39 protein-coding genes and 2 pseudogenes are annotated in these 41,541 nt (G+C 66.1%); 14 read left to right on the plus strand and 27 right to left on the minus strand.

Annotated elements, in window-relative coordinates; translation table 11 throughout:
• Nucleotides 1-206, minus strand: a 206-nt coding sequence (locus tag VGV37_RS06600; protein ID WP_326878847.1) for a DUF4865 family protein, incomplete at its 3' end; no start/stop codon positions are given.
• Nucleotides 207-312: 106 nt separating this feature from the next.
• On the opposite strand from VGV37_RS06600, the gene VGV37_RS06605 reads away from it, so the two are divergent.
• On the plus strand, nt 313-1,245 hold the full coding sequence (locus VGV37_RS06605; protein ID WP_326878848.1) for a LysR substrate-binding domain-containing protein: 933 nt from the start codon (nt 313-315) through the stop codon (nt 1,243-1,245).
• Here VGV37_RS06605 and VGV37_RS06610 read toward each other — a convergent pair whose 3' ends face one another.
• From VGV37_RS06610 to VGV37_RS06645, 8 genes are read right to left on the minus strand one after another with little or no spacing between them, the layout of a single operon-like run.
• Nucleotides 1,246-2,670, minus strand: a complete 1,425-nt coding sequence (locus VGV37_RS06610) for an MFS transporter (RefSeq protein WP_326878849.1) — start codon at nt 2,668-2,670, stop codon at nt 1,246-1,248. It abuts the gene before it with no gap.
• 3 nt (nt 2,671-2,673) lie between these two features.
• Nucleotides 2,674-3,042: a DUF59 domain-containing protein gene (locus VGV37_RS06615; protein ID WP_414637938.1), complete on the minus strand. Its 369-nt coding sequence runs from the start codon at nt 3,040-3,042 to the stop codon at nt 2,674-2,676.
• A gap of 41 nt (nt 3,043-3,083) precedes the next feature.
• Nucleotides 3,084-3,554, minus strand: a complete 471-nt coding sequence (sufU, locus tag VGV37_RS06620; RefSeq protein ID WP_326878852.1) for a Fe-S cluster assembly sulfur transfer protein SufU — start codon at nt 3,552-3,554, stop codon at nt 3,084-3,086.
• Nucleotides 3,551-4,822 carry a cysteine desulfurase gene (locus VGV37_RS06625; RefSeq protein ID WP_326878853.1) on the minus strand — a complete coding sequence of 424 codons (1,272 nt, stop codon included), beginning with the start codon at nt 4,820-4,822 and terminating at the stop codon, nt 3,551-3,553. The genes sufU and VGV37_RS06625 overlap by 4 nt, the downstream gene beginning before the upstream one ends.
• 10 nt (nt 4,823-4,832) lie before the next feature.
• Nucleotides 4,833-6,128, minus strand: a complete 1,296-nt coding sequence (gene sufD / locus VGV37_RS06630; RefSeq protein ID WP_326878854.1) for a Fe-S cluster assembly protein SufD — start codon at nt 6,126-6,128, stop codon at nt 4,833-4,835.
• A 2-nt stretch (nt 6,129-6,130) separates the two neighbouring features.
• Nucleotides 6,131-6,877 carry a Fe-S cluster assembly ATPase SufC gene (sufC, locus tag VGV37_RS06635; protein ID WP_326878855.1) on the minus strand — a complete coding sequence of 249 codons (747 nt, stop codon included), beginning with the start codon at nt 6,875-6,877 and terminating at the stop codon, nt 6,131-6,133.
• 40 nt (nt 6,878-6,917) lie between these two features.
• Complete coding sequence (gene sufB / locus VGV37_RS06640; RefSeq protein ID WP_326878856.1) at nt 6,918-8,375, minus strand: Fe-S cluster assembly protein SufB; 1,458 nt, start codon at nt 8,373-8,375, stop codon at nt 6,918-6,920.
• Entirely contained in the window at nt 8,372-8,827 is a 456-nt protein-coding gene (locus VGV37_RS06645; RefSeq protein WP_326878857.1) for an SUF system Fe-S cluster assembly regulator, read from the minus strand. The genes sufB and VGV37_RS06645 overlap by 4 nt, the downstream gene beginning before the upstream one ends.
• A 219-nt stretch (nt 8,828-9,046) precedes the next feature.
• On the opposite strand from VGV37_RS06645, the gene VGV37_RS06650 reads away from it, so the two are divergent.
• From VGV37_RS06650 to VGV37_RS06680, 7 genes are all read left to right on the plus strand, one after another.
• The gene (locus VGV37_RS06650) at nt 9,047-9,835 is read left to right on the plus strand and encodes a GIN domain-containing protein (protein WP_326878858.1); all 789 of its coding nucleotides are present in this window, start codon (nt 9,047-9,049) and stop codon (nt 9,833-9,835) included.
• A gap of 82 nt (nt 9,836-9,917) precedes the next feature.
• Entirely contained in the window at nt 9,918-10,910 is a 993-nt protein-coding gene (gene hpnA, locus VGV37_RS06655; protein WP_326878859.1) for a hopanoid-associated sugar epimerase, read from the plus strand.
• A 42-nt stretch (nt 10,911-10,952) separates the two neighbouring features.
• Nucleotides 10,953-11,873: a squalene/phytoene synthase family protein gene (locus VGV37_RS06660; RefSeq protein ID WP_326878860.1), complete on the plus strand. Its 921-nt coding sequence runs from the start codon at nt 10,953-10,955 to the stop codon at nt 11,871-11,873.
• A gap of 2 nt (nt 11,874-11,875) precedes the next feature.
• Nucleotides 11,876-12,751 carry a presqualene diphosphate synthase HpnD gene (hpnD, locus tag VGV37_RS06665; protein WP_326878861.1) on the plus strand — a complete coding sequence of 292 codons (876 nt, stop codon included), beginning with the start codon at nt 11,876-11,878 and terminating at the stop codon, nt 12,749-12,751.
• Nucleotides 12,752-12,755: 4 nt separating this feature from the next.
• Nucleotides 12,756-14,009 (plus strand): hydroxysqualene dehydroxylase HpnE, encoded by a 1,254-nt coding sequence (gene hpnE, locus VGV37_RS06670; RefSeq protein ID WP_326878862.1) that lies wholly within the window; start codon nt 12,756-12,758, stop codon nt 14,007-14,009.
• 158 nt (nt 14,010-14,167) lie between these two features.
• Complete coding sequence (gene shc, locus VGV37_RS06675) at nt 14,168-16,126, plus strand: squalene--hopene cyclase (protein WP_326878863.1); 1,959 nt, start codon at nt 14,168-14,170, stop codon at nt 16,124-16,126.
• A gap of 5 nt (nt 16,127-16,131) precedes the next feature.
• The gene (locus VGV37_RS06680) at nt 16,132-16,824 is read left to right on the plus strand and encodes a hypothetical protein (RefSeq protein ID WP_326878864.1); all 693 of its coding nucleotides are present in this window, start codon (nt 16,132-16,134) and stop codon (nt 16,822-16,824) included.
• Nucleotides 16,825-16,879: 55 nt separating this feature from the next.
• On the opposite strand, the pseudogene VGV37_RS06685 reads toward VGV37_RS06680, so the two are convergent.
• Both VGV37_RS06685 and VGV37_RS06690 read right to left on the minus strand, forming a co-directional pair.
• A pseudogene (locus VGV37_RS06685) lies at nt 16,880-17,206 on the minus strand (IS5/IS1182 family transposase); the annotation flags it as partial.
• A gap of 11 nt (nt 17,207-17,217) precedes the next feature.
• Nucleotides 17,218-17,814: a thioredoxin family protein gene (locus VGV37_RS06690; RefSeq protein WP_326878865.1), complete on the minus strand. Its 597-nt coding sequence runs from the start codon at nt 17,812-17,814 to the stop codon at nt 17,218-17,220.
• A gap of 184 nt (nt 17,815-17,998) precedes the next feature.
• Between VGV37_RS06690 and VGV37_RS06695 the strand changes: the two genes are divergently transcribed.
• A complete protein-coding gene (locus tag VGV37_RS06695) occupies nt 17,999-18,718 on the plus strand; it encodes a helix-turn-helix transcriptional regulator (RefSeq protein ID WP_326878886.1) in 720 nt (239 codons plus the stop codon).
• Nucleotides 18,719-18,830: 112 nt separating this feature from the next.
• On the opposite strand, the gene ispH is transcribed toward VGV37_RS06695, so the two are convergent.
• Nucleotides 18,831-19,769, minus strand: a complete 939-nt coding sequence (gene ispH / locus VGV37_RS06700) for a 4-hydroxy-3-methylbut-2-enyl diphosphate reductase (protein WP_326878866.1) — start codon at nt 19,767-19,769, stop codon at nt 18,831-18,833.
• 305 nt (nt 19,770-20,074) lie between these two features.
• Between ispH and dxs the strand changes: the two genes are divergently transcribed.
• Nucleotides 20,075-22,000, plus strand: coding sequence for a 1-deoxy-D-xylulose-5-phosphate synthase (dxs, locus tag VGV37_RS06705; RefSeq protein ID WP_326878867.1), 1,926 nt, complete (start codon nt 20,075-20,077; stop codon nt 21,998-22,000).
• A gap of 73 nt (nt 22,001-22,073) precedes the next feature.
• The gene (locus tag VGV37_RS06710; protein ID WP_326878869.1) at nt 22,074-22,745 is read left to right on the plus strand and encodes an ABC transporter substrate-binding protein; all 672 of its coding nucleotides are present in this window, start codon (nt 22,074-22,076) and stop codon (nt 22,743-22,745) included.
• A gap of 12 nt (nt 22,746-22,757) precedes the next feature.
• On the opposite strand, the gene VGV37_RS06715 is transcribed toward VGV37_RS06710, so the two are convergent.
• Complete coding sequence (locus VGV37_RS06715) at nt 22,758-25,391, minus strand: MMPL family transporter (protein ID WP_326878870.1); 2,634 nt, start codon at nt 25,389-25,391, stop codon at nt 22,758-22,760.
• Between the two features lie 98 nt (nt 25,392-25,489).
• Nucleotides 25,490-26,287 (minus strand): acyloxyacyl hydrolase, encoded by a 798-nt coding sequence (locus tag VGV37_RS06720; RefSeq protein WP_326878871.1) that lies wholly within the window; start codon nt 26,285-26,287, stop codon nt 25,490-25,492.
• On the opposite strand from VGV37_RS06720, the gene VGV37_RS06725 reads away from it, so the two are divergent.
• A complete protein-coding gene (locus VGV37_RS06725; RefSeq protein WP_326878872.1) occupies nt 26,274-26,858 on the plus strand; it encodes a TIGR00730 family Rossman fold protein in 585 nt (194 codons plus the stop codon). The two genes, VGV37_RS06720 and VGV37_RS06725, sit on opposite strands and share 14 nt — an antisense overlap.
• A 192-nt stretch (nt 26,859-27,050) precedes the next feature.
• Nucleotides 27,051-28,265, plus strand: coding sequence for an NADP-dependent isocitrate dehydrogenase (locus VGV37_RS06730; protein ID WP_326878873.1), 1,215 nt, complete (start codon nt 27,051-27,053; stop codon nt 28,263-28,265).
• Between the two features lie 71 nt (nt 28,266-28,336).
• Here the strand turns inward: VGV37_RS06730 and VGV37_RS06735 are convergent, their stop codons facing one another.
• The 3 genes from VGV37_RS06735 to VGV37_RS06745 form a co-directional block, all read right to left on the minus strand.
• Complete coding sequence (locus VGV37_RS06735; protein ID WP_326878874.1) at nt 28,337-28,843, minus strand: hypothetical protein; 507 nt, start codon at nt 28,841-28,843, stop codon at nt 28,337-28,339.
• A gap of 213 nt (nt 28,844-29,056) precedes the next feature.
• Complete coding sequence (gene recA / locus VGV37_RS06740) at nt 29,057-30,127, minus strand: recombinase RecA (RefSeq protein WP_326878875.1); 1,071 nt, start codon at nt 30,125-30,127, stop codon at nt 29,057-29,059.
• 113 nt (nt 30,128-30,240) lie between these two features.
• Nucleotides 30,241-31,320 (minus strand): enolase C-terminal domain-like protein, encoded by a 1,080-nt coding sequence (locus VGV37_RS06745; protein ID WP_326878876.1) that lies wholly within the window; start codon nt 31,318-31,320, stop codon nt 30,241-30,243.
• Between the two features lie 99 nt (nt 31,321-31,419).
• Between VGV37_RS06745 and VGV37_RS06750 the strand changes: the two genes are divergently transcribed.
• The gene (locus tag VGV37_RS06750) at nt 31,420-32,010 is read left to right on the plus strand and encodes a helix-turn-helix domain-containing protein (protein WP_326878877.1); all 591 of its coding nucleotides are present in this window, start codon (nt 31,420-31,422) and stop codon (nt 32,008-32,010) included.
• Here VGV37_RS06750 and VGV37_RS06755 read toward each other — a convergent pair.
• The 10 genes and pseudogenes from VGV37_RS06755 to VGV37_RS06800 all read right to left on the minus strand — a co-directional run.
• The gene (locus VGV37_RS06755) at nt 31,985-34,501 is read right to left on the minus strand and encodes a hybrid sensor histidine kinase/response regulator (RefSeq protein WP_326878878.1); all 2,517 of its coding nucleotides are present in this window, start codon (nt 34,499-34,501) and stop codon (nt 31,985-31,987) included. The two genes, VGV37_RS06750 and VGV37_RS06755, sit on opposite strands and share 26 nt — an antisense overlap.
• A 33-nt stretch (nt 34,502-34,534) precedes the next feature.
• The gene (locus VGV37_RS06760; protein WP_326878879.1) at nt 34,535-35,317 is read right to left on the minus strand and encodes a flagellar biosynthetic protein FliR; all 783 of its coding nucleotides are present in this window, start codon (nt 35,315-35,317) and stop codon (nt 34,535-34,537) included.
• A 27-nt stretch (nt 35,318-35,344) separates the two neighbouring features.
• Nucleotides 35,345-35,611: a flagellar biosynthesis protein FliQ gene (gene fliQ / locus VGV37_RS06765; protein WP_326878880.1), complete on the minus strand. Its 267-nt coding sequence runs from the start codon at nt 35,609-35,611 to the stop codon at nt 35,345-35,347.
• A 15-nt stretch (nt 35,612-35,626) separates the two neighbouring features.
• Nucleotides 35,627-35,932: a flagellar hook-basal body complex protein FliE gene (locus tag VGV37_RS06770; protein WP_326878881.1), complete on the minus strand. Its 306-nt coding sequence runs from the start codon at nt 35,930-35,932 to the stop codon at nt 35,627-35,629.
• A 53-nt stretch (nt 35,933-35,985) separates the two neighbouring features.
• The gene (gene flgC / locus VGV37_RS06775) at nt 35,986-36,399 is read right to left on the minus strand and encodes a flagellar basal body rod protein FlgC (protein WP_326878882.1); all 414 of its coding nucleotides are present in this window, start codon (nt 36,397-36,399) and stop codon (nt 35,986-35,988) included.
• A 32-nt stretch (nt 36,400-36,431) separates the two neighbouring features.
• Nucleotides 36,432-36,851: a flagellar basal body rod protein FlgB gene (gene flgB / locus VGV37_RS06780; RefSeq protein WP_326878883.1), complete on the minus strand. Its 420-nt coding sequence runs from the start codon at nt 36,849-36,851 to the stop codon at nt 36,432-36,434.
• 115 nt (nt 36,852-36,966) lie between these two features.
• Nucleotides 36,967-39,159: a prolyl oligopeptidase family serine peptidase gene (locus VGV37_RS06785; protein WP_326878884.1), complete on the minus strand. Its 2,193-nt coding sequence runs from the start codon at nt 39,157-39,159 to the stop codon at nt 36,967-36,969.
• Nucleotides 39,160-39,239: 80 nt separating this feature from the next.
• Complete coding sequence (locus VGV37_RS06790; protein WP_326878885.1) at nt 39,240-40,343, minus strand: branched-chain amino acid ABC transporter substrate-binding protein; 1,104 nt, start codon at nt 40,341-40,343, stop codon at nt 39,240-39,242.
• Nucleotides 40,344-40,425: 82 nt separating this feature from the next.
• A complete protein-coding gene (locus VGV37_RS06795; RefSeq protein WP_326878887.1) occupies nt 40,426-41,205 on the minus strand; it encodes a putative hydro-lyase in 780 nt (259 codons plus the stop codon).
• A gap of 98 nt (nt 41,206-41,303) precedes the next feature.
• A pseudogene (locus VGV37_RS06800) lies at nt 41,304-41,541 on the minus strand (LysR family transcriptional regulator); the annotation flags it as partial.

Below are 41,541 nucleotides of genomic sequence, written 5' to 3' on the forward strand. Positions count from 1 at the left end.
TTCATCCCCGCGATCGACGCCCAGAGGTAGAACGGCGCGTAATGGTTGACCTCGGCGCCGTCGACCCCACGCTCGCGCAGCAGATAGGCCTTGAGGCCCAGCCCCGGGAAATCGTCGAGCAGCGGCGCCTTGGCCGCGACGCGCTGGCGGATGACCGTCGTGTCGTAGTCGGCCGGCAGGTCGAGTTCGTATTGCATGGCGTACATGAATTCCTCCACGGAATGCCGTTGACGAAGCCAGCATGACGTCCGATTATTGTTTTGAATATCGGGAAATTCAGAACTCCAATTGTCGAATATCGGGACTATCGACATGCTGACCACCTTCGACCTGGACGTGTTGCGCAGCTTTGCGGTCGGCATGGAACTCGGCGGCTTCGCCAAGGCGGCCGACTGTCTCGGGCGCTCCACTTCGGCGGTCAGCGCGCAACTGAAGAAGCTGGAGCAGCAGGCCGGCACGCCGATCTTTCGCCGCAATGGGCGACGCCTTGCCTTGACCGAAGCCGGCGAGGTCATGCTGGCCTATGCGCGCCGCCTGATCGCACTCAACGACGAAGCGGCGAACGCGCTCCACGACGTCAATCTGGAAGGCTGGGTGCGGCTGGGCGTCCAGGAGCATTTCGGCGAAATGCTGTTACCGAAGGTGCTGGGCTCCTTCGCGCGCGCCCATCCGAAGGTCAAGATCGAGGCTCGGGTTGCCCGCAAGACCGAGTTGCTGGCACGGGTGGCGGCAGGAAGCCTCGATCTGGCGCTGGCCTGGGACGACGAGACCTTCGTCGGGGGCGAGCGTGTGGCGGAGTTGCCGATGCGATGGATCGGTCCGGTCGACGAAATCGAGGGATGGTCACGATCGAGCGGCGAGCCCCTGCCGCTCGCCGCCGCCGAAGCGCCGTGCCTGTTCCGCGCCACCGCCACGGCCGCGCTCGACCGTGCCGGCATTCCCTGGCGGATCGCCTTCACGAGCCCGACTCTCACCGGTCTTTGGGCGGCAATGGAAGCCGGCCTGGGCTTCATGGTGCTGACCGAGTTCGGGTTGCCGGCTCGGGTGCGGGTCGTCGGCGATCGGGTGGGCTTGCCATCCGCCCTGCCTCGGCTCGCGCTCTCGCTGCATCAGGCGGATGCCGGCGCCGGCCCCGCGGTCGCGCGGCTTGCCGATATCGTGCGTCAGGCGGTGCGCGACAGCGTCCAGAAACTCGAGATCCCGCCTCCGCACACCCCGTCCCGCCCGGTTTGCGATGCGGCGTAGTCAGGCCTTCCGCCGGTGCCCGCTGACTTCTGCGCCGGCGTCGGACGCCAGGCGCCGGACGTCGAACAGTGCCGCAAGGGCGACCAGGGCGACGAATCCGAACGCGATGTGAAAATCCATCACGCTCGGCACGCCGGTGTCGTTGCCTTCGACGAAGGCGCCGAAACGCAGGCACAGCGCGCCGAACGCGATGCCCATGCCCATGGTCATCTGCTGCACCATGCTGGACAAGGTGCTGGCGCTGGCGACCTGCGCTGCGGGAATTTCGGAAAGGCTGAGCGTGGTGAGGCTGGTGAACTGCATCGACCGGCACAGCCCGTTCACGAACAGCACGAGGGCGATGACCGGCCAGGGCGTCGCCGGCGTCAAGAACGCGCAGGCGGCAGCGGCCACGACGACGACGAGGCCGTTGCCGATCAGAGCCGTGCGGAAGCCGAAGCGCGTCAGCACCGGCGAGGTCACGGTCTTCATCGCGAGATTGCCGGCGAACAGGGTCAGCACCAGCAGGCCGGAATGAAACGCATCCATGCCGAAGCCGAGCTGGAACAGCAGCGGCAGCAGGAAGGGCGCCGTGCTGATGGCGATGCGGAACAGCGAGCCGCCCCAGATCGCGACCGCGAAGCTGGGCACCTCGAGCGCGTGCAGATCCAACAGCGGGTGCGCATGGCGGCGGGCGTGACGCCACGCGAAGGCACCCAGCAGGACGGCCGCCGCGACGAAGCCCGCCACTTCGCTCCAGAGCGCATCCTGCCGGCCCAGGAGCTCGATGCCGTACATGAAGGCGACGCAGGCAGTACCGCCGAGCGTGAAGCCCGTCCAGTCGAACGGCTTCCTGGCCGGCTCCCGCTCGTTGCGGATCCAGGCCAAGGCGAGCGCGATGCCGACCAGGCCCAGCGGGATGTTGAGCAGGAAGATCCAGCGCCAGGAGGCGTAGGTCGTGATGAAGCCGCCCAAGGGCGGACCCAGCACCGGCGCCACCAGGCCCGGCCAGACGATGATGCCGATCATGCGCATCAGGTCGCGCTTCTCGGTCGCGCGCACGACGATCATGCGGCCGACCGGCACCATCATGGCGCCGGCGATGCCTTGGAGAATGCGCGCCGCGGTAAATTCCCACAGGCCGTTGGACAGGGCGCACAGCACCGAGGCAGCCGTGAAACCCAGGATCGCGCCGCCGAACACGGTGCGCGCGCCGAACCGGTCGGCAAACCAGCCGCTCGCCGGAATGAACACGGCGAGGGTCAGCATGTAGGCGGTCATGCCGAGGTTGAGATCGACCGGCCGCATGGCAAAGGACCGCGCCATCTGCGGCAGAGCCGTCGCGATCACGGTGCCGTCCAGATTCTCCATGAAGAATGCGGCAGCGACCAGGAGCGCGATGCGGAAAGGGGCGGCGGCGACCGGAGCCTGAGTTCCGTCCGGCACCGTCTACAGCAGGCCCAGCTCGAGCCGCGCTTCTTCGCTCATCAGGTCCTGGTGCCAAGGTGGCGTCCAGACCAGGTTGACCTTGACGTCGGTCACGCCGGCGACCGTACGGATGGCGGCGGCGACATCGCCCGGAAGGGAACCCGCGACCGGGCAATTGGGGGCGGTCAGGGTCATTTCGACATAGACCTTGCCGTCGGCACCCACCACCAGATCGTAGATCAGGCCCAGATCGACCAGATTGACCGGCAATTCCGGGTCGCGGACGGTCTTCAGCGCTTCCAGCACCTGGGCTTCGAGCGCCTTGTCCTCGCCCTGGATCTGCAGCTTGTCGAGCGGGTCGACCTCTGCCGCGGCGGGGCGGCCGGGCATGAAATCGAACAGGGTCTTGCCGTCGTCCTGCACGGTCATGGCTATTCCGTCTTCACCGGTTCGGCCACGGTACCGCCGGCCTTCAGCGCCGCTTCGAGCGCGTGCCAGGCGAGCGTCGCGCATTTGACGCGGGCCGGATATGCGGCGACGCCCTCGAGCGGGGTCAGGCGTTCGAAATCATCTTCCAGCGCATCGGCGACCTCCACTTCCGCGCCGCCGGTGATCTTGGCGTGGAAGGCGCGGAACATCTGGTTCGCTTCGTCGAGCGTCTTACCCTTCAGCACCTCGGTCATCAGAGACGAGGACGCCGTCGAGATGGCGCAGCCGCGGCCCTGGAACGCCACATCGGTGATCCTGTCACCCTCGACGGTCAGGTAGAGGTTGATGCGATCGCCGCACAGCGGGTTGTGGCCCTTGGCGCTATGGGTCGGATGGTCGATCTCGCGGAAGTTTCGCGGCTTCTGGCCATGGTCCAGGATGATGTCCTGGTACAGGTCGCGCAGGTCCATCATCGCCCGAACAACTCCTTTGCCGCCTTGATCGCCGTGACCAGCGCGTCGACGTCGCTCTCGTCGTTGTAGATGCCGAACGAGGCGCGCGTCGTCGCCGGCACGCCCAGCCGGTCCATCAGCGGCTGGGCGCAATGATGGCCGGCGCGGACCGCGACGCGGTGCTTGTCGAGGATGGTTGCCAGGTCATGGGGATGGATGCCGTCGACCTCGAACGACAGCACGGCGAGGCGCCGCTGGCCGGCACCCAGAAGCTTGACGCCCGGAATGCGCGACAGGGCTTCCTCGCCATATTGAGTCAGGCGCTCCTCATGCTCGAGGATCCGGTCGCGGCCAAGCGCTTCCATGTAGTCGAGTGCCACCGCCAGCCCGTGGGTGCCGGTGATGTCGGGCGTGCCGGCTTCGAACTTGTGCGGCACCTCGTTGAAGTCGGTATGCTCGAACGTCACCGACAGGATCATGTCGCCGCCGCCCTGCCAGGGCGGCATGGCGTCCAGCAGGTCGAACCGGCCCCACAGCACGCCGATGCCGGTCGGACCATAGGTCTTGTGGCCGGAAAAGACGTAGAAGTCGCAGCCGATCGCCTGCACGTCGACCGGCATGCGCGGCGCCGCCTGGCAGCCGTCGATCAACACCTTGGCGCCGACCGCATGCGCCTTGGCCACGATCGCCTCGACCGGCAGGACCGAGCCCAGCGCGTTCGCCACATGGGTGACGGCGACGAGCCTGGTGCGCGCGGACAGACGTTCCTCGAACGCGGCCATGTCGAGCCCGCCCGTCGCATCCATGGGCGCCACGACCAGCTTGATGCCGATCCGGTCGCGCAGCATTTGCCACGGCACGATGTTGGAGTGATGTTCGAGCTCGGTGATCAACACCTCGTCGCCGGCCTTCAGCATCGAGAGGCCCCAGGTCTGGGCCACGAGGTTGATCGCCTCGGTCGCACCGCGCACGAAGACGATCTCCTTGGCGGTCTTGGCGTTCAGGAAACGCCGCACCGTCTCGCGCGCGGCTTCGTACTTATCGGTCGCACGCTGGGACAGGCCGTAAACGCCGCGATGGACGTTGGCATAATCGCGCTCGTAGAAGCTCGATACCGCGTCGATCACGACCTGCGGCTTCTGGGCGCTGGCGGCGGTATCCAGGAACACGACGTCCGGATTGTTGCGGAAGATCGGGAAGTCCTGCTTCACCACGCGCGGATCGAACGCCGGCCGCGACAAGGGTGCCTCGGAAACCGGCACGTGGCGCAGATCGCTATCCTTGCTCATGACGCCTCTCTCACTTCTCGGGGTGCCGGGCCGCCAGCCAGCGGCCGATGGCGTCGGTCAGGTAGTCGCGGGCCTGCTCGTGGCCGACCAGTTCGACCGCGTCGATGACGAACGCCTCGATCAACATGGCGCGGGCCTGCTCGGGCGCGATGCCGCGCGAACGCAGGTAGAATTCCGCCGTCTCGTCCAGGTCGCCCACGGTGGCGCCATGGCTGCACTTCACGTCGTCGGCGAAGATTTCCAGCTCCGGCTTCGCGTCCATGACGGCGCGCTCGCCCAGGAGGATGGTCTTGTTCAGCTGGTAGGCGTCGGTCTTCTGCGCCGCCTGGGCCACTTTGATCTGGCCCTGGAACACGCCGTGGGACCGGTCGGCAAGGCAACCCTTGAACACTTCCTTGGTCCGACCGTCACGGGCGATATGCTCGATCACGGTCGCAACGGTGGATTCCTGGCGCTCGGCCAACAGATAGACGCCGGAGACGCCGCAGAACGCGCGATCGCCGACCACTCGGGTATTGATGTCCTGGCGCGCCATGGAAGCGCCCAATGACAGGGTGAAGCCGTCATAGACCGCGTCCGTGCCGATGGTGACGTCGAGCGTACCGGTGTGGAACGCGGCCGGCGCCTCGTCCTGCAGCCGGTAATGACCCAGATGCGCGGTTTCCGCGACCTCGACGCTCATGGCGGCATTGGTCCAGGTCCGGCCCACCCCGGTGAAGGTCTCGATCACCGTCGCGTCGGCGCCGGCACCGAGCCGGATCAGGCCCTTCAACTGGTTCGACGCCGGGTCGGGCGCCTCGCCCCAATGGAGCACATGGACCGGGTGGGTGAGCTTGACACCGGCCGGCACGATCAGCGCCAGACCGTCGGTGAAGAAGCCCTGGTTCAGCGCCCGGAACGCGTCGGGCGCGCCGGCCATGTGCTGAAACAGCTCGGCCGCCTCGCCGTTGTTGGTGGCCCAATCGGCGAAGGATCCCAGGAACACGCCGTCGGGCACGGCGCCGATGTGGCTGTGGTCGGCATCGAACCGGCCGTTGACGAACACCAGGCGATGGGCGTGGGTCAGCAGGCGGCACAGCCGCTCGCCGATCACGGTCGCATTGCCCGGCTGCGCCGGTGCCGGCGCGAACACGGTGCCGGTCAGGTTCTTCAGGTCGGTGAAGCGCCAGGCCTCGTGCCGGCGGGTCGGGAAGCCGGTCTCAGCGAAGCGTGCGCGCGCAGCATTGCGCGAGGCGCCGAGCCAGGCGGGCTCAGCCGGATCGTGCGAACCATCAAGGGAGGTGAGGAACGGAGCGGCGATCGACATGATCAGGCCGCATCGCCCAGCATGGCATAGCCGCTCTCTTCGAGCTTTTTCGCCAGGCTCTTGTCGCCGGACATGACGATCTTGCCCTGGCTCAGCACATGGACATGGTCGGGCACGATATATTCCAGCAGGCGCTGGTAATGGGTGATCAGCACGAAGGCCCGGTCGGGTGCACGCAGCTTGTTGACGCCGTCGGAGACCTGGCGCAGCGCATCGATGTCGAGGCCGGAGTCCGTCTCGTCCAGGATCGCGAGCTTCGGGTTCAACAGCGCCAGCTGGAAGATCTCGTTGCGCTTCTTCTCGCCGCCGGAGAAGCCGACGTTGACCGCCCGGTTCAGAAGGTCCTCGCGCAGGTCCAGAAGCTTCAGGGTCTGGCGCACGGTCTTCAGGAACTGGCCGGCGTCGAGCTCCGGCAGACCTTGATGCTTGCGCACCGAGTTCACCGCCGCGCGCAGGAAATACATGTTGTTCACGCCCGGGATCTCGACCGGGTATTGGAACGCCAGGAACACGCCTTCGCGCGCCCGCACGTCGGCGTCCAGCGCCAGCAGGTCCTGGCCATTGTAGGTGACAGAGCCCTCGGTCACCTCATAGCCGTCACGGCCGGACAGCACGCTCGCCAGCGTCGATTTACCGGAGCCGTTTGGGCCCATGATCGCGTGGACCTCGCCCGCCTTCACGGTCAGCGAGATGCCCTTGAGGATTTCATTGTCCCCGACGCGGGCGTGCAGATTCTTGATCTCGAGCATGTCGTTCCTCAGGTCTTCTATTTCTCTTGGCGCGACGGCCTCAGCCGACGCTGCCTTCAAGGCTGATCGCCAGCAGCTTCTGCGCCTCGACGGCGAATTCCATCGGAAGCTCCTTCAGAACTTCCTTGGCGAAACCATTGACGATCAATGACAAAGCGTCTTCGGCCGACAGGCCGCGCTGCTGGCAGTAGAACATCTGGTCTTCGCTGACCTTCGACGTCGTCGCCTCATGCTCGACCCGGGCCGTGCGGTTGTAGACGTCGATATAGGGCACCGTGTGGGCACCGCACTGGTCGCCGATCAGCAGGCTGTCGCACTGGGTGAAGTTGCGCGCGCCATTGGCCTTGGGCAGCACCTTGACCTGGCCGCGATAGGTGCCCTGGCCCTTGCCGGCCGAGATACCCTTGGAGATGATCGTCGACTTCGTGTTCCGGCCGATATGGATCATCTTCGAGCCAGTATCGGCCTGCTGCCGGTTGTTGACGATGGCGACCGAATAGAACTCGCCCACCGAATTGTCGCCGGTCAGAATGCAGCTCGGATACTTCCAGGTGATCGCCGACCCGGTCTCGACCTGGGTCCAGGAGATCTTGGAATTGGCGCCGCGACAGTCGCCGCGCTTGGTCACGAAATTATAGATGCCGCCCTTGCCCTCGGCGTCGCCCGGATACCAGTTCTGGACGGTCGAGTATTTGATCTGGGCGTCCTTCATCGTGACCAGCTCGACCACGGCGGCATGCAACTGGTTCTCGTCGCGCTGCGGCGCGGTGCAGCCTTCGAGATAGCTGACGTAGGAGCCCTCGTCGGCGACGATCAGGGTCCGCTCGAACTGGCCCGAATTGGCTGCGTTGATGCGGAAATAGGTCGACAGCTCCATCGGGCAGCGCACGCCCTTCGGGATATAGACGAACGAGCCGTCGCTATAGACCGCCGCGTTCAGCGCCGCGAAGTAGTTGTCCGTGGTCGGCACGACCGAGCCCAGGTACTGGCGCACCAGCTCCGGATGCTCCTGGATCGCCTCGCCCATCGAGCAGAAGATGATGCCTTCCTCGGCGAGCTTGCCCTTGAACGTGGTCGCGACCGAGACGCTGTCGAACACCGCGTCGACCGCGATGTTGCGCACGCCGGCCAGCATTTCCTGCTCCTTGAGCGGGATGCCGAGCTTGGCATAGGTCTTCAGCAGCTCCGGATCGACCTCGTCGAGCGACGAGACCGTGGGCTTCGCCTTGGGGGCCGAATAATATGTGGAGGCCTGATAGTCGATCGGGTCGATCTTGAGCTTCGCCCAATCGGGCGGCGTCATTGTCAGCCAGGCGCGGAATGCGGCCAGACGCCATTCCAGCAGCCATGCCGGCTCGTTCTTCTTGGCCGAGATGAAGCGGACCGTATCCTCGTTGAGGCCGATCGGCGCGGTCTCGCTCTCGATGTCGGTGAAGAAGCCATACTTGTATTGGCTGTTGTCGGCAACGGCGCGGACGGTGTCGAGGGCTGCGCTCATGGTGCGGTCGTCTCGATGTTGAACTGTGGGGCGAATGAGGGGATCGGATGGCTGGGCTGGATCATCTCGCCGAGCGTGATGTTGCCGAGCGCATCGCCGACCGCCTGGTTGATCCGGTGCCAATGGGGCCGGGTCGGGCAATAGTGCAACCGGTCGCAGGGACCGATCTTCGAGGTGCATTGGGTCATCGCGAAATCGCCGTCGATCGCGGCGACGATCTCGGCCACCGAGATCTCCTGGGCATGCCGCGCCAGGCGGTAACCGCCCGCGGCCCCGCGCACGGCCGACACGACGCCGGCCTTGGACAAGAGCTTCAGCACCTTGGCCACCGTCGTCTGGGGCAGGCGCGTATCGGCGGCCAGATGCACAGCATTGACCTGGGCCGGCGCGACCGAAGCCAGATGGGTGGCGACGATGACGCCGTAGTCCGCGAGTTTGCTCAGAATGATCATTGTCGACCCTTCCTCAATCTAGACTGATTTAGTCCTGATTGAGCCGACTCTCAACCCCGGAGACGAAATTAGCCCCGCATGGCACGCATGGGGCCAGAGCGGAGATTACGCGAGGCGCGACGATCCGGCCTGGCCGCAGGCATGACAAAGACCCGCCGGCCGCGCTATGGTCCGGCCGCGCCCGCGACCGCATCGGACCCATTTCAAGAGTTTGGCCCCATGTCCCGTCATTCCATTTCCGTCGCGGCAGCTACCCTCACGGTGCTTTCCCTCGTCTCGCTCAGCGCTCGGGCGGAGACGGTCAACCAGACGCTCGACGGCAAGTCGCTCGCCGTCGACGTGACCTGCGTCGACCAGGTCGAGATCCAGCCGCAGGCGGACCTCGCCGGCAAGGTCACGGTCGAGGCGACCTCGACCAAGGACGGCGAGTTGAAGGACTTCGTGTTCGCCGGCGGCGAGACCGCTTCGGTGCGACGCGATCACCACACCTGCATCACCCTGTCGATCGAGCGGCCGAAGATCCGGGTCTCCATCCACGTCCCGGCCGGCATGCCGATCGACATCAGGAACGGCGGATCGACCGACTATGTGATCGGCGCGGTCGGCGGCGTGCTGCATGCGCAAATGTCCGGCTCGGGCAACCTCAAGGCCGAACACGTGACCGATCTGGGCCTCGGCATCTCGGGGTCGAGCGACGTACGGATCGGCCAGGCGACCGGTCCGACCGAGATCCGCATCTCCGGCAGCGGCGACGTCAAGATCGGCAACGCCGACATGCCCGGCCTGAAGATCGACGTGCGCGGCAGCGGCAGCGTCTCGATCGACCAGGGTCAGGTCGGCGCCCTGACCGCCTCGGTCGCGGGATCGGGCGACCTGCGCATCAAGGCTACGGCGGGGGACGCCACCCTGTCGACCGTCGGATCCGGTGACATCGACGTGGCGAAGGTGACGGGCAAGCTGATCAACAATAAGGTGGGCTCCGGGACCATCCGCGTGGGCAAGAGCTGATACATATTGGGTCGATAGGAGGGAGAGAGACAGCCATGCCGCTCCCTCCGGCATCCATTCATCCCTCAAGGACCACCCCCGCATGATCTGCCTCGTCACCGGTGCCACCGGCTTCGTCGGTTCGGCCGTCGCCCGCAAGCTGATCGCGGCGGGGCACGAGGTGCGCGTGCTGGTGCGCGCGGCCAGCGACCGGCGCAATCTCGCCGGCCTGGACGCGGCCCCGGTCGTCGGCAGCCTCGACGATCACGCCTCCCTGGCACCGGCCCTCAAGGGGTGCGAGGCGCTGTTCCACGTCGCCGCCGACTATCGCCTGTGGGTGCCCGAACCGGCCAGGATGTACCGCACCAACGTGGATGGCACGGTGGCGCTGATGGAGGCCGCGATGGCCGCCGGCATCAGCCGCATCGTCCATACCTCGAGCGTCGCGACCTTGGGCCTGCTGCCAGGCGGCGCCGATGCCGACGAGGCGACGCCGGTCTCGCTCGACCAGATGGTCGGGCCCTACAAGCGCTCGAAATACCTCAGCGAGGAAGCAGTCCGAAAGCTCGTGCGCGAGCGGCAGCTGCCGGCGGTCATCGTCAACCCCTCGACCCCGGTCGGCCCGCGCGACGTCAAGCCGACGCCGACCGGCCGCACCATCGTCGAGGCCGCGTCGGGACGGATGCCGGCCTTCGTCGATACCGGCCTCAACTTTGCCCATGTCGACGATGTGGCCGACGGCCATCTGCTGGCGTTCGACAAGGGCCGGATCGGTGAGCGCTACATCCTGGGCGGCGAGAACCTGACCTTGCGCGCCTTCCTCGCCGTCATCGCCGGCCTGTCCGGCCGCAAGGCGCCGACGGTCAGCCTGCCGATCGACCTGCTGATGCCGCTCGCCTACGGGGCCGAACTCTATGCGCGTGTCACCGGCAGGGAGCCGTTCGTGACGCGCGATGGTCTGACGCTCGCCCGCAAGAAGATGTTCTTCACCATCGCCAAGGCGCGCCGCGAGCTGGGCTATGCCCCGCGTCCGGCCACCGAGGGCATCCGCGACGCGCTCGACTGGTTCCGTGCCAACGGATATATCCCGGCCTGACGTGCTTGCCCTCCGGGTTCCTATGAGGCATTGAGTGCGCCGATGAGCGATCCCCTGCAGAGCGCGCCCGCCCCCGGCACCCTCGAGACCCCCTCCGGCAAGACGGCGGCGGACGAGAATTTTCCGGTCGGTTCCTGGCTGATCCGCCCGGACCTGCGGCGGCACGTCCATACCTTCTATAATTTCGCCCGCGCCGGCGACGACATCGCCGACAATCCGGATCTGGCCGCCGCCGACAAGGTGGCGCGCCTCGCCCGCATGGCCGAGATCATCCTGGGCCAGGGCAACCGGGCGACCGAGGAAGCCGAGTCGCTGGCCTGCGTCCGCATGCGGGCGAGCCTGGCCGAAACCGGCGTCACGCCGCAGCACAGCCTCGACCTGCTGAAGGCCTTCACTCAGGACGCCAACAAGACGCGCTACCGCGATTGGGACGACCTGCTCGGCTATTGCTTCCTCTCGGCCTCGCCGGTCGGGCGGCAGTTGCTCGACCTGCATGGCGAGGGAGCCGCCTGCCGGCCCGGGGCCGACGCGCTGTGCAACGCGCTGCAGGTCATCAACCATCTGCAGGACTGCGCGGACGACTATCGGGCGCTGGACCGGGTCTATCTGCCGACCGGGCTGATGGAGCAGGAAGGCGCAATGATCGGCGACCTGTCGCGCCCGGCGCTGACCCCGGCGCTGCGCCGTGTGCTCGACCGGACCATCGCGCCGCTCGAAGGCCTGCTGGTGCAATGCGCCGACCTGGTGGTGCAGGTCGAGGACGTCCGCATCGCCTTGGAATGCCAGGTCATCCGCGCGATGGCGATGCGCCTGACCCGGCGGCTGAAGCACGAGGACCCGGTCGCCACCCGGGTCGAACTGTCGAAGCCCGTGGCCGGCGGCCTTGCCTTCGCGGCCCTCGTCTCGGGCATCCTGCGCCGTCGTTTCCGGCCCATCCCCCGCTCCATAGCGCAGCATCCATGAGCATGGGCGCACCGATCCCGACCGAGCCCGCCGACGAGGCGACGCCCGACCTCGCCGCCGTCACGCAGCAGGTCGGCCAAGCCAAGAGTTCGTTCTACACGGCGATGCGGCTGTTGCCGGAAGACCGGCGCAACGGCATGTACGCGATCTACGCCTTCTGCCGCGAGGTCGACGACATCGCCGACGAGCCGGCGCCCCAGGATGAAAAGCAGCGCGGGCTCGCCGTCTGGCGCGACGAGATCGACGGGATCTATGCGGGGCGCCCGGCCGCCCTGCTCGTCGGCCGCGCGCTGGTCGGCCCGATCCGCGCGTTCGACCTGCAAAAGCGGGATTTCCATGCCGTGATCGACGGCATGGCGATGGATGCGGAGCGCGACATCGTGGCGCCCGACGCGGCCGAACTCGACCTCTATTGTGACCGGGTGGCGAGCGCCGTGGGCCGACTGTCCGTGCGAATCTTCGGTCCCTACGAGCCCCGTGCCGACGAAGTCGCCGAGCATCTGGGCCGCGCGCTGCAGTTGACCAACATCCTGCGCGACATCGACGAGGATGCCGAACGCGGCCGACTCTATCTGCCGCGCGAGGCACTGGTGCGCCACGGCATCGCAACGCGCGTCCCGCTCGAAGTGGTCGATCATCCGGCGATCCACGCCGTCTGCGCCGAACTGTCCATCGAGGCCGATCGCCGGTTCCGGCTGGCCGACGTCGCGATGGCCGCCTGCTCGCGCCGGACCATGCGACCGGCGCGCATGATGAGCGGCGTCTATGCCGCGATCCTGCGGCGCTTGATCCGGCGCGGCTGGTCGGCGCCCCGACCGACGGTCAAGGTGCCGAAGCTCGTCAAGATCTGGATCGCGCTGACCCGCGTGTTCTTCTGATCCCATGCAACCGATCACCCACGTCATCGGCGCCGGCCTCGCCGGGCTCAGCGCGGCACTCCGCCTGACGGAGGCCGGTCATCGCGTCGTGATCTACGAAGCGGGGCCGCAAGCCGGTGGCCGTTGCCGGTCCTATTTCGACGAGCCGCTCGGTTGCCGTATCGACAACGGCAACCACCTGCTGATGAGCGGCAACGATGCCGCCATGGCCTATCTGACCTTGATCGGCGCCGCGGACACGCTCGAAGGTCCGGCCGACCAGCGCTATCCCTTCGTCGACCTCTCGACCGGCGAGCGCTGGTCGCTCGCCCCCAACCGCGGCAAGCTGCCCTGGTGGGTGCTGGTCCCGGGCCGGCGCGTGCCGGGCAGCCGGGCGCTGGACTATCTGGCCGGCCTGCGCTTTCGCAAATGCGGCCCCGACGCGACCGTGGCCGACCTGGTCGGACGGAATTCAAGGCTCTATCGCCGGTTCTGGGAGCCGCTGGCGGTGGCCGCCCTCAATACCGAGGCGAAGACCGCCGCCGCCCACTTGCTGTGGCCGGTGCTGGAGGAGACCTTCGGACGCGGCGGCGACTTCTCGCGCCCGTTGGTGGCGCGCGACGGCCTGTCGGAGAGTTTCGTCGATCCGGCGCTCGCCTGGCTGGCGCAGCGCGGCGCCACGCTGCGCCTGTCGACGCGGGTGCGCAAAGTCGGTTTCCATGGCGATCGCGCAGTATCGCTCGATCTGGGTGGCGAATTCGTCGGCCTCGACCAGGGCGACAATCTGGTCATCGCCGTCCCGCCCGCCGTCGCGACCGGCCTGGTACCCCACCTGGTGGCGCCGACCGAGTTTCGACCGATCGTGAACGCGCACTACCGCCTCGACGAGACCGATGCGGTGCCGGGGATCCAGATCCTGGGTGTGATCGGCGGCACGGCGGAATGGATCTTCCGGCGCGGCACGCTCGCCTCGGTCACGATCAGCGCCGCGAACCATGTCGTGGACGAGGAAGCCGAGACCCTGGCGCCGCGCATCTGGGCCGACGTGGCGGCCGGCTTGGAGCTCCGCGACCGGGCGATGCCGGCTTGGCGCATCGTCAAGGAAAAGCGCGCGACCTTCGCCGAAACGCCAGAACAGGTGAAACGCCGGCCGGAAGCGCGTACGTTCTGGCGCAATCTGGCCTTGGCGGGGGATTGGACCGACACGGGGCTGCCTGCAACCATCGAAGGGGCCATCCGTTCAGGAGTAACGGCAGCCACTCTGCTGAGAAGTGCTTGATTTGTTTCAATCGGAGCATCAGTTCAAGGGACGCGTTACAGCCATTACGCGTTCGCTCTTGAGGTCCTCGCTCTTTTTGCCCAGACTTCGCTGCAGTGCGAAGTGATTTTCGCCCGCCCGCGCCACTGATCATGACGGAGCCCATGCCTGCAGACCCGATGAGAGCCGCCCCGCTGGCCGAGCCTTCGATCGCCGCGCTCGACGCCGCGATCGAAAGCGCGACCGAGGCGCTCGTCTCGCGTCAGAACGGCGACGGGCACTGGGTCTTCGCGCTCGAGGCGGACGTCACGATTCCCGCCGAATATATCCTGCTGATGCACTACCTGGACGAGATCGACTTCGATCTGCAGGAATCGATCGCGCGCTATATCCGCAAGACGCAAGGGCAGGACGGCGGCTGGCCGCTGTTCCATGCCGGCCCGTTCGACATCAGTGCCACGGTAAAGGCCTATTACGCGCTGAAGCTGGCCGGCGACGACATCGATGCGCCGCACATGGCCCGCGCGCGCCAGACGATCCTCGGTGCAGGAGGGGCCGCGCGCTGCAACGTCTTCACCCGCATCGCGCTCGCCTTGTTCGCCCAGGTGCCGTGGCGCGCCGTGCCGGTGATGCCGGTCGAGATCATGAACCTGCCCAAGTGGTTTCCCTTCCACTTGAACAAGGTCAGCTACTGGTCGCGCACGGTGATCGTGCCGCTGCTCGTGCTGATGACCTTGAAGCCGCAGGCCAGGAACCCGCAGAAGGTGAGTGTCGCCGAACTGTTTGCGACGCCGCCGTTCGAGGAAACCCGCTATCTGCATTCGCCGACCCGGAATTTCTGGGCATCCGCATTCCGCTGGGTCGACCATGTGGTGCGCTTCGCCGAACCGTCCTTCCCCAAGAAGGGTCGGCAGAAGGCGATCGAGCGCGCCATGGCGTTCATCCAGGAACGGGTCAACGGCGAAGACGGCCTGGGCGCCATCTTCCCGGCCATGGCCAATGCGGTCATGGCGATGGAACTGATGGGTTTCGCCAAGGACGATCCGCGCCTGGTCACGGCCAAGCATGCGTTGAAGAAGCTGATCATCCTCGACGCCGACGGCGATTCGATGGTCCAGCCCTGCGTATCGCCGGTCTGGGACACGGGCCTCGCCGGCCATGCGATGCTGGAAGTGGGCGACGTGCGCAACGGCACGGCGAGCGAGGCCGGCAAGCGTGCCGCCGCGGCCGCGTCGGACTGGCTGGCATCGAAGCAGATCCTCGACGTGATCGGCGACTACGACCAGTCGGCCCCGGGCATCCGGCCGGGCGGCTGGGCATTCCAATATGCCAACGCGCATTATCCCGACGTCGACGATACGGCCGCGGTCGTGATGGCGATCGACCGGGCCGGTGATCCGAAGCACCGCGAGAACATCGAGCGCGCGGTCGAGTGGGTCATCGGCATGCAGTCGAAGAACGGCGGCTGGGGCGCGTTCGATGCCGACAACGAGCATTACTACCTGAACTACATCCCGTTCGCCGATCACGGCGCGCTGCTGGATCCGCCGACCGCCGACGTCAGCGCGCGCTGCATCTCGATGCTGGCGCAACTCGGCTACAAGCGCGGCAACCCGATCGTCGACAAGGGCGTCGCCTATCTGTGGCGCGAGCAGGAGCCGGACGGCTCCTGGTACGGCCGCTGGGGCACCAACTACATCTACGGGACCTGGTCCGTGCTGTGCGCGCTCAATGCCGCCGGCGAGGACCTGGCATCCCCTGGCATCCGGAAATCGATCGACTGGCTGGTCGCCCAGCAGAATACCGACGGTGGCTGGGGCGAGGACGGCATCAGCTATTACGACGGCCATCACGGCGAGGGCAACGGCTCGACCGCATCCCAGACTGCCTGGGCCGTGCTGGGCCTGATGGCGGCCGGTGCCGTCGATCACGACGCGGTCGAGCGCGGCATCGACTATCTGCTGCGCACGCGGCCGGAAAACGGCCTCTGGCACGAGGACACCTATACGGCCGTCGGTTTCCCGCGGGTGTTCTACCTGCGTTACCATGGCTACCGCGCCTATTTCCCATTGATGGCGCTGGCGCGTTTCCGCAACCTCAAGACCGGCAATTCGAAGCTCGTCATGCACGGCATGTGATCCGCATGCCCCTTCATCTCGGTATTCTGACGGGCCTCCAAACGGAGGCTCGCTGTCTTTCGGCCGGCGGCGACAAGGACCGGGCACCGACCCGGACCGTGGCGCTCAGCGGCGCCCGCATCGACGGTGCCCGCACCGCCGCCCGCCGACTGGTCGACGCCGGCGCCACCCATCTTCTCAGTTTCGGCCTGGCCGGCGGCCTCGACCCTGCCCTGCAGCCGGGCATGCTGCTGCTGCCAGAGCGGCTGCTGATTTCTCACGGCACCAGCCTGCCGGTCGATGCGGCCTGGCACGCCGCCGCGCGGAAGATCCTCGCAACCTGTCAGCCGGTGACGGCACCGACCATCGGCAGCTACGACGCCGTGGCGACGGTCGCGGACAAAGCGGCGCTGTTCAAGCAGACCCGGGCCGTGGCGGTCGACATGGAAAGCCATGTACTGGCCCAGACGGCGCCCGCACTGCCGCTGCTGATCGTGCGAGTCGTCGCCGACACCAGCCGCGACACCCTGCCGCCGGCAGCCCTGGTCAGCATCCGATTGGACGGGTCGACGAACCTGCTAGCCGTATTCGGCTCGGTTCTGCGCCGTCCGCTGCAGGTGCCGGCGCTGATGCGCCTCGGCCGGGCCGCGGCCAAGGCCGAAGCGACATTGCGCGAGGCCGCGCGCCTCGGCCTGCCCTCCGGGTTCGGACTGCTCTAGCAGCCTGTCGGACTTGACGCGGCGCAGTACGATTGTGCTGGGGCGCGTGCCAGATAAGCCAGAATAGCGCGCAGACGAGTGGGACGGCGATGAGGAACGAAGCGGCACGCTTGTCGTATCGCGCTGCAATTGCTCCGAGGCCCGTTGAGTTTACAAAAGAATCATTCGACGGGATTGCAGTCGAAAAACAGCGCGAAGTCCGTTTTGCGCTGGCCTCCCCGGGTGGTTTTGGAGGAAATGGCAGGCTCGATCCCACGATCTTCCGGGGCCTCGATCAAAGCGTCGGCATCATAGGCCTTGTCGGCGAGAAAGGCTTCCGGCTCGACCTGGTCGAGCAACGATTCGGCCTGACGAAGTCGGATTGCCGACCCGGCGTGAGCGACGGGGTCGGCGTCATGCGGGCGTATGGGTGTGCGCAGCCGGCGTGACGATCGCCGCCAGTTCGTCGCATACCTCGCGCCATCCGACCGCCTCGAGAAAGGGCAGTTGCGAAGCCAACCGGGTCGCCATCCACCGAGCGAGGATCGGGGTGGGGTGGCCATCGTCCAGTACGAACTCGGGCATGGGATTCTGCGCAAGGAAGCCCGCCATCCATTCATGGTCCCGCTTCGAGCGCTCGGACCAATGGCCGACGACATGGCGAGGCTCGTCAAGGAAAATCACCGTCGGCAGGCGGCTCACGCCCCCGCGACCGGGAAACAGCGCTGCGAGCGCCGCATGGGCGTCGCGGCTGACGATACGAAGGTTGGCGAGCGGGGACGCTTCGGTCAGGCGGCCGATAAGCGGCAGGTTGAGCACGGAATCGATGCAGTAAGCCTCCGTGAGAACCAAGATGCGCCCCGCTCCGAGCGGCGCCTGACCCGCCTGCTCCCGCACGAAAGCGAGGCGGTCGTAAACTACGGCGAAGGCGTCGGCGTGCACCCGCAAACCGGATTTATAATCCTCGAAACTGACACCCTCTCGGTAGGCTGCCTCCACATCGGCGAGCATTTCGGTATCCCTCCGCGACGATCGAGAAACTTGGCCAGTCAAACTGGCGCCTCGATCGAAGAGGTTCTACTATGACCCGCTCGTGTAAGGGGGCCACATAATGCGGCGAACGGGCCAATCGAACATGCTTACTGAACGACGACAGACGGAGCATTACCCCTCTTTGGATTGGCCGGTCATCGCGATGGCGAAAGCATTCCCCGCCGAGACCCGGACGGGAAGTCATCATCACGATCGCGCCCAACTCCTCTTCGCGACCAGGGGTCTGGTGATCGCCGACACATCGGCCGGGACTTGGCTAGTGCCCCGTGGCCACGCACTGTGGATACCGGCTGGCCTGACCCATGACGTGAGCATGCACGGGGAGGTGAGCATGCGCACGGCTTACATCCGCGCGGCTGAGGCGGCTCGCCTGCCGTTGGCATGTCGCGTGCTCAAGGTCGGACTGCTCCTTGAAGCGGCCCTGACCGCGCTCGCGGAGACGGTTTCCGATTCGAACTGCACGGCACGCACGGACCATTTGATCTGGCTCATCTTGGACGAAATAGGGCGCGCCCCTTCGACAACACTTGCACTGCCCCTCCCGAAGGACACGCGATTGGCGCGACTGACGCACGCTCTCATTGCTGATCCGGGCTCGACCCTGACAGTTGACGGTTGGTGCGAGATGATGGGACTCAGTCGGCGGACCATGACCCGTCTGTTCAGGTCTCAAGTCGGCATGTCGTTCGGTGATTGGCGACGACGGCTTCGACTCCTATCAGCAGCGAGGCGGGTTGCGGACGGGGAGCCTTTGGCGAAGGTGGCAGCCAGCCTCGACTATCAGAATGTCGCCGCATTCCGCACCATGGTACGGCGTGATTTCGGGGACGCCTTTCCCGAACTGGCCGCGCGGGCGTTGTAGTTTCTGTTTGGCCTCTGCGGTGCAAAAGTAGCTGCTGCCAAGGTATGGCCCGAAAAGAAAACGGGCGCTGCCATCGGCAGCGCCCGCACATCTTAGCGCGATTGATCCGCAGTCAGGACGCGGCGGCCATGTCGGCCAATTCCGGCGGCATCTTGAAGCGGACATTCTCTTCGACGCCGGCCAGCAACTCGACCTCGGTGGCGCCCAGTTCCTTCAGACGCTCGACCACTTCCGTGACCAGCACTTCCGGGGCGGACGCGCCGGCCGTGACGCCGACGGCAGCGACGCCCTCCAGCCAGGCCGGATCGAGCGTCGAGGCGTCGGCGATCAGGTAGCCGCGGATGCCCATCTCGCCCGCCAGTTCGCGCAGGCGGTTCGAGTTCGAACTGTTGTGGGCGCCGACGACCAGGATGACGTCGACCAGATTGGCCAGTTCGCGCACGGCGCGTTGGCGATTCTGGGTCGCATAGCAGATGTCCTTGGTGCTGGGCCCGACGATGTCGGGAAACCTCTCGGTCAGCGCATCGATGACGCTCTTGGTATCGTCGACGCTGAGCGTGGTCTGGGTCACGTAGGACAGCCGATGCGGATCGGAGACCACGAGCCCGGCCACGTCCTGCGGAGTGGCGACCAGATGCACCTTGCCGGTGACCCGGCCCATGGTGCCCTCGACTTCCGGATGGCCGTCGTGGCCGATCAGGATCACGTCGCGGCCGCCGTCCGCATAGCGTTGAGCCTCGGCATGGACCTTGGAGACCAGCGGGCAGGTCGCGTCGATGACCGGCAGCGAGCGCAGCGCGGCATCGTCCTCGACCTTCTGCGACACGCCATGGGCACTGAACACCGTGATGCCGCCCGGCGGAATCTCGTCCAGTTCCTCGACGAATCGGGCGCCCTTGGCGCGCAGGCTGTCGACCACATACTTGTTGTGGACGATCTCATGACGGACATAGACCGGCGCGCCGTATTTCTCGAGCGCGCGCTCGACGATCTCGATCGCCCGCTCGACCCCTGCACAGAAGCCGCGCGGCTTCGCCAAAATCACTTTCATTCAGTCAAGCCCCGATAATCTCGTTACCTCAAGGCAGTCACATAAACGTGACCGCCCGAGTTCGGCAGTGGACAAGCTAGCATGACAGGACGCTACCGGCAAAGCCGCGCCCTAGTCGCATCAGACCCGCGGCGAGCAGTTCGACTTGACTTTAACCATGCCATTGAAGCCTCTTTGTTGGCTGAAATTTTCGTCGTCTTTTCGACATTCTTGCCGCCACTGGCCCCGACCGGGTAAGTTTGGCGAATCTCTGATCGCATCCGCCTCAAGGGGCGCGCCGGTCGGAACTGAGTTAAGGAGCGAACGTGATCGGTCAAGCCAAACCCCTTCTCGATCGGGTCAACATCCCGGCCGACCTGCGCGGGCTGCCGGAATCGGACCTGAGGCAGCTGGCCGACGAACTGCGCCAGGAAATGATCGAGGCGGTTTCCGTCACCGGCGGGCATTTGGGCTCAGGCCTGGGCGTCGTCGAGCTGACCGTTGCACTGCATTACGTCTTCAACACGCCGGACGACCGGTTGATCTGGGACGTGGGCCACCAGGCCTATCCCCACAAGATCCTGACCGGTCGGCGCGCCCAGATCCGCACCCTGCGCCAGCCCGGCGGGCTCTCGGGCTTCACCAAGCGGACCGAGAGCATCTACGACCCGTTCGGGGCGGCCCATTCCTCGACCTCGATCTCGGCCGGCCTCGGCATGGCGGTCGCGCGCGATCTCAAGGGCGGCAAGAACAACGTCGTCGCCGTGATCGGCGACGGCTCGATGAGTGCCGGCATGGCCTACGAAGCCATGAACAATGCCGGCGCCATGGAAAAGACCCGGCTGGTCGTCATTCTCAACGACAACGACATGTCGATCGCCCCGCCGGTCGGCGCGCTGTCGGCCCATCTGTCGCGCCTGCTGTCGTCGAAGAGCTTCATCAGCCTGCGCCATGGCGCCATCGACCTGGCCGAGCGCCTGCCGCGCTCCCTCAAGGATGCGGCACTCCGCGCCGAGGAATATGCCCGCGGCATGGTGACCGGCGGCGGTACCTTGTTCGAGGAACTGGGCTTCTATTATGTCGGCCCGATCGACGGCCATAATCTCGATCATCTGTTGCCGGTCCTGAAGAATGTCCGCGACGCCGAAGGCGTCGGCCCGATTCTGATCCATGTCGTGACCAAGAAGGGCCATGGCTATGCCCCGGCCGAGGCGGCCGGCGACAAGTATCACGGCGTCAGCAAGTTCGACGTGGTCACCGGCGCCCAGGCCAAGCCGAAGTCGAACGCGCCCAGTTATCAGAACGTGTTCGGCGAGAGCCTGGTCAAGGAAGCGCGCAAGGACGACAAGATCGTCGCCATCACCGCGGCCATGCCGTCGGGCACCGGCGTCAACCTGTTCGCCAAGGCATTCCCGGAGCGGACCTTCGACGTCGGCATCGCCGAACAGCATGCGGTCACCTTCGCCGCCGGCCTCGCGACCGAAGGCATGAAGCCGTTCTGCGCGATCTATTCGACTTTCCTGCAGCGGGGCTACGACCAGGTCGTCCATGACGTGGCGATCCAGAAACTGCCGGTGCGTTTCGCGCTCGATCGCGCCGGCCTGGTCGGCGCCGACGGCGCCACGCATGCCGGCGCCTTCGATCTGGCCTACCTCGGCTGCCTACCGGAATTCGTGATCATGGCGGCGGCCGACGAGGCCGAACTGGTCCACATGGTCGCGACCCAGGTCGCTTATGACGAAGGCCCGTCGGCCCTGCGCTATCCGCGCGGCGACGGCGTCGGCGTCGAGATGCCGGAGGCAGGCGTACCCTTGCCGATCGGCAGGGGCCGCATCCTGCGCGAAGGCACGACCGTCGCGATCCTCAGCCTCGGCACCCGCCTCGCCGAAGCGATGAAGGCCGCCAGCGAGCTGCAGAGCTTCGGCCTGTCGACCACGGTCGTCGATGCCCGATTCGCCAAGCCGCTCGACACCGATCTGATCAATCGCCTGGCGCGCGAGCACGAGGTACTGATCACTATCGAGGAAGGCTCGATCGGCGGCTTCGGCAGCCATGTCGTGCATCATCTGGCGGTGGCCGGCCTGCTCGACTCGGGGCTCAAGATCCGCCCGATGGTCCTGCCGGACCGCTTCCTGGATCACGACAATCCCACGAAGCAATATGACGAAGCCGGCCTGAACGCCCGGCACATCACCGCAACCGCACTTGCCGCCCTGGGCCGCACCGAGGCCCTGCTGCCGGCGAGCGCCTGATCAACCACGGCCTGCCGGAACGGGACTGGCGCGAAGCTGTTCCGATCCGGCAGTCTCGTCTCGAATGGCTCCCATGGCATATCCGAAACTGAGGGCCGCCAGCGCGGCCCTTGCCCTTTTGCTGGCCGATGGCCAGGCATTCGCCACGTCGGCGCCGCAGCCGGCTCCCGTCGCCGCAGCACCCGAGCCCGGCCCCCATGGTCCCGCCAGCGCCGTCGTCGACGCCTTCGACGGTACCCTGCTGGGCGTGATGAAGCAGGCCGACAAGCTGGGCTACGAGGGGCGCGCCAAGGACCTCGAGCCGGCGATCGAGAGCGCTTTCAACATCCCGCTGATGACCCGCATCATCGTCGGTTCGCCGTGGACCGAGTGGAACGAGGAACAGCGCGGCCATATCGTCGATGCCTTCGGCAAATTCATCGTCGCGACCTACGCGCGTCGCTTCGACGGCTACGGCGGCGAGGATTTCGTCGATGACGGCGAAAAGCCGGCGGTCAGCGGCGGCACGCTGGTCACCACCCGCCTGACCCGCCCCAAGGATCCGGCGGTCACCCTCACCTATCTGATGCGCGACGGCGACAACGGACCGCAGATCGTCGACGTGTTTCTGACCGGCACGATCAGCGAACTGGCCACGCGGCGCTCGGAATTTTCGGCGGTACTCCAGCAGGGCGGCTACCAGGCCCTGCTGACCGCACTGGAAAAGAAGACCGCCGCCCAGGCCGCCGGCGGCGAAGCGGAATAACCGGGTCCGGGGCTAGACTCGAACCGGTCCCCGGCCGAGCACGGTCATCAGTGCCGGCTGGACGATCAGGGTGCACAGCAGGACGTAGATCAGCGACATCATCAGCAGCAGGCCCATGCTGGCCGTTCCCGCATGGTGCGACAATGCCAGGCTGCCGAAGGCCGTGCCGGTCGTGGCGGCGCTGAACACCACCGCGCGCGCCGTCGAGGTCTGCAGCAGGGCGACAGGTCCCGTCCCGGCCCGCCAGACCATCACGAAATAGATGTCGAACGCGACGCCGATGCCCATCAGCAGCGGCACCGCGATGACGTTGGCGTAGTTGAACGCCAGCCCGGAGGCGACGCAGGTGCCGAGCGCGTAGAAACCGGCCAACGCCAGGGGAACGACGACCAGCAGCACATCGCGCAGCCGGCGCAGGATGAGCGCCAGGGCGACGGTGATCGCGACCACGGCCAGCAGCGAGGCCGTGGTGAAGGCCGTACTGACGGTCTTGCCGGATTCGAGGATCGAAACCGGCGCTCCCGTCGCATCCGGGGCAAGCCCGCGGACCGCCGCAACGAAGGCCGCCATCTGCCGCTCGTCCTTCATGTCGCCCTTCGGGAAGACCGAGACCCGGGCGCGCCCGTCCGTCGCGATCCAGTCGGTGCGGATCTCCGGCGGCATGCTCTCCGCCGTCAGCTTCTCCGCCGACATGGCGGCGCGCAGCATGTCGACCCGGCCCTCGAAGCCGCCGAGAAGTGCTTCGCGCAACACCTTGACGTCGCCGCCGCCGGGGCTGTCGAGAAAGTGACCGATCGCGGTCTGGAGCGCGCCGGCAGCGGGACCCAGCGCCTGGCCATGGGCACCGGCAAGGAAGCTGCGCAGATGCTCGGCATAATTCCGAAGCGCCGCCCGCTCCTCGTCATCGCTCGGCGGCGGCAAGGCGGGTGCGTGGTCCAGGATCGGCCCCAGCAGGAATTTCGTCTGGTCGAGAATGTCGAGCTTCGCGGGCTGATCGTCCGGCACGAAGCTCGACAGGGTCAGCGCCTGGCGCACCTCGGGCAGGGCCGACAGCTTCTCGGCCAGCGCGTCGGCGGCCGGCAGGTTCGCTGTCAGGATCTCGATGCTGTAAGGCGAAGCCAGCGGGTCGGAGGTCAGTTCCTTGACGGTCCTGACCGATTCCTTGCTGGGATCCTTGAGGTCGAGCGGGTCGGCGTCGAACCGCACGAACGGTACGCTCGCCGCGCCGACGATGCCGAGCAGCAGAGCCAGGGCCAGCACCAGCTTGGCATTGCGCTGCAGCCAGCTATCGACGGGCGCCGCCCAGGCGAAACCGGCCGCTTCCGGCTTGCCGCGTGCCGGCAGCAGGGTCAACAGGGCCGGCAGCACGGTCAGGTTCGCGATGAGCGCCACGAACATGCTGGTGCCGGCGATCAGGCCAAGCTCGGACACGCCTTTATAGTCGGTCGGCAGAAACGAATAGAACCCGACCGCCGTGGCCAGCGCCGCGAGGCCGAGCGGGCCGCTGATGCCCCGCGCCGTACGCTTCAGCGCTTCCTGGTTGGCGCTGCCGCGATCGGCCGGGGCCGCACCGCCGGTGACCGCATGCAGCTCCGCCCGATAGCGCATGGAAAACTGGATGCCGAAATCGACGCCGATGCCGATGAACAGCACGGCGAAGGCGATCGAAATCATGTTGAGCGTGCCGACCGCGGCCGCGGCGAAGGCGGCAGTGATGACCAGGCCGACGACGAGCGTGATCAGGATCGCAAGGATCAGGCGCGGCGCGCGCAGCGCCCACAGCAGGATGCCGACGACCACCACCAGCGTGATCGCCGTGGCAGTGCCGGCGCCTTCGCTGACGGAAGCGAACTCCTCGTCCTCGAGCGGAACCTCGCCGGTCAACCGGACGGTGACGCCTTTGGCGGCCAGCCCTAGATCCATCGCGGTCTTGCGGATCGCGGCGCTGGCGGCGGCGCCCGGTTCGAGCGCGTCGAAATCGAGTTTCGCCTGGACCAGGATGAAGTGGCGCAGTTCCTCCGGACGCGGCGGCTTGCCGGTCATCATCTGGCCCCAGCTGACCGGCTGGGGTTTGCCGGCGGTCACGCTATCGATGGTCTGGGCGAACAGGCCCATGGGTCCGGCGAGCTTCTCGCCCGAGGCCTCGCCCTCCTCCATGCCGACGAGCGCCTGGCCCAGCACGCCGAACAGGCCGCGCAGGCTGGGGTCGGCATCGAGCGGCCCCATCAGCGGCTGGGCTTCGGCGATCTGGTCGGACAGCTGCGCCAGATCTTCCTTGGGCAGGAACATCAGGCCGTAGCGGTTGAAGAACGGGCCACTGTCCGGCCGGCGGACGCTCTTGATGATGTCGGTGCGTTCGGCCAGGGCCTTGGCCAGGGCCGCCGTCGCATCCTCGACCGAGTCGGACGACTTGCCGTCGAGCACCACGGTCGTCAGGCTCGTGCTGGCCGGAAAGGCGGCATCGAAGGCGGCACCCTGTTTCTGCCAGGGCAGATCGGGCGACAGCAGCTTGCTGGTATCGGTATTGACGCCCAGATGTCCGGCCGCGAACACGCCTCCCAGCACCGTCGCCACCAGCGCCGCCAGCAGAACGCGCCAGGCGTGGCGACGACAGAAATCAACCAGTGCCGAAAGAAAGCCGATCATGTTTGCCCCGTCGAAAGCGCAATGCCGACGGGATATCTCCCGTCGGCATTGAACCGTGCTCTAGATGATCCGGTTGCTCCCCGTAGGGCGAGCACTCGTCAGAATTTAACGCCGAGCCGAATGCCGATGTCGTTCAGGCCTTCGTTGCGCACACCCAGATCCGCATTCGAGATATGGTTGTACGAGACCGCCACCGAATAGGTCGGGGTGATCCGGTAGCCCAGATCCAGATCTTCGCGGAACAGGATGTTGGAGCCGAGCGACTTGCGCTTCTCGGCTTCGGGCGTATTGCCGTTGACGTTGATCCGGCCGTCGTTGTAGCCGCCGCCCAGCGAACCCTCCACGAAGAACGCGTCGCCGGTGCGCAGCGCGTTGTGCAGGAAATCCCAGGTCCAGGTCAGACCGGCGTAGGCCTGGTTGGTCTGGCCCGCGGTATTGACGAGGCCGCCGATCATGGGGCGCGGCGAGCCGATGATGGTGAGGAAGCTGGGCGAGGCGAACAGGAACTCGAGCCCGGCATCGGCACCGGTTTCTTTCTGATGGCCGAAGACGCTTGCATCATGTTCGTAGACGCCGGCCTTGATCTCGTCGAGGAAACCGTCGGCCTTGGCGATACCGGGAAGCACCAGGGTCACGACGCCGGCAGCGAGGAAAAGATGGGAAAAGCGCATGGCTCCTCGGGGGATGGTGATCGGGAAAAGGCGGTGCGACGGGCGAATGCCTTGGTCCGGCACCCTAGCGATAGTCCCTTGGAAACGCCAGATATAGACGTCTACCATGAGCGCCGGGATGGATTGCGATGGCCGATGCTGGCTCCGGCCGGGCTCAGGCCCTAGGCTGAGCCCGGCCAAATCGAGGTTGAAAAAGGGTACGGTGGTTAAGATGGCGTCGATCAAGAGCGTCTGTGTCTATTGCGGTTCGTCCAACCGGGTCGATCCGCGGTTTCTGGACGCAGCGAGCGAATTGGGACGCCTGATGGGCAAAGCGGGCCTGGAGCTGATCTATGGCGGCGGCCGTGTCGGCCTGATGGGTCGGGTGGCGGACGGCGTGCTGGCCGAGGGCGGCCGCGTGGTCGGCATCATTCCGGGCCATCTGCATCAGCGCGAGGTGGCGCATCCGTCCGTCAGCGAATTGCTGGTGGTCGAGACCATGCACGAGCGCAAGCAACTGATGGCCGAACGGGCCGACGCGTTCGTGGTCCTGCCGGGCGGCTACGGTACGCTCGACGAAATGTTCGAAATCATCACCTGGCGCCAGTTGGGCTTGCACGACAAGCCCCTGGTACTGGCCGATCTTCACGGCTATTGGGCGCCGCTCGCGACCTTGCTCGACCAGATTATCGAGGCCGGCTTCGCCCAGGCCGAATGCCGCAAGCTGTATCGCACCGTCACGAGCGTGGCTGAGATCCTGCCGGCCCTGAACGAGGCCCAGCCGCCGCGGATCGCCGTCGATTCCAAGTGGATGTAGACCCGTTCGATGGTACCGCGACACGAGGCCTCTTGTCGGACCTAATCCAAATGCTATGGTCCTCCGCCCCTGCGCCGCGGCCGGCCTCTTAGGAACCCGAAGTCCGGGATCACGAGCCGCGTGCCGCCCTAATTGCCTCGCCCGGACCCGCGTCGCTTCTCGCGCGGGCGGGCCAGCTGGAGACGCTTTCTGATGAGCAAGATCAAGGTGAAGAACCCGGTCGTCGAACTCGACGGCGACGAGATGACCCGGATCATCTGGAAGTTCATCAAGGACAAGCTGATCGTTCCGTACCTCGACGTCGACCTCAAATACTATGACCTGGGCATGGAGCATCGCGACGCCACCAACGACCAGGTGACGATCGATTCCGCGAACGCGATCAAGCAGTACGGCGTCGGCGTCAAATGCGCCACGATCACGCCCGACGAGGCGCGGGTCGAGGAATTCAAGCTCAAGAAGATGTGGAAGTCGCCGAACGGCACGATCCGCAACATCCTGGGCGGCACCGTGTTTCGCGAGCCGATCATCTGCCAGAACGTGCCGCGCCTGGTGCCCGGCTGGACCTCGCCGATCGTCATCGGCCGCCACGCGTTCGGCGACCAGTATCGCGCGACCGACTTCAAGGTGCCCGGCAAGGGCAAGCTGACCATGACCTTCACGCCGGAAGACGGCAGTGCGCCGGTCAATTACGACGTGTTCGACTTCCCCGGCGCCGGCATCGCCATGGGCATGTACAATCTCGACGAATCGATCCGCGAGTTCGCCCGGGCCAGCTTCAATTATGGCCTGCTGAAGAATTGGCCGGTCTATCTCTCGACCAAGAACACGATCCTCAAGGCCTATGACGGCCGCTTCAAGGACCTGTTCCAGGAAATCTTCGATGCGGAATTCGCCGCCGAATTCGCCAAGCGCAAGATCACCTACGAGCATCGCCTGATCGACGACATGGTCGCCTCCGCGCTGAAGTGGAGCGGCGATTTCGTCTGGGCCTGCAAGAACTACGACGGCGACGTGCAGTCCGACACGGTGGCCCAGGGCTTCGGCTCGCTGGGCCTCATGACCTCGGTGCTGCTGGCGCCCGACGGCAACACGGTCGAGGCCGAGGCGGCCCACGGCACGGTGACCCGGCATTTCCGCCAGCACCAGGCCGGCAAGGAGACCTCGACCAACCCGATCGCGTCGATCTTCGCCTGGACTCGTGGTCTCTATTATCGCGGCAAGTTCGACGGCACGCCCGACGTCCAGCATTTCGCCGAGACACTGGAGAAGGTCTGCGTCGATACGGTCGAATCCGGCAAGATGACCAAGGATCTGGCCATCCTGATCGGCCCGAACGAGCCATGGCTGTCGACCACCCAGTTCCTCGACGCACTGGATGCCAACCTCAAGGTCGCGGTGAAATAGGCATCGCTTCCGAGGCGGAATGACGAACGGGCCGGAGAGCAATCTCCGGCCCGCTTGCTTTGGGCAGGACCTTAGTTGACCCCGGCCGGCGCCTTGACGTTGTCGTAGTGGGTTTCCTGGGTAATCACATCGCCTGACGGCAAATGGATCTCCATCTTGAGCGGCAAGTGCCGACTGTCGGAGACCCAGAGGCGGACGTCGGAGGCACCTCTCGGCGTCTCGGCATGCTCCGTGAAGACCGTCGTCGCCTCGCCATTGACGGTATCGGAACCGACTTTCTGGCAGGTCGGCTTCGTGGTCTTCGCCTTCGCCATCATGTCGTCGGCCGTCCCCTGCGCGTCATAGGGCATGGATTGCCAGGCGCCGGCCACTTGGATGTACATCTTCGCGCCGAGGACGACGACTTCATTCTTCGTGGTCTCTCCGGACTTCTTGACGGTCGTCACGGTGCCGTCATAAGGCGTCTTCGCCTGCGCGGTGGCCGCGGCGAAGAGATCCGCGCAGTCGTCGGCCTTGGCCCCCGTCGCCACCACGAGGGCCATGGCCCCGACCAATCCAGCTCCGAACTTGGTGCGCATGATGCTCCTCCGATGGCAAGTCGCCGATGGGGCATGATAGCCCAAACGACGACAATCGGCTTGGGGCGTGCTTCACGGTCATAGCGATATAAACCTGCCCGGCTCCAGATCAGAAGCTTGACCAATCGATCGGGGTTTCCCAAGCCAGCGCTCAACGGAAAAGGCCCGCGCAGGTTTCCCCGCACGGGCCTTTTCCGCACCGATTGTGGTCGGCTATTCCTCGGCAGCACCGTCCGGCGTTGCCAGCAGCATCGCGTCGGCGACCAGGCCGGCATTGCCCCGGATCGCGCTTTCGATCGCGGCCGCCGTTTCCGGGTGGTCCTTCAGATACTGCTTGGCATTCTCGCGACCCTGGCCGATGCGCTGGCCGTCATGGGAGAACCAGGAGCCGGATTTCTCGACGACACCGGCGGAAACGCCGAGGTCGACCAGCTCGCCACGCTTCGATACGCCTTCGCCATACATGATGTCGAATTCGACGACCTTGAACGGCGGCGCCATCTTGTTCTTCACGACCTTGACGCGCGTCTGGTTGCCGATGACGTTCTCGCGTTCCTTGATCGCGCCGATGCGGCGGATGTCGAGCCGGACCGAGGCGTAGAACTTCAGCGCATTGCCGCCGGTCGTGGTTTCGGGATTGCCGAACATCACGCCGATCTTCATGCGGATCTGATTGATGAAGATCACCATGCAACGCGACTTGGAGATCGAACCGGTCAGCTTGCGCAGTGCCTGGCTCATCAAGCGGGCATGCACGCCCATATGGCTGTCGCCCATCTCGCCTTCCAGCTCGGCACGCGGCACGAGAGCGGCGACCGAGTCGACCACCAGCACGTCGATGGCGCCGGAACGCACCAGCGTGTCGGCGATCTCGAGCGCCTGCTCGCCCGCGTCGGGCTGGGAGATCAGCAGCTCGTCGATATTGACGCCCAGCTTGCGGGCATAACCGGGATCGAGCGCATGTTCAGCGTCGACGAACGCGCAGGTGCCGCCGCTCTTCTGCGCCTCGGCGATGACATGCAGGGCCAGTGTCGTCTTGCCGGAGCTTTCCGGTCCATAGATCTCGACGATGCGGCCCCGCGGCAAGCCGCCGATGCCGAGCGCGATGTCGAGGCCGAGCGAACCCGTGGAGACGACCTCGACATCCAGCACCGCGTCTTTGGACCCGAGCTTCATGATCGAGCCCTTGCCGAACGCGCGCTCGATCTGGCCGAGAGCCGCTTCCAACGCCTTTTGCTTGTCCATATCAGCCTTATCCAACAGGCGCAGAACGGTCTGCGACATTGCCCGGTCCCCTTATTCCATAGGCCTCTCGGCGATGCAATGCGCATCAATGTACATGGTTTGTTCCGGAACACAATGGGAACATTGTGGGCGAGCGCGTTTCGGCCCTGTCGTCAGACGAGGAACCGGGCCACGGCCGCCTCGTCCCAGTCGAATCCCAGCCCCGGTCCCCGGGCCGTGACGAAACCCCGCTCCGCCGCCAGCGGTCGCCGCAGCACCGGGCTCGCCTTGTCGAGATGTTCCAGCCAGAGCGCGGTCGGCGTCACCGCCAGCAGATGGGCGCTCGCCTCGATGAAACCATGGCTCGACACCGGCAGACAGGCCGCCCTGCACAGAGCCGCCGCTTCGAGCCATCCGGTGATGCCGCCGATCTTCATGACGTCGAGCATGGCATGGTCGCTGGCCCCGGCGGCGATCGCATCGGCGGCGGCCCGTGGAAACCACCAATTCTCGCCGGTCTGCACCGGGACGGGCGAACCGGCCCGGACCCGTGCATGCGCCGCCAGATCCTCGGCAGGCACCGGCTCCTCGACCCAGGTCAGGTCGAATGCGGCCAGCCGGTCGATCCGGCGGCGCGCCTCGGGCGGGTCCAGCGACTGGTTATAGTCGACCATCAGAGCCACCTCCGGTCCGATCATGCTGCGCACGGCTGCGACATCGGCCAGGTCGCGGGCGAGATCCGCGCCGCCGATCTTGATCTTGATGCCCTGAAAGCCGGCCGCGACCGAGGCCAGGATCGCGGGCTCGTCCCGCGCCGGATCGAGAATGCCGAAGCTGTCGTAGGCCTGGATCGGCCGGGGCATGCCGCCCAGCAGCGCCGCGAGCGGCAGGCCGGCGGCGCGCGCCAGGGCATCCCAGAACGCCATGTCGAGGCCGGCCACGGCCATGCCGATCAGCCCGTGCCAGCCCAGGAGGCGGAACCGCCGATCGAAGCCGCGCATGCGCTCGACGGGGGCCGCCGCCTCCCCCACGAGTTCTCCGCCGACCTCCGCCACCAGCCGGGCCAAGGGCGCCAGGGCGAGCCTGGTGTAGGCGAAAACATAGCTGCGACCGGTGACGCCCTGGTCGGTCTCGACGTCGATCAGCACCAGCGGGGCCGCCGGGATCTCGCCCATCGCCGTCCGGATCGGCCGGTCGAGCGGCACCATCACCGGTCGCGCCGCAATCTTCCGGATCGTCAATTCCTCGCTCATTTTCCCACCCTTCGATTTCGTCCGCGCTGCGATCAGGCTTAGCCGGCGCGGCCAGGGTCGATAAACTCACTCATCGGTATACGAAGGGGATCGGTGGGGATGAGGGGAGCAGCAGCAGAGACGCGGCAACGCATCGTGGGTGCCGCTTACGATCTGTTCTACGCGGAGGGCTTCGGCCGGGTCGGCATCGATCGCATCGCCGCCCAGGCCGGCATCACCAAGCGCTCGCTCTATTATCATTTCGACAGCAAGGACGCCCTGCTCGCCGCCGTGCTGGAATTCCACCACGGCCTGGCCTTGGCCCGGATCGCGGAATGGGCGGCGCCGTTGGCGGCGGCGGATGCGGGCGATTTCATCGACGCACTGTTCGCCGCCCTGGCGCTCTGGTCCCGCGAACAGCACTGGACCGGGGCTGGCATGACGCGACTGGTGATGGAACTGGCCGATCTGCCCGGGCACCCCGCCCGGGCCATCGCGGCGCGGCACAAGGCCGCGATCGAGGATTGGCTGGCGGCCTCGCTGGGCGCGCGAGGCGCCGCCGAACCGCGTGCGGCGGCGCGAACCATCATGCTGCTGCTCGAGGGCTGCCAGGCGATGATCCTGATCGGCGGCGACCGGACCTATGCCGCGACCGCCGCCCTCGTCGCCCGCCGGTCGCTGGCACTCAATCCACCCGAACCTCGCCCATGATCTCCTTCACCTTGAAGGCGAGCTGCTTCAGCGAGAACGGCTTGGCCAGGAAATGGATATCGGAATCATCGCCGATGCGCTTGCGGAACGTGTCCTCGGTATAGCCGGAGATGAACACCACCTTCATGTCGGGCTTGGTCTCGCGCACCTGCTTGATCAGGGTCGGCCCATCCATGCGCGGCATCACCACGTCGGTGACGATGAGGTCGATCGTCTCCACCCCGGCCTGGATGATCTGCAGTGCCGCCTCGCCGCTCTTGGCTTCGACCACGGTATAGCCCTTGTTGCGCAGCGCCCGGGCGCTGAACAGGCGGACCGGGTCCTCGTCTTCGACCAGCAGGATCGTGCCGGCGCCGGTGAGGTCGCGGGGTGCCGCCACTTCGAGCGGATCGAGCGCCGGCAGCGGGGGCGCCTCGCCCTCCTTGCGCACGTGCTGAGGCAGGTAGAGTGAAAACTGGGTGCCGACGCCGACGGTACTGTCGACGAAGATGAAGCCCCCGGTCTGCTTCACGATGCCATAGACCGTCGACAGGCCCAGCCCGGTGCCCGAGCCCACTTCCTTGGTCGAGAAGAACGGCTCGAAGATGCGCCCGACGATCTCGCGCGGGATGCCGGTGCCATCGTCGGACACCTCGATCAGCACATAGTTGCCGGCCGGCATGATCTCCAACTCGCGCTGGGTCGCCTCGGTGCGCTCGACGTTCGAGGTCTTGATCGTCAGCGTGCCGCCACCGGGCATCGCGTCGCGGGCGTTCACCGCCAGATTGATGATGACCTGCTCGAGCTGGCCCTGGTCGACCCGGACGGTGCCGAGGGCGCGGCCCTGCATCATCTTGAGTTCGACATTCTCGCCCAACAGCCGGTTCAGCAGATGGCTGAGGTCGCTCAGCACCTCGCCGATGTCGATGACCCGCGGCTGCAGGGTCTGCTGCCGCGAGAAGGCCAGCAGCTGGCGGACCAGGTTGGCCGCGCGGTTGGCGTTCTGCTTGATCTGCATGATGTCCGCGAACGACTGGTCGCCCGGCCGGAACCGCAGCAGCAGCAGGTCGCAGAACCCGATCATCGCGGTCAGCAGGTTATTGAAATCATGGGCGACACCGCCGGCGAGCTGGCCGACCGCCTGCATCTTCTGCGACTGGGCGAATTGCAGCTCCAGGTTCTTCTGCTCGGTCAGGTCGATGAAATGCAGGATCAGGCCGGCGATGCTGCCCTCGGCGGTATCGAGCCGGCTGGCGAACAGCGCCAGGGTCTTGTCGCCGGCACCGGTCCGCACGCGCAGCTCCAACGGCCGGTCGAGCGCCGTCCCCTTGACGATCTGCGCCAGCCGCTCGGCAGCCGGGACCTGATCGTCCTCGAAGACGAATTCCATCAGGTTGCGGCCAGCCAGATGCTCCGATTCGGTAAGCAGCAGTTTTTCCAGCGCCGGATTGGTTTCCTTGAAGCGCGCATGGGTGTCGATCAAGGCGATGCCGACCGGCGCGATCTCGAAGAAGCGCTGGAACCGTTGGCGGGCGCGGATCAGGGCTTCTTCGCGCGCCCGGTCCGGCGCCAGGTCGCGCACGACGGAGCAGGTGCGCCGGCTGGGGCCGCTGCCCTCGATCGTCTGGCTGATCGCGGCATAGGTCAGGCGCCCCTGCCGACCGTTCAGGAGCACCTCACGCCCCTCGCCCGGCGCCTGGGGATCGAACGGCACGCGCGTCGCGTCGTCCGTGGTCACCAGGAAATCCTCGATGCGGGCGCGTCCGTTGATCAGCGCCTCGGGCGAGGCACCGAGCCAGCCGGCCAGGGTTTCGTTGATCATCAGGAACCGACCGGACTCGTCGACCGAATAGAGGCCGAACGGCACTCCGTCGAAGAATTCGAACAGCATGGTCCGGCCGGCCTCGATCACGCCGCGCAGCTGGCGCGAATCGGTGATGTCGACCAATTGCCAGACCGCGCCGCCGCGCACCGAGGCGATCGGCGCCACCGTCACCTCGAACCAGCCGATGCGTCCATCGAGGAACCGCGCCCGCAGTTCGGCATGGGCGGTGCCGCCGACGCGCGCCTGGGTCTTCAGGCGGTTGAGCTCGCTCTCGACCGCCTCGTCATCCTCGGCACCGTCGAGGAAAACCTGGAGCGGCGAGCGTCCACCGCCGGCGAATCGGGCAACGTAGGCGGCGTTGGCGAACCCGATCAGGCCCTTGGCGTCGGTCACGAAGGCGGCGTCCGGCAACGCTTCCAGCGCCTGGCGCGCGAGCGACGCCATGCGCCCGGCCGCGGCCAGTCGCCCGCCCAGGAACGCCAGGGTGCCGAAGGCCAGGACCGCCACCAGGTCGATCGCCAAGCTCGCGTAGTAGGTCGGCGAGCCCGCCGGCAGCTGGGTCCCGAGCCAGACGCCGAGCCCGAGACTCGTCGCGGCGGCGATCAGGCCCAGCAGCAGCAGCGGCTTCACGCCGCGCATCGGCAGCCGCCGCCCGTTCTCGCCCGTCCGATCAGCCTCTAGAACCATGCCCTCATGCTACCTTGTCGTTGTCCCCGGCATTCAGCCGGGTTGGGTGATGCTGGTCAACACATCGACATATTGGGCGAGAAACCAGTAGAGCAGCGGTGGCAAGGTCAGCCCGATCAGCACCAGCCCGCCCATCACCTGGAGCGGCAGGCCAATATAGAACACCTGGAGCTGCGGCATGATCTTCGAGATCAGGCCCTGCGCCACGTGGAACACCGTGCCGACGACCAGGAACGGCGCCGCCAGCTCGACGCTGATCAGGAAACCGCGCGAGACCAGACGCACCATCGCCTGGGACATGTCGGCAAACGGCGGCAGCGCGCCGGCCGGAAAGGCCGCATAGCTGTCGACGATGGACCGGATCAGCACATGGTCGATGCCCGTGGCGAAGATCACGACGACGGCCATGGCCGAGAGCAGGCTCGCCGGCAGGGTTTCGGGCGAGGTCTGGCCAGGGTTGAACGTGATGGCGCTGGCGAGCGAGGTCTGCATGGCGATGATGGCGCCGCCGGTTTCGAGCGAGGCCAGCAGCACCCGCGCCATTAGGCCGAGGAAACTGCCGATGAAGATCTCGTCGAACATCAGCGCGAACATGCGGAACAGGTTCTGCGGCTCGGCCGGAATGCCATAGTCGGCCTGGATGACCGGCGTCACTGCGATGCTGATCGAGGCCGCCAGCACCAGCCGCGAGCGGACGTTGACATAGGCGTCGCCGAAGCCGGGCATGAAGCCGATCGCCGCCGCCAGCCGGCAGAACACCAGGAAGAAGGTCCAGAGCACGCTCGGGACCAGTTGTTCCAGCTGATAGGTCGTCATCGGTCTGCGGTCATCGCGGGGCGCGACCTATTGGATGGCGATGATGCGGTCGGCGAGCCCACGGGCGAAGGTTTCGAGCGTGCCCAGCATGAACGGCATCAGCAGCAGGACCGACAGGAAGATCACGAAGATCTTGGGCACGAAGGTCAGGGTCTGTTCCTGAATCTGGGTCAGGGCCTGGAAGATCGAAATGAAGATGCCGACGATGAGAGCCGCCAGCATGGGACCGCCGGCGATCTTGAGAGCGGTGAAGATCGCCTCGCGGGCGACGTCGATGATCTGGGTTTCGTTCATGCACCAGGACCCGCGTCAAACGGTCATGTGCAGGATTTCCTGATAGGCGGAGACGACCTTGTCGCGCACCGCGACCACGGTCTGCAGGGTGACGTCGGCATTGGTCACGGCGGCCACGACGCTGTTGATGTCGGCCTTGCCGGCGACCGCCTGCATGCTCGTCATCTCGCCCTTCTGCTGGTCGTTGATGGCGCCTTCCAAGGTCGACTTCAGCATGTCGCCGAAGCCCGTGCCGCTGGCCGCCCCCGCCCCCTGGGCCGAGGTCAGCGTCTTGGCGGCATTGGCGTAGGCGGCGGCGCCGGCGGCGACATTGATCGTCATGGTCCTAATTCCTCGGCGGCGAAATGCGCGCCCAACGATTGATCTTACAAGGCCTAGCTGCGGAGCATGTCGATTGCACGCGAAATCATGGTGTTGGTCGCGTCGATCACGTCGACGTTCGCTTGATAGCTGCGCTGGGCCTCGCGCAGATCGCCCATTTCGACCAGCGGATTCACGTTCGGCATGCGGACATAGCCGTTGCCGTCGGCGGCCGGATGGCCGGGCATGTACTTGAGTTCGAAGGGGGCAGCGTCCGGAACGATGCGGTCGACCTTGACGGCCGAACTGCCGGTCTCGTGGTCCAGCACGTTCTTGAAGGTGACCAGCTTGCGCCGGTAGGGATCGGCGCCGGCCGTGGCGGCGGTCGAATTGGCGTTGGCGATGTTTTCCGAGATGGTCCGCAGGCGCAGGGTCTGCGCCGTCATCGCCGATGCCGCGGTCTTCAGGGTATCATCGAAACTCGACATGCCAGTACCTTCCGCGAACCGGGGAGCCGTCGTTACGAGCCCGTCCGGCCGATCGCCGTCTTGATCAAGCCAACCTGCTTTTTATAGAGGTTGGTCATGAGCTGATAGTCCGAGGACGTCTCGGACACCTTCATCATCTCGTCTTCGAGCGAGACCGTGTTGCCATTGATCTCGCGATCGGTCGTGATCTTTTCGATCTCGGGCTGCAGCTTGGTGGCGAATTCCGTCCCGACCAGATGATGTGCGTCGGTCGTGACCGGTGCCAGCTTGGGCGACGTGGAATGGGTGACCTCCGCCAGTTCCTTGCGGAAATCCAGCGGGCGCAAATCCGAAGCCTTGAAGCCTGGCGTGTCGGCATTGCCGACGTTTTCGGACACGACCTTCTGTCGGGCCGTCAGCCAGTTGATCTTCTTGGTCAGCGCTGCGAGCAGCGGCATATTGTTGAGGTCCATTGGACCCTGAGCCTCGTCCACAATTATGGGCAGGTGAAGGATGCGGCGCTTCTGATTACCAACGCGTTAAGCACGGGCGGCGAATTTTCATACCGCCCGCGCCTCTGCGTTGTCCCTACTTCGCCTTGGGCTGGTAGCCGGGAAGGCCCATCTGCCAAAAGGCGAAGGCATATTTGTCTGCCAACTCCTTGTTGGCCTGGACCCGGGTCGATCCGATCCCGTGCCCGGCGTCATAGTCGACCCGCAGCAAAATCGGCCGGCCGCTCGTGGTCGCGGCCTGCAAAGTGGCCGCCATCTTGGCCGACTCGTAGGATGGCACGCGCGGGTCGTTGATGCCCGTCGTCAGCAGGACGGCCGGATAGGCGGTGCCGGGCTTGATGTTGTGCATCGCATCAATCGCAAGCAGGCCCTTGAAGCCGTCCTCGGCTGTGACCGTGCCGAATTCCGGGATGTTCGGCGGTCCGTTCTCGCTGAATTCGCCGCGCAGCGCGTTCGACACGCCGACATCGTCGAGCACGACCCGGAACAGATCGGGCCGGGTCGCCATGGCATTGCCGACCAGGATGCCGCCGGCACTGCCGCCCTCGATGCCCAGCATGGCGGAGCTGGTCCAGCCTTTGTCGATCAGGTATTGGGCGCAGGCGATCAGGTCTGCCCAGCTGTTCGGCTTGGTCGCCTTCTTGCCGGCCAGATGCCAGTCCTCGCCATACTCGCCGCCGCCGCGCACATGGCAGATCGCCCAGATGCCGTTGTGTTCTTCCAGCGCCAGCCTGCGCGGCGAGAATACCGGGGTTTCGGAAACGCCATAGGCGCCGTAGCCCCAGATCAGGGTCGGATGCTTGCCATCCGGCTTTGCGTCCTTGCGGCGCACGATCGACAGCGGCACATCGGTGCCGTCGGCGCTCTTGATCTTGATCTCTTCGGCCGCATAGGCCCGCGTGTCGACCGGCGACGGCGCCAGCAGGCCGGTATCGACGATCTTACGGTCCTTGGGAACGTAGGTGACCCAGGCGGCGGAATGCACCCAGCCCTCGACGCTGAACAGCGCGCCCGGCACCCGCGTATCGGTATAGAGCCCGTCGATCGTGGCACCGTCATAGGCGAGCGGCACGGCCTCGACTATGCCGGTATCGTAGGGTAGCCGGCGCAACCGGCTGGGGCCGCCGTCCATGTCCTGGATGTAGAGCGCGTCCGCGGCAGTCGCGACTCCGGTAATGACGGTGGTGCCGGCCGGAACCGCGACCTGCGCCTGGGCCAGGTCCGGCTTGCTGACGTCCTCCTTCAGGACCCTGAAGCGGGCCGCGTCTTTATGAGTCAACAGGAACAGGTCGTGGCCGTGGAGCGCCGCACCCGTCACTTCGTCCTCGGGCAGCGCCAGCTTGACCCAGGGCGCGTTGCCGTCGACCACCTTGTCCAGCGGCGCGGCATAAAGCCCGACCTCGTTCTGCACGCCGTTCTGGACCAGGCCCAGCGCATAGTCCGAGCCGGGCGTGACGATGACGAAGGGAAAGGCGATCGGGTCGATGGCGAGGCCGGAGCCGAGCCCGGTACCGAGCACCGGCTTGTCGCTCTCGGCATCGGTGCCCAGCACATGGAGATAGGCCCGGCTGTCCTTGTATTTGTCGGTGCCGGGCGCACCCGCATCGAGCTTCTTCAGGCGGTTGTAATAGAACGACTTGTTGTCCGGCAGCCAGGAGACCGAGGCATCGTTGGTACGGTCGATGTGCTCGCCCAGATCCTTGCCCGTGGCGACATCCATGACATGGAGCACGCTCTGCTCCGAACCGCCCTCCGACAGGCCGTAGGCGACGTATTTGCCGTCGAGCGACGGCTGGAAATAGTCGATCGAGACGTGCTTGCCGGCGGTCGAGAGCCGGGTTGGATCGACCAGCACCTTTTCCTTGCCCTTGGCGCCGATGCGCACGACCAGCGAGTAGTTGACGGCGCCGGGTGCGCTCTTGCGATAGAAATAGGCATCGCCCACCTGGTCGACGCCCAGCACCTTCACGCTGGCATTGTCGAGCGCCACGATGCGTTTTTCCAGCGCCGCCCGGCCGGGGATCCTGGCCAACGCCGCTTCGGTATAATCGGCCTGGCCCTTCATGAAGGCCTGGAACTGGGGCGACTTCGAATCCTCCATCCAGCGATAGTCGTCGGTCACGCTGGTGCCGAAGAAATTCTCGGTCACCGGCTTCTTGTCCGCGACCGGCTGGCCCGGTGCCGCCATCGCCGTGCCGGTTGCGATCAGGGCGGCCAGACCCAAGGTCAAGCCGCCCATCGTCGCGCGAATATCCCGTCGTAACGCCATGCAACCGTCTCCTCGTGGAGGAATTTCGTTGCGGCGACGCTAGCGCTTATTTGAGCGCAGGAACAGTCGTCAGCCTCGCCTCAGAGTTCGGCGTACTTCCCGTCATGCCATTGCCAGACAACGAAACCGGCGCGAGTGATGTCGCCTTTCTGGTCGAATTTGATCGGCCCCGTCACCGTCTCGAACGTCGTCGCCTGCAGTGCCTTCACCAGGTCCGGCAGCTTGATCGACTTTGCCGCCTCTGCCGCCTGGGCGTAGATCTGGATGGTCGCGTAGGCCTGCAGGGTGAAGCCCTCGGGGGCGGCGCCCTGCTTCTCGAACGCTTCGACCACGGTCTTGGCCGCTGGCCGTTTGCGCCAGTCGGGCGCGAAGGTGAACAGGGTGCCCTCGCCCGCTGGCCCGGCGATCTGCCAGAACTCCAGCGCCGGCAGCGCGCTGTCCGAGACCAACTGGGCGGTCAGTCCCTGCTCGCGCGCCTGGCGCACGATCAGCGCCGCTTCCTTCTGATAGCCGCCGAAGAAGATCGCCTCGACCTTCGCCTGCTTCAACTTGGAGACCAGGGCAGTGAAATCCTGGTCGCCGACGGTGATCGATTCGTCGATGACCTCCTTCACGCCGGCCGCATTCAGCGCCTTGCGCGTCTCGTCGGCGATGCCGCGGCCATAGGCCGACTTGTCGTCGACGATGGCGACCGGCCTGTCCTTGAAATGCGCGACCAGATAGTCGCCCGCGACCTTACCCTGCTGGTCGTCGCGTCCGCAGGCCCGGTAGACGTTGGTCCAGCCCTTCTTGAACGCGTCCTCGGTCAGCGCCGCCGCGGTCGAGGCCGGCGAGATCTGCAGGATCCCGGCTTCGTTATAGATGGCCGAGGCCGGGATCGAGGAGCCCGAGCAGAAATGCCCGGCGACGAAGGCGATGTCCTTGGAGGCGAGCTGGTTGGCGACGGCCACGGCCTGCTTCGGGTCACACGCATCGTCCGCGACGGTGAGCGCCAGCTTCTGGCCCAGCACGCCCCCCTTGGCGTTGATGTCGTCGACCGCCTGTTGCGCGCCCCGTTTCAACTGTTCGCCGAAGGCGGCGTTTGAGCCGGTCAGCGGCCCGACCAGGGCGATCGGAATATCGGCCCATGCCGTGCCGCCGCCGAGGGCAAGCGCGGTTGCCAGGGTCGCCATGATCTTTCGCATCTTGCCAAATTCCCTTTCGTGAAGCCGGTGAATCCGCCCTGGCTTTATGGGTCGGCCGTCGTCCTGGATCGCGAAGCGACCGTCAGGCGCGGCCGTGTTTCAAGTCGGTGATCAGCATGCAGCCCGGTGCGTGGGTGATGCAGAATTCGGGCCGCACCACCTCGATCGCGGCCTGGGGTGTGACCCCGCAGGCCCAGAACACCGGGATCTCGCCTGGCTCGATCGCGACCGGGTCGCCATAGTCCGGCGCCGCAATGTCGCGGATACCGATCGACGCAGGGTCGCCGCGATGGACCGGCGCGCCGTGCATGTCCGGAAACCGGCCGGAAATCGTGGCGGCCCTGTCGGCGTCCGCCGGCGTCAGCGGACGCATGGAGACGACCATCGGCCCGTGCCAGCGGCCGACCGGGACGGTCTTGAGGCTGGTCTTGTACATCGAGACGTTCAGGCCTTGCGCGATGTGGCGAAGGGGAATGCCGGCCTCGATCAACGGATGCTCGAAGGTGAAGGAGCACCCGAGCACGAAGGTGACGAGGTCGTCGCGCCACAGGTCCGCCACATCGGTCGGATCGGCGTCGACCACGCCGTGGCGATGGACCCGGTAGCGCGGCAGATCGTGGCGGATATCGATGTCGCCGAGCGTCGGCAGCGACGGCTCGCCCGGCTCGGAAACCGCCAGCACGGGACAGGCCTTGGCATTCGCCCGGCAGAACGCCTCGAACTCGCCCGCCCAGGCACGCGGCAGGATCACGACGTTGCCCTGGATATAGCCCGGTGCCAGCCCGGTCGTCGGCCCGGTCAGCGTGCCCTGGCGAATCTGCCGGCGCGCCGCCGCCGCCGATTCGAGCAACCCGTCGTCCATCGTCACGCCCCCGCGAAATCCAGCCAGACATCAGCTAGCCATGACGGACCTCGTGGGTCGAATTGTCATTTTCGATCGATTCCGATCAGAAAAACTGATCAGTGAGGCTGATGTTCCTCGACGGCGACCGATTCGGCCAGCGCGGCGACGATGGCAGCCAGCGCATTGTCCGGCTGGTCGAGATAGCTGGCGGTGAAGACGAGCGGCGGCAGCGCCGTGTCGCAGGCGAGCCGGCGCAGGCGACCGGCCGCCAGCTCGTCGGCGATCACGGCCGGCGGAATGGCACTGATCCCGATGCCGTCCAGGGTCATGCGGACGATCGAGGCCAGCGAGCTG

It is taken from the genome of Aliidongia sp., assembly GCF_035943795.1.
Lineage (GTDB): Bacteria > Pseudomonadota > Alphaproteobacteria > ATCC43930 > CGMCC-115725 > Aliidongia.

Coding starts and splice junctions, on each gene's coding strand:
- VGV37_RS06605 (WP_326878848.1), top strand. CDS start 313: ATGCTGACCACCTTCGACCTGGACGTGTTGCGCAGCTTTGCGGTCGGC.
- VGV37_RS06615 (WP_414637938.1), bottom strand. CDS start 3,042: ATGCCCGGCCGCCCCGCCGCGGCAGAGGTCGACCCGCTCGACAAGCTG.
- sufU (WP_326878852.1), bottom strand. CDS start 3,554: ATGATGGACCTGCGCGACCTGTACCAGGACATCATCCTGGACCATGGC.
- VGV37_RS06625 (WP_326878853.1), bottom strand. CDS start 4,822: ATGAGCAAGGATAGCGATCTGCGCCACGTGCCGGTTTCCGAGGCACCC.
- sufD (WP_326878854.1), bottom strand. CDS start 6,128: ATGTCGATCGCCGCTCCGTTCCTCACCTCCCTTGATGGTTCGCACGAT.
- sufC (WP_326878855.1), bottom strand. CDS start 6,877: ATGCTCGAGATCAAGAATCTGCACGCCCGCGTCGGGGACAATGAAATC.
- sufB (WP_326878856.1), bottom strand. CDS start 8,375: ATGAGCGCAGCCCTCGACACCGTCCGCGCCGTTGCCGACAACAGCCAA.
- VGV37_RS06645 (WP_326878857.1), bottom strand. CDS start 8,827: ATGATCATTCTGAGCAAACTCGCGGACTACGGCGTCATCGTCGCCACC.
- VGV37_RS06650 (WP_326878858.1), top strand. CDS start 9,047: ATGTCCCGTCATTCCATTTCCGTCGCGGCAGCTACCCTCACGGTGCTT.
- hpnA (WP_326878859.1), top strand. CDS start 9,918: ATGATCTGCCTCGTCACCGGTGCCACCGGCTTCGTCGGTTCGGCCGTC.
- VGV37_RS06660 (WP_326878860.1), top strand. CDS start 10,953: ATGAGCGATCCCCTGCAGAGCGCGCCCGCCCCCGGCACCCTCGAGACC.
- hpnD (WP_326878861.1), top strand. CDS start 11,876: ATGGGCGCACCGATCCCGACCGAGCCCGCCGACGAGGCGACGCCCGAC.
- hpnE (WP_326878862.1), top strand. CDS start 12,756: ATGCAACCGATCACCCACGTCATCGGCGCCGGCCTCGCCGGGCTCAGC.
- shc (WP_326878863.1), top strand. CDS start 14,168: ATGAGAGCCGCCCCGCTGGCCGAGCCTTCGATCGCCGCGCTCGACGCC.
- VGV37_RS06680 (WP_326878864.1), top strand. CDS start 16,132: ATGCCCCTTCATCTCGGTATTCTGACGGGCCTCCAAACGGAGGCTCGC.
- VGV37_RS06690 (WP_326878865.1), bottom strand. CDS start 17,814: ATGCTCGCCGATGTGGAGGCAGCCTACCGAGAGGGTGTCAGTTTCGAG.
- VGV37_RS06695 (WP_326878886.1), top strand. CDS start 17,999: ATGGCGAAAGCATTCCCCGCCGAGACCCGGACGGGAAGTCATCATCAC.
- ispH (WP_326878866.1), bottom strand. CDS start 19,769: ATGAAAGTGATTTTGGCGAAGCCGCGCGGCTTCTGTGCAGGGGTCGAG.
- VGV37_RS06710 (WP_326878869.1), top strand. CDS start 22,074: ATGGCATATCCGAAACTGAGGGCCGCCAGCGCGGCCCTTGCCCTTTTG.
- VGV37_RS06715 (WP_326878870.1), bottom strand. CDS start 25,391: ATGATCGGCTTTCTTTCGGCACTGGTTGATTTCTGTCGTCGCCACGCC.
- VGV37_RS06725 (WP_326878872.1), top strand. CDS start 26,274: ATGGCGTCGATCAAGAGCGTCTGTGTCTATTGCGGTTCGTCCAACCGG.
- VGV37_RS06730 (WP_326878873.1), top strand. CDS start 27,051: ATGAGCAAGATCAAGGTGAAGAACCCGGTCGTCGAACTCGACGGCGAC.
- VGV37_RS06735 (WP_326878874.1), bottom strand. CDS start 28,843: ATGCGCACCAAGTTCGGAGCTGGATTGGTCGGGGCCATGGCCCTCGTG.
- recA (WP_326878875.1), bottom strand. CDS start 30,127: ATGTCGCAGACCGTTCTGCGCCTGTTGGATAAGGCTGATATGGACAAG.
- VGV37_RS06745 (WP_326878876.1), bottom strand. CDS start 31,320: ATGAGCGAGGAATTGACGATCCGGAAGATTGCGGCGCGACCGGTGATG.
- VGV37_RS06750 (WP_326878877.1), top strand. CDS start 31,420: ATGAGGGGAGCAGCAGCAGAGACGCGGCAACGCATCGTGGGTGCCGCT.
- VGV37_RS06755 (WP_326878878.1), bottom strand. CDS start 34,501: ATGGTTCTAGAGGCTGATCGGACGGGCGAGAACGGGCGGCGGCTGCCG.
- VGV37_RS06760 (WP_326878879.1), bottom strand. CDS start 35,317: ATGACGACCTATCAGCTGGAACAACTGGTCCCGAGCGTGCTCTGGACC.
- fliQ (WP_326878880.1), bottom strand. CDS start 35,611: ATGAACGAAACCCAGATCATCGACGTCGCCCGCGAGGCGATCTTCACC.
- VGV37_RS06770 (WP_326878881.1), bottom strand. CDS start 35,932: ATGACGATCAATGTCGCCGCCGGCGCCGCCGCCTACGCCAATGCCGCC.
- flgC (WP_326878882.1), bottom strand. CDS start 36,399: ATGTCGAGTTTCGATGATACCCTGAAGACCGCGGCATCGGCGATGACG.
- flgB (WP_326878883.1), bottom strand. CDS start 36,851: ATGGACCTCAACAATATGCCGCTGCTCGCAGCGCTGACCAAGAAGATC.
- VGV37_RS06785 (WP_326878884.1), bottom strand. CDS start 39,159: ATGGCGTTACGACGGGATATTCGCGCGACGATGGGCGGCTTGACCTTG.
- VGV37_RS06790 (WP_326878885.1), bottom strand. CDS start 40,343: ATGCGAAAGATCATGGCGACCCTGGCAACCGCGCTTGCCCTCGGCGGC.
- VGV37_RS06795 (WP_326878887.1), bottom strand. CDS start 41,205: ATGGACGACGGGTTGCTCGAATCGGCGGCGGCGGCGCGCCGGCAGATT.